The organism is Streptomyces sp. NBC_00354, assembly GCF_036106915.1.
Classification (GTDB): Bacteria; Actinomycetota; Actinomycetes; order Streptomycetales; family Streptomycetaceae; genus Streptomyces.
Genome location: NZ_CP107983.1, coordinates 4,343,509 through 4,401,179, shown reverse-complemented (window position 1 = coordinate 4,401,179; position 57,671 = coordinate 4,343,509). Strand labels below are relative to the sequence as shown.

52 protein-coding genes and 2 tRNA genes (1 of these 54 running past the window's edge) are annotated in these 57,671 nt (G+C 69.8%); 30 read left to right on the top strand and 24 right to left on the bottom strand.

The window, feature by feature from the left end; all coding sequences use genetic code 11:
• Positions 1-621: the 5' end (the start) of a globin domain-containing protein gene (locus OHT74_RS19965; protein WP_443047712.1), read on the bottom strand. 711 nt of this gene lie to the left of the window's left edge; only the first 621 of its 1,332 coding nucleotides appear in the window; the start codon lies at positions 619-621; the stop codon falls past the left edge of the window.
• On the bottom strand, positions 615-1,265 hold the full coding sequence (locus OHT74_RS19960; RefSeq protein WP_328620949.1) for an HAD family hydrolase: 651 nt from the start codon (positions 1,263-1,265) through the stop codon (positions 615-617). The genes OHT74_RS19965 and OHT74_RS19960 overlap by 7 nt, the downstream gene beginning before the upstream one ends.
• 193 nt (positions 1,266-1,458) lie before the next feature.
• Here OHT74_RS19960 and OHT74_RS19955 point away from each other — a divergent pair, with 193 nt between their 5' ends.
• The 3 genes from OHT74_RS19955 to OHT74_RS19945 are packed head-to-tail and all read left to right on the top strand — an operon-like array spanning position 1,459 to position 4,058.
• A complete protein-coding gene (locus OHT74_RS19955) occupies positions 1,459-2,352 on the top strand; it encodes a GNAT family N-acetyltransferase (protein ID WP_328620948.1) in 894 nt (297 codons plus the stop codon).
• A gap of 14 nt (positions 2,353-2,366) precedes the next feature.
• Complete coding sequence (locus OHT74_RS19950) at positions 2,367-2,828, top strand: GNAT family N-acetyltransferase (RefSeq protein WP_328620947.1); 462 nt, start codon at positions 2,367-2,369, stop codon at positions 2,826-2,828.
• A 54-nt stretch (positions 2,829-2,882) separates the two neighbouring features.
• Complete coding sequence (locus OHT74_RS19945; protein ID WP_328620946.1) at positions 2,883-4,058, top strand: winged helix DNA-binding domain-containing protein; 1,176 nt, start codon at positions 2,883-2,885, stop codon at positions 4,056-4,058.
• A 16-nt stretch (positions 4,059-4,074) separates the two neighbouring features.
• Here OHT74_RS19945 and OHT74_RS19940 read toward each other — a convergent pair whose 3' ends face one another.
• Together OHT74_RS19940 and dnaB are read right to left on the bottom strand one after the other, a co-directional pair.
• On the bottom strand, positions 4,075-5,460 hold the full coding sequence (locus OHT74_RS19940) for a serine hydrolase domain-containing protein (protein WP_328620945.1): 1,386 nt from the start codon (positions 5,458-5,460) through the stop codon (positions 4,075-4,077).
• A gap of 9 nt (positions 5,461-5,469) precedes the next feature.
• Positions 5,470-6,933, bottom strand: a complete 1,464-nt coding sequence (dnaB, locus tag OHT74_RS19935) for a replicative DNA helicase (protein WP_328623349.1) — start codon at positions 6,931-6,933, stop codon at positions 5,470-5,472.
• 452 nt (positions 6,934-7,385) lie between these two features.
• Here dnaB and OHT74_RS19930 point away from each other — a divergent pair, with 452 nt between their 5' ends.
• Positions 7,386-8,723 carry an MATE family efflux transporter gene (locus tag OHT74_RS19930; RefSeq protein ID WP_328620944.1) on the top strand — a complete coding sequence of 446 codons (1,338 nt, stop codon included), beginning with the start codon at positions 7,386-7,388 and terminating at the stop codon, positions 8,721-8,723.
• A gap of 138 nt (positions 8,724-8,861) precedes the next feature.
• On the opposite strand, the gene rplI is transcribed toward OHT74_RS19930, so the two are convergent.
• From rplI to rpsF, 4 genes are all read right to left on the bottom strand, one after another.
• On the bottom strand, positions 8,862-9,308 hold the full coding sequence (gene rplI / locus OHT74_RS19925) for a 50S ribosomal protein L9 (RefSeq protein ID WP_266665753.1): 447 nt from the start codon (positions 9,306-9,308) through the stop codon (positions 8,862-8,864).
• An 18-nt stretch (positions 9,309-9,326) separates the two neighbouring features.
• The gene (gene rpsR / locus OHT74_RS19920; protein WP_005315025.1) at positions 9,327-9,563 is read right to left on the bottom strand and encodes a 30S ribosomal protein S18; all 237 of its coding nucleotides are present in this window, start codon (positions 9,561-9,563) and stop codon (positions 9,327-9,329) included.
• 43 nt (positions 9,564-9,606) lie between these two features.
• Positions 9,607-10,209 (bottom strand): single-stranded DNA-binding protein, encoded by a 603-nt coding sequence (locus tag OHT74_RS19915; RefSeq protein WP_266665752.1) that lies wholly within the window; start codon positions 10,207-10,209, stop codon positions 9,607-9,609.
• A gap of 73 nt (positions 10,210-10,282) precedes the next feature.
• On the bottom strand, positions 10,283-10,573 hold the full coding sequence (gene rpsF, locus OHT74_RS19910; protein WP_004950685.1) for a 30S ribosomal protein S6: 291 nt from the start codon (positions 10,571-10,573) through the stop codon (positions 10,283-10,285).
• Positions 10,574-10,821: 248 nt separating this feature from the next.
• Here rpsF and OHT74_RS19905 point away from each other — a divergent pair, with 248 nt between their 5' ends.
• The 3 genes from OHT74_RS19905 to OHT74_RS19895 all read left to right on the top strand — a co-directional run bounded on the left by OHT74_RS19905 (position 10,822) and on the right by OHT74_RS19895 (position 13,487).
• Positions 10,822-11,136 carry a hypothetical protein gene (locus tag OHT74_RS19905; protein ID WP_266665751.1) on the top strand — a complete coding sequence of 105 codons (315 nt, stop codon included), beginning with the start codon at positions 10,822-10,824 and terminating at the stop codon, positions 11,134-11,136.
• A 131-nt stretch (positions 11,137-11,267) separates the two neighbouring features.
• Positions 11,268-12,386 (top strand): lipid II:glycine glycyltransferase FemX, encoded by a 1,119-nt coding sequence (locus tag OHT74_RS19900; protein WP_266665750.1) that lies wholly within the window; start codon positions 11,268-11,270, stop codon positions 12,384-12,386.
• Positions 12,387-12,455: 69 nt separating this feature from the next.
• A complete protein-coding gene (locus OHT74_RS19895; RefSeq protein ID WP_030857746.1) occupies positions 12,456-13,487 on the top strand; it encodes an alanine racemase in 1,032 nt (343 codons plus the stop codon).
• A gap of 4 nt (positions 13,488-13,491) precedes the next feature.
• Here OHT74_RS19895 and OHT74_RS19890 read toward each other — a convergent pair whose 3' ends face one another.
• Positions 13,492-14,952 carry a glycosyltransferase family 87 protein gene (locus tag OHT74_RS19890; protein ID WP_266665748.1) on the bottom strand — a complete coding sequence of 487 codons (1,461 nt, stop codon included), beginning with the start codon at positions 14,950-14,952 and terminating at the stop codon, positions 13,492-13,494.
• Between the two features lie 86 nt (positions 14,953-15,038).
• Complete coding sequence (locus OHT74_RS19885; RefSeq protein ID WP_328620943.1) at positions 15,039-17,621, bottom strand: transglycosylase domain-containing protein; 2,583 nt, start codon at positions 17,619-17,621, stop codon at positions 15,039-15,041.
• Between the two features lie 272 nt (positions 17,622-17,893).
• On the opposite strand from OHT74_RS19885, the gene OHT74_RS19880 reads away from it, so the two are divergent.
• From OHT74_RS19880 to OHT74_RS19870, 3 genes are all read left to right on the top strand, one after another.
• Positions 17,894-18,496, top strand: a complete 603-nt coding sequence (locus OHT74_RS19880) for a PadR family transcriptional regulator (RefSeq protein ID WP_053785476.1) — start codon at positions 17,894-17,896, stop codon at positions 18,494-18,496.
• Between the two features lie 49 nt (positions 18,497-18,545).
• On the top strand, positions 18,546-19,628 hold the full coding sequence (locus OHT74_RS19875) for an inositol-3-phosphate synthase (protein WP_266665746.1): 1,083 nt from the start codon (positions 18,546-18,548) through the stop codon (positions 19,626-19,628).
• 105 nt (positions 19,629-19,733) lie between these two features.
• Positions 19,734-21,026, top strand: a complete 1,293-nt coding sequence (locus OHT74_RS19870) for an MFS transporter (protein WP_328620942.1) — start codon at positions 19,734-19,736, stop codon at positions 21,024-21,026.
• 13 nt (positions 21,027-21,039) lie between these two features.
• On the opposite strand, the gene OHT74_RS19865 is transcribed toward OHT74_RS19870, so the two are convergent.
• Positions 21,040-22,482 carry a CCA tRNA nucleotidyltransferase gene (locus OHT74_RS19865; RefSeq protein ID WP_266665744.1) on the bottom strand — a complete coding sequence of 481 codons (1,443 nt, stop codon included), beginning with the start codon at positions 22,480-22,482 and terminating at the stop codon, positions 21,040-21,042.
• 184 nt (positions 22,483-22,666) lie between these two features.
• On the opposite strand from OHT74_RS19865, the gene OHT74_RS19860 reads away from it, so the two are divergent.
• The 7 genes from OHT74_RS19860 to trxA all read left to right on the top strand — a co-directional run bounded on the left by OHT74_RS19860 (position 22,667) and on the right by trxA (position 32,265).
• Positions 22,667-24,934: a DUF6049 family protein gene (locus OHT74_RS19860; RefSeq protein ID WP_266665743.1), complete on the top strand. Its 2,268-nt coding sequence runs from the start codon at positions 22,667-22,669 to the stop codon at positions 24,932-24,934.
• 46 nt (positions 24,935-24,980) lie between these two features.
• Positions 24,981-27,155 (top strand): murein biosynthesis integral membrane protein MurJ, encoded by a 2,175-nt coding sequence (gene murJ, locus OHT74_RS19855; RefSeq protein ID WP_328620941.1) that lies wholly within the window; start codon positions 24,981-24,983, stop codon positions 27,153-27,155.
• A 118-nt stretch (positions 27,156-27,273) separates the two neighbouring features.
• A complete protein-coding gene (locus tag OHT74_RS19850) occupies positions 27,274-28,998 on the top strand; it encodes a protein kinase family protein (RefSeq protein WP_266665741.1) in 1,725 nt (574 codons plus the stop codon).
• 139 nt (positions 28,999-29,137) lie between these two features.
• Positions 29,138-29,839, top strand: coding sequence for an RNA polymerase sigma factor SigM (sigM, locus tag OHT74_RS19845; protein ID WP_266665740.1), 702 nt, complete (start codon positions 29,138-29,140; stop codon positions 29,837-29,839).
• Complete coding sequence (locus OHT74_RS19840; RefSeq protein ID WP_328620940.1) at positions 29,836-30,783, top strand: anti-sigma factor family protein; 948 nt, start codon at positions 29,836-29,838, stop codon at positions 30,781-30,783. Before sigM ends, OHT74_RS19840 begins: the two co-directional genes overlap by 4 nt.
• 126 nt (positions 30,784-30,909) lie before the next feature.
• Positions 30,910-31,869: a thioredoxin-disulfide reductase gene (gene trxB / locus OHT74_RS19835; RefSeq protein WP_266665738.1), complete on the top strand. Its 960-nt coding sequence runs from the start codon at positions 30,910-30,912 to the stop codon at positions 31,867-31,869.
• 51 nt (positions 31,870-31,920) lie between these two features.
• Positions 31,921-32,265, top strand: coding sequence for a thioredoxin (trxA, locus tag OHT74_RS19830; protein WP_266665737.1), 345 nt, complete (start codon positions 31,921-31,923; stop codon positions 32,263-32,265).
• 65 nt (positions 32,266-32,330) lie between these two features.
• On the opposite strand, the gene OHT74_RS19825 is transcribed toward trxA, so the two are convergent.
• The 9 genes from OHT74_RS19825 to rpmH form a co-directional block, all read right to left on the bottom strand.
• On the bottom strand, positions 32,331-32,948 hold the full coding sequence (locus OHT74_RS19825) for a GNAT family N-acetyltransferase (RefSeq protein ID WP_266627574.1): 618 nt from the start codon (positions 32,946-32,948) through the stop codon (positions 32,331-32,333).
• 105 nt (positions 32,949-33,053) lie between these two features.
• Entirely contained in the window at positions 33,054-34,148 is a 1,095-nt protein-coding gene (locus tag OHT74_RS19820) for a ParB/RepB/Spo0J family partition protein (protein ID WP_266665736.1), read from the bottom strand.
• On the bottom strand, positions 34,145-35,230 hold the full coding sequence (locus OHT74_RS19815) for a ParA family protein (RefSeq protein ID WP_323139574.1): 1,086 nt from the start codon (positions 35,228-35,230) through the stop codon (positions 34,145-34,147). Before OHT74_RS19815 ends, OHT74_RS19820 begins: the two co-directional genes overlap by 4 nt.
• Before the next feature lie 236 nt (positions 35,231-35,466).
• The gene (gene rsmG, locus OHT74_RS19810; RefSeq protein ID WP_266665735.1) at positions 35,467-36,183 is read right to left on the bottom strand and encodes a 16S rRNA (guanine(527)-N(7))-methyltransferase RsmG; all 717 of its coding nucleotides are present in this window, start codon (positions 36,181-36,183) and stop codon (positions 35,467-35,469) included.
• A 136-nt stretch (positions 36,184-36,319) separates the two neighbouring features.
• Positions 36,320-36,832, bottom strand: coding sequence for a Jag family protein (locus tag OHT74_RS19805; protein WP_030153171.1), 513 nt, complete (start codon positions 36,830-36,832; stop codon positions 36,320-36,322).
• A 15-nt stretch (positions 36,833-36,847) separates the two neighbouring features.
• Positions 36,848-37,951: a membrane protein insertase YidC gene (gene yidC, locus OHT74_RS19800; RefSeq protein ID WP_266665734.1), complete on the bottom strand. Its 1,104-nt coding sequence runs from the start codon at positions 37,949-37,951 to the stop codon at positions 36,848-36,850.
• 3 nt (positions 37,952-37,954) lie between these two features.
• Positions 37,955-38,236 carry a membrane protein insertion efficiency factor YidD gene (yidD, locus tag OHT74_RS19795; RefSeq protein ID WP_078613072.1) on the bottom strand — a complete coding sequence of 94 codons (282 nt, stop codon included), beginning with the start codon at positions 38,234-38,236 and terminating at the stop codon, positions 37,955-37,957.
• Positions 38,233-38,607, bottom strand: a complete 375-nt coding sequence (gene rnpA, locus OHT74_RS19790) for a ribonuclease P protein component (RefSeq protein ID WP_078987192.1) — start codon at positions 38,605-38,607, stop codon at positions 38,233-38,235. The genes yidD and rnpA overlap by 4 nt, the downstream gene beginning before the upstream one ends.
• 21 nt (positions 38,608-38,628) lie before the next feature.
• Complete coding sequence (gene rpmH / locus OHT74_RS19785; RefSeq protein ID WP_008741645.1) at positions 38,629-38,766, bottom strand: 50S ribosomal protein L34; 138 nt, start codon at positions 38,764-38,766, stop codon at positions 38,629-38,631.
• A 211-nt stretch (positions 38,767-38,977) separates the two neighbouring features.
• On the opposite strand from rpmH, the gene dnaA reads away from it, so the two are divergent.
• From dnaA to OHT74_RS19730, 11 genes are all read left to right on the top strand, one after another.
• Positions 38,978-40,894 (top strand): chromosomal replication initiator protein DnaA, encoded by a 1,917-nt coding sequence (dnaA, locus tag OHT74_RS19780; RefSeq protein ID WP_443047444.1) that lies wholly within the window; start codon positions 38,978-38,980, stop codon positions 40,892-40,894.
• 862 nt (positions 40,895-41,756) lie between these two features.
• Complete coding sequence (gene dnaN, locus OHT74_RS19775; RefSeq protein WP_030153167.1) at positions 41,757-42,887, top strand: DNA polymerase III subunit beta; 1,131 nt, start codon at positions 41,757-41,759, stop codon at positions 42,885-42,887.
• A 266-nt stretch (positions 42,888-43,153) separates the two neighbouring features.
• Positions 43,154-44,029: a phosphogluconate dehydrogenase (NAD(+)-dependent, decarboxylating) gene (gnd, locus tag OHT74_RS19770; protein WP_266665731.1), complete on the top strand. Its 876-nt coding sequence runs from the start codon at positions 43,154-43,156 to the stop codon at positions 44,027-44,029.
• Positions 44,030-44,107: 78 nt separating this feature from the next.
• Positions 44,108-45,256, top strand: coding sequence for a DNA replication/repair protein RecF (gene recF / locus OHT74_RS19765; RefSeq protein ID WP_266665730.1), 1,149 nt, complete (start codon positions 44,108-44,110; stop codon positions 45,254-45,256).
• Positions 45,253-45,780, top strand: a complete 528-nt coding sequence (locus OHT74_RS19760) for a DUF721 domain-containing protein (RefSeq protein WP_030292652.1) — start codon at positions 45,253-45,255, stop codon at positions 45,778-45,780. Before recF ends, OHT74_RS19760 begins: the two co-directional genes overlap by 4 nt.
• A gap of 376 nt (positions 45,781-46,156) precedes the next feature.
• A complete protein-coding gene (gene gyrB / locus OHT74_RS19755) occupies positions 46,157-48,217 on the top strand; it encodes a DNA topoisomerase (ATP-hydrolyzing) subunit B (RefSeq protein WP_323139572.1) in 2,061 nt (686 codons plus the stop codon).
• A 41-nt stretch (positions 48,218-48,258) separates the two neighbouring features.
• A complete protein-coding gene (gene gyrA / locus OHT74_RS19750; protein WP_266665728.1) occupies positions 48,259-50,874 on the top strand; it encodes a DNA gyrase subunit A in 2,616 nt (871 codons plus the stop codon).
• 3 nt (positions 50,875-50,877) lie between these two features.
• The gene (locus tag OHT74_RS19745) at positions 50,878-51,531 is read left to right on the top strand and encodes a DUF3566 domain-containing protein (RefSeq protein WP_266995781.1); all 654 of its coding nucleotides are present in this window, start codon (positions 50,878-50,880) and stop codon (positions 51,529-51,531) included.
• Between the two features lie 94 nt (positions 51,532-51,625).
• Positions 51,626-51,699 (top strand) — tRNA-Ile (locus OHT74_RS19740).
• A gap of 145 nt (positions 51,700-51,844) precedes the next feature.
• Positions 51,845-51,979 (top strand): DLW-39 family protein, encoded by a 135-nt coding sequence (locus OHT74_RS19735; RefSeq protein WP_208809277.1) that lies wholly within the window; start codon positions 51,845-51,847, stop codon positions 51,977-51,979.
• Positions 51,980-52,101: 122 nt separating this feature from the next.
• The gene (locus OHT74_RS19730; RefSeq protein ID WP_328620939.1) at positions 52,102-53,406 is read left to right on the top strand and encodes a hypothetical protein; all 1,305 of its coding nucleotides are present in this window, start codon (positions 52,102-52,104) and stop codon (positions 53,404-53,406) included.
• Positions 53,407-53,421: 15 nt separating this feature from the next.
• On the opposite strand, the gene OHT74_RS19725 is transcribed toward OHT74_RS19730, so the two are convergent.
• Together OHT74_RS19725 and OHT74_RS19720 are read right to left on the bottom strand one after the other, a co-directional pair.
• Complete coding sequence (locus tag OHT74_RS19725) at positions 53,422-54,732, bottom strand: serine/threonine-protein kinase (RefSeq protein ID WP_328620938.1); 1,311 nt, start codon at positions 54,730-54,732, stop codon at positions 53,422-53,424.
• A gap of 33 nt (positions 54,733-54,765) precedes the next feature.
• Positions 54,766-55,314, bottom strand: a complete 549-nt coding sequence (locus OHT74_RS19720) for a helix-turn-helix domain-containing protein (protein WP_266627559.1) — start codon at positions 55,312-55,314, stop codon at positions 54,766-54,768.
• A 164-nt stretch (positions 55,315-55,478) separates the two neighbouring features.
• On the opposite strand from OHT74_RS19720, the gene OHT74_RS19715 reads away from it, so the two are divergent.
• Positions 55,479-55,551 (top strand) — tRNA-Ala (locus OHT74_RS19715).
• Positions 55,552-55,635: 84 nt separating this feature from the next.
• Here OHT74_RS19715 and OHT74_RS19710 read toward each other — a convergent pair.
• Complete coding sequence (locus OHT74_RS19710; protein ID WP_266665724.1) at positions 55,636-56,160, bottom strand: GNAT family N-acetyltransferase; 525 nt, start codon at positions 56,158-56,160, stop codon at positions 55,636-55,638.
• Positions 56,161-56,331: 171 nt separating this feature from the next.
• Here OHT74_RS19710 and OHT74_RS19705 point away from each other — a divergent pair, with 171 nt between their 5' ends.
• A complete protein-coding gene (locus tag OHT74_RS19705) occupies positions 56,332-56,778 on the top strand; it encodes a LysM peptidoglycan-binding domain-containing protein (protein WP_266665723.1) in 447 nt (148 codons plus the stop codon).
• A gap of 87 nt (positions 56,779-56,865) precedes the next feature.
• Here the strand turns inward: OHT74_RS19705 and OHT74_RS19700 are convergent, their stop codons facing one another.
• Positions 56,866-57,558, bottom strand: a complete 693-nt coding sequence (locus OHT74_RS19700; RefSeq protein ID WP_328620937.1) for a DUF5324 family protein — start codon at positions 57,556-57,558, stop codon at positions 56,866-56,868.
• Between the last annotated feature and the right edge of the window lie 113 nt (positions 57,559-57,671).

Below are 57,671 nucleotides of genomic sequence, written 5' to 3'. Positions count from 1 at the left end.
GTCCTCCGCCGCCGCGTCGATCATGATCTGGGACATCGCGGTGTAGGCCCGCACCCATGCGGCCTGTGCCTCCGGCCCCCAGCTGTGTTCCGCGTACCGGGCCAAGGCGCCGATCAGGGCCTCGCCCACCACCGGATAGTGCCCTGCCGCCGTGCCGTACTTGCGGTGCCCGGTGCCCAGTCGGCGCAGATAGGGCACGAGCACGTCCGGGTTGTCGATGTGCTCGGCGGCGGTCAGCAGCGCCTTCAGGAGTCGGTCGCGCTGTGCGTCCATGGCGGCCGGGAACATGCCCCGCACCTCCGGGTGCCCCGTGAACACCAGGGCGTAGAAGTACGAGGTCACCTTGTCGGCGATCGGTGCGATTTCCTCGAGGGTCCGGCGGATCAGCACCGCGTCCGGGGAGGGCTCGAGCGCACCGCCCCCGGACTGTATCCGGGCCGTCCGTCTGGCCGATCTGGTGGGCGGAGCGTCCATGCGGTGCCTCGCTTCGAACATCTCGGTCGGTAAGCACGCCACGGCCTTCGAATCCGTGGTTCCGGGCCTCAAAGCCTGCCAGCCGCCCCAACCACCCGCGGGGAAACGCGGAAAATCCGCGTTTCGAACCCACTTTCCTCCTAAGATGCTTGGACTTCCGGGCGGGCCGCCCCGACCAGCTGATACGCCTCTCGCAGGTCCCGGCCCTCGTAGACATACGTCGCCCGCTCCGCCAGATACGGCCGCGCGTTGACTGCCACCGACACCGAAACGGCCTCGAACAGCACGGCGTCGGTCGACGAATCCCCGTACGCGACACAGTCGGCCCGGCTCACCCCGAACTGCGCGCACAGCCGGTCCGCCACCGTGACCTTGCCCTCGGGCGTCAGGATCCCGTTCGCGTCCACGGGCCGGGTGAAGGGCACCTCCGGGAAGACCGAGCCGTGTGCGGCATGCGCGCCCCACTCCAGCAGCAGTTCCACGAAGAACGACGGCGACAGCGAGATCACCGCGCAGTAGTCCCCGCGCTCCCTGATCTCCCGCCACACCTCGCGAATCCCCGCCAGCCAGGGAGCTCCGTCGAACGCCGCCCGGACATGTGCGGGCGTCAGCCCCGCCCACAGCGCATGTGCCGCCACCGAGAATTCGTGCGGCCCGATCTCCCGCGCTCCGAACGATCGCTCCAATTCGGCGATCTCCGCGCTCAGGCCGAGCTGTCGGGAGATCTCGACCGGCGCCGCCGAGCCGTACATCAGCGTCCCGTCGAGATCGAAAAAGTGCAGGAGGGTCATGGCAGACGAGGCTAGCCGGTTCATTTCACCGCGGGCACCTCCCGGCCGTGGCCGGGACAGGAAGGCGATGTTTCACGTGAAACATCGCCTGGTCCCGCGAGGAGCCTCCCCGCGGTGGCCGGGGGATGTTTCACGTGAAACATGCTCCCCAAATCCTCTGGACGCCCTCCATCCGGTGATCCACTCTGGGCCGGTGACACCACCACACCTGACCGACCTGCCGATCCGTGCGCTGACCGTGGACGACCTCCGCCACTGCGCCGACCTGTCCGAAGACCGCGGGTGGCCGCGCGAGGACCACAAGTGGGGGCTGCTCCTCGCCGCGGGCAGCGGCTACGGCATCGATGCCCCCGACGGACAGGGGCTCGCCGCCGCCTGCGTCGTCACCTCGTACGGCCATACCCACGCCGGCCCGGAACTGGCCGCCATCGGAATGGTCCTCGTCGCCGAGCGCTATGCCCGCCAGGGCCTGGGCCGCCGTCTGATGACGTACATCTGCAACGACCTCCTCAAGGGCGTCCCGCTCACCCTGCATGCCACTCCCTACGGCCGCCCCCTCTACGAGGAGCTCGGTTTCGACACCACGGGCCGCGCGGAAATGGTCCGGGGCACGTTCCGCCAAGACCCCGCGGCTCCGGCTCCGGAACCGGGCTCCGTGGCGGTCCGGCCGGCGACCGGCGAGGACATCCCGCGGATCCTCCGCCTGGACACCGAGGTCTTCGGTACCGACCGGACCCACATGATCACGCGGCTTCCCGCCTTCGCGGACCGGCTGCTGGTCGCCGAGGACGGCCGGGGCGAGCTCGTCGGCTATGCCGCGATCTGGCCCAACATGGAGACCCACGTCATCGGCCCGCTGATCGCCCGTGACACGGCCGGCGCCCAGGCACTCGTCACCGCTCTCGCCGCCGTCACCGACCGGCCCCTGCGGACCGACATCGACGTACGCCACGAGGAGCTCCTGACCTGGCTCAAGGACCGCGGCCTCGGCTCCGTCGCCTTCAACGCCGTCATGACCCGCGACATCCCCGGTCTCCCCGGCGACTGGACCCGCCGCTGGGCCCCGCTCACCGTTGCAGCAGGCTGAGAAAGGACGCCTCCATGACCGACCCCGACGAACCGGCCATCCGCCCCGCCACCGAGGAGGACCTGCCCACCATCGTCGCCATGCTCGCGGACGACCCCCTCGGCGCCACCCGTGAATCCCCCGACGACCTGACCCCGTACGTGGAGGCTTTCAAACGTCTGGCCGACGACCCCCACCAGCACGTGGTCGTGGCGGTCCGCGAGGACCGCGTCGTGGGCACGCTCCAGCTCACCATCGTCCCCGGACTCTCCCGCAAGGGAGCCACCCGCGCGATCATCGAAGGAGTCCGCGTCCACGCCGACGAGCGCAGCAGCGGCCTGGGCACCCGGTTCATCCAATGGGCCGTCGAGCGGGCACGCCGTGAGAACTGCCAACTCGTCCAGCTCACCTCGGACGTGACCCGTACCGACGCCCACCGCTTCTACGAGCGGCTCGGGTTCACCGCGTCCCACGTCGGGTTCAAGCTCTCTCTCTGATCGCCCGTACGGAAGGCCGGGCCGGCGTCGGTGGCCCGGCCTACGATCGGGAGGATGAGCCCCAGCCTCCCTCTCGTCACCACCGCCGAGCGTCGCCACCGGCTCGGCCGCAGGCACCGCCTGGCTCCGTCGGCGCATGCGGCCACGGTCGCCCAGGCTGCGGACGCCGTCGTGGCGCTGCACGCCACCGACGCCGCGACCGTGTTCCTGTCCGCCCGCGCCCGGCTCACGGAGGGCGGCCCCGCCGCCGTCGAGCGGGCGCTCTACGAGGACGTCTCGCTCGTCCGGCTGCTCAGCATGCGCAATACGCTCTTCGCCGTCTCCACGGAACTCGCCCCGTACGTGGACGCCTCGACCGCCCGGGGCATCGCCGTCAAGGAGCGCCGTACCTTCCTCAAGCACCTCGACGAGGACGGCCAGGGTCTCGATGCAGCCTGGCTGGCCCGGGCCGAGACCGCCGCACTCGACGCCCTTGACACCGGCGGCCCCTGCACCGGCAGCCAGCTCTCGGCGGCCGTGCCCGCACTGCGCGAGAAGATCACCATCGGTCGGGGCAAGAAGTACGAGGCCGAGACCGGCGTCGCCACCCGTGTCATCCGGCTGCTGGCCGCCGACGGCCAGATCCGCCGTGACCAGCCGCGCGGATCGTGGACCTCCAGCCAGTTCCGCTGGGTACACACCGAGCCCTGGCCCGCCGTGCCCGCAGCCGAGGCCCGCGCCGAGATCGCCCGGCGCTGGCTGCACGCCTACGGTCCGGCCACCGAGGCGGACCTCAAGTGGTGGACGGGCTGGACCCTCACCGACGTCCGCAAGGCCCTCGCCGCCGTCGGCCCCGACCAGGTCCGTCTCGACGACGGCAGCACCGCCCTGGTCAGCCCCGGCGACACCGCGCCCGAACCTGCCCCGGAGCCCTGGGCCGCGCTGCTGCCCGGACTCGACCCCAGCGGCATGGGCTGGGCCGACCGGGGCTTCCACCTCGACCCCGCCCACCGCACCGCCCTCTTCGACTACGCCGGCAACATCGGCCCCACGGTCTGGTGGAACGGCGAGATCGTCGGCGGCTGGGCCCAGCGCGCGGACGGCGAGATCGTCTGGCGGCTGCTGGCCGACCCCGGCAGCGCCGCCGAGGAGGCGATCACGGCCGAGGCGGCCGGCCTCGCCCGGTGGGTGGGCGACGCCCGGGTCACCCCGCGCTTCCGCACCCCGCTGGAGCGCGAACTCGTCGCCTGAGCCTGCCGGCCGAGCGCTAGCCGATGCCCCGCCAGCCCTGCGGGTCCACCCCGCCGGGCACCGGGGCCTGGGCGTCGTACGGCTCTCTCGTGAACACGAACGAACCCAGGTCGAGGTGGCTGACCGAACCGTCCTCGCGCCGGACGGCCCGCAGCGTCTCCCCCGCGTAGTAGCCGGAGAGTCCGGTCCAACTGCCGTCGGGCTCGGCCCGGAACCGGGCCGACCGGCCCGTCGCGCCCACCGGGGCGAGTTCCAAAAGCCCGTCCGCCTTCAGCCTCAGCACCTGCACCGACGTACCCCAGTACCAGGGGCCGCACAGCTCCAGGGCGACCGGATCGGCCTCCCGGAACGGCCGCCAGGGCTGCGGGAACCGCGGCTCCGCGTCCGCGACGATGGCCACCAGGTCCGCGGCCACCGTCGCGGCGGGCAGCCCCGACGTACAGTTCGCCAGCACCACGGCCGCCACGTCGTCCGCCTCGCTCAGCCACAGCCCCGCCACGAACCCCGGGAGGGATCCGCTGTGGCCGGCGAGCCTGCGCCCGCCGCTGTCGGCCAGCTGCACGCCGAGCCCGTAGCCGAGCTCGGCGAAACCGGGCTCCGGCGGAGAGGCCGGCGTCCGCATCTCCCGTACGCTCTCCGCGCTCAGCACCCGCTCGTCGCCACGGGCGAGGAACACGGCGAACCGCGCCAAGTCACGTGTCGTGGACCAGAGTTGCCCGGCCGCGGCCATCAGCCCCAGATCCTCCAGCGGCTCGGGCATCATCACGTCGGCCCACGGGTGCACCGCCCAGCCGCCCGCGTGCGGAGCCTGCGGCTGCCCCGTCGTACGCTCCAGAGCCAGCGGCTCCAGGACCTCGGCCCGGAGCACCTCTTCCCACGGCTTCCCGCGTACGGCCTCCACGAGCGAACCCAGCAGCGTGTAGCCCGGGTTGGAGTAGTGGTGCCGCCTGCCGGGCCGGAAGCGGAACGGCTCTTCGCCCAGCACATCGTCAAGCCCGGGGCGCAGCGCGGCGGGCGTGCGCTCCCACCACTCGCCCGGCGTCTCCGCCGCCAAACCGCCGGTGTGGGCCAGTAGTTGGGCGATGGTCACTTCGCCGGCGCCCGTCCCGGGCAGGTGCTTCTCCAGCGGGTCCTCGAGCTGCAGCAGGCCCTCGTCACGCAGCCGCATCACCAGAACAGCGGTGAAGGTCTTGCTGATCGACCCGATCCGGTACTGCACGTTCCCGTCGGGCCCGTGCCCCTCCACGGAGGTCCGGGAGCCCTCCCAGACCAGCTCGCCGCCGCGGGCCACGGCCGCCACCACCGACGGCGCTCGTCCCTCGCTCTGCGCGACGGCGATCCTGTGCCGCAGCGCTCGCCGGGTCGCGGAAAGCAGTTCAAGATCCTCAGATACGGCATCCATGATCGGATGCTACGTGTTGGCCATGTCCACGAACCGCGAATAGTGGCCCTGGAAGGCGACGGTGATCGTCGCCGTGGGGCCGTTACGGTGCTTCGCGACGATCAGGTCCGCCTCGCCCGCGCGGGGCGACTCCTTCTCGTACGCGTCCTCGCGGTGCAGCAGGATCACCATGTCGGCGTCCTGCTCGATCGAGCCCGACTCACGCAGGTCGGAGACCATCGGCTTCTTGTCGGTGCGCTGCTCGGGACCACGGTTCAGCTGGGACAGCGCGATCACCGGCACCTCGAGCTCCTTGGCGAGCAGCTTGAGGTTTCGGGACATGTCCGAGACCTCCTGCTGGCGGCTCTCGGGACGGCGCGAGCCCCCCGACTGCATCAGCTGGAGGTAGTCGATGACGACGAGCGAGAGGTCGTTGCGCTGCTTGAGGCGCCGGCACTTCGCCCGGATCTCCATCATCGACAGGTTCGGGGAGTCGTCGATGTAGAGCGGGGCGGCTGAGACGTCGGGCATCCGGCGGGCCAGCCGGGTCCAGTCGTCGTCCGTCATGGTGCCCGAGCGCATGTGGTGCAGGGCCACCCGGGCCTCCGCCGACAGGAGGCGCATCGCGATCTCGTTGCGCCCCATTTCGAGGGAGAAGATCACGCTCGGCAGGTTGCTCTTGATGGAACAGGCCCGGGCGAAGTCCAGCGCGAGGGTGGACTTACCCATGGCGGGACGGGCCGCGATGACGATCATCTGGCCCGGGTGCAGGCCGTTGGTCAGCGAGTCGAGGTCCGTGAACCCGGTCGGGACGCCGGACATCTGGCCGCTGCGAGAGCCGATGGCCTCGATCTCGTCGAGCGCACCCTCCATGATGTCGCCGAGCGGCAGGTAGTCCTCGGAGGTCCGCTGCTCGGTGACGGCGTAGATCTCGGCCTGGGCGCTGTTGACGATCTCGTCGACGTCGCCGTCCGCCGCGTATCCCATCTGCGTGATCTTCGTACCGGCGGCGACGAGGCGGCGCAGGACGGCCCGCTCGTGGACGATCTCCGCGTAGTACTCGGCGTTGGCCGCGGTCGGGACGGACTGGACGAGGGTGTGCAGGTACGAGGCCCCGCCGACCTTGCTGATCTCGCCGCGGCGGGTCAGCTCGGCGCCGACCGTGATCGGGTCGGCCGGCTCGCCCTTGGCGTACAGGTCGAGGATCGCCTGGTAGATCGTCTCGTGCGAGGGCCGGTAGAAGTCGTGGCCCTTGATGACCTCGACGACGTCCGCGATCGCGTCCTTGGACAGCAGCATGCCGCCGAGCACCGACTGCTCGGCGTCGAGGTCCTGCGGCGGGACGCGCTCGAAGGCGCCGCCGGCGCCGTCCCAGGAGCCGCCCTCGCGGCCCCGCTCGTGCTGTTCGTCCCCGCGGCCCCGGCTGTCGCTGTTACGGCGCGGACGGGCGGGCAGACGGTCTCCTGGACCGCTGTCGGCCCAGGGGTCGTCCATGGGCTCGGGCATGCTCACCGGGCCGCCTCCTCCCGTCCGCAACGCGGACCTCGCCGTGCCACTCTTTCTAGGGCACGGCTCTGACATTTGGGGCACCCGAATCCGCAGTCGACGAGTCGGGCAACGCACAACGGTAGGGCCGGGAGCGACGTCAGCCAATCTTGTTATCCACAGGCTGTGTGGATGAGATGTGGATGACGGACCCAATGCTGTGGGTAAGTCGCCGGAAGCTGTGCACGGACCGGGGGACGGCGCTGTGGACAAAATCACCTGCCCTACCCACACACCCAACCTGACCTGCACTTTCTTCCTCCACGGGCTGTGGGCGAGAAATTTCTTGGCCGTGTTCCCGAGATCGCCTCCAACGGGGTGCCGAGAAGGCGCGAGTCAACTCACAGGTAAGGATCCAAGACTAGTTGCGTCTATTACCTGTGGAAGATTAGATTGAGCGCATGACACAGGCCCTCGCGCCGCTGAAGGCCGCCCCGAGACAGCACGACCGCGAGATACTCGCGCTCGCCGTCCCGGCCTTCGGTGCCCTCGTCGCCGAACCCCTGTTCGTGATGGCAGACAGCGCCATCGTGGGGCACCTCGGCACCCCCCAGCTGGCCGGCCTCGGCATCGCCGCCGCCCTGCTCACCACCGCCGTCAGCGTCTTCGTGTTCCTCGCGTACGCCACCACCGCGGCCGTCTCCCGCCTGGTCGGCGCGGGAGACCTCCCGGCAGCCATCCGGCAGGGCATGGACGGCATCTGGCTCGCCCTCCTGATCGGGGCTGCCGTCATCACCGTGGTGCTCCCCACGGCGCCCTGGCTGATCTCCCTGTTCGGAGCCTCCGACACCGTCGCCCCGTACGCGGTCACCTACCTGAGGATCTCCGCCCTGGGTATCCCGGCCATGCTGATGGTGCTGGCCGCCACCGGTGTCATCCGCGGCCTCCAGGACACCCGTACCCCGCTCTACGTCGCCGTCGGGGGCTTCGCCCTCAACGCGGGCCTGAACGGCGCCCTCGTGTACGGCGCGGGCTTCGGCATCGCCGGTTCCGCCTGGGGCACCGTGATCGCCCAGTGCGCCATGGCCGGCGCCTATCTCGTGGTGGTGGTCCGCGGAGCCCGCCGGCACGGGGCCTCCCTGCGCCCCGACTCCGCGGGCATCCGGGCCTGCGCCCAGGCCGGCGTGCCGCTGCTGGTGCGCACTTTGTCGCTGCGCGCCGTCCTGATGATCGCGACCGCTGTGGCCGCGCGGCTCGGCGACGCGGACATCGCAGCCCACCAGATACTGCTCTCCCTGTGGAGCCTGCTCGCCTTCGCTCTCGACGCGATCGCCATCGCCGGGCAGGCCATCATTGGCCGCTACCTGGGCGCCGGCGACACCGAGGGCGCCAAGACCATCTGCCGCCGCGTCGTGCAGTGGGGCATCGTCTCAGGGATGGTCCTGGGCGCGCTGGTGATCGCAGCCCGCCCGCTGTTCATACCGCTCTTCACCGGCGATCCCGCGGTCGAGGACGCTCTGCTGCCCGCCCTGCTGGTCGTGGCCCTCTGCCAGCCGGTGGCCGGCATCGTCTTCGTGCTCGACGGGGTTCTGATGGGCGCGGGAGACGGCCGCTACCTGGCCCGGGCGATGCTCGTGACGCTGGCCGCGTTCACCCCGGTGGCACTGCTCGTCCCGACCGTCGGCGGCGGTCTGACCACGCTGTGGTGGGCCATGACCCTGATGATGCTGGTCCGGATGGCCACCCTCCAGCTGCGGGCACGCTCCGGCCGATGGCTGGTAGCGGGGGCGACCCGCTGACCCGCTGATCCGCGAGCCGATGTTTCACGTGAAACATCGGCTGCTCCCCGGCATGTTTCACGTGAAACACCGGCCCACAGCCCCCGACAACGACGAAGGGCCGCACCCCACAGGGGTGCGGCCCTTCGCTCGCAGCACTTAGGCGGCGACGACCTCGACGCCCACGTTCGCGGCGACCTCGGCGTGCAGACGCACGGAGACCTGGTACGAACCGAGGGTCTTGATCGGGGCAGCCAGCTCGACGCGGCGCTTGTCGACCTTCGGACCACCGGAAGCCTCGATCGCCGTGGCGATGTCGGCCGGGGTCACGGAGCCGAAGAGACGGCCGGCGTCACCCGAGCGGGTGGCCAGACGGACCTTCGTGCCCTCGAGCTTGGCCTTGACCTCGTTGGCCTGCTCGATGGTCGCGATCTCGTGGATCTTGCGGGCGCGGCGGATCTGCGCCACGTCCTTCTCGCCACCCTTGGTCCAGCGGATCGCGAAACCACGCGGGACCAGGTAGTTGCGAGCGTAACCGTCCTTGACGTCGACGACATCGCCGGCGGCACCGAGGCCAGTAACCTCGTGGGTCAGGATGATCTTCATTAGTCGGTCACCCTTTCCTTATCGCGCGGTGGACGTGTAGGGCAGCAGTGCCATCTCACGGCTGTTCTTCACGGCCGTGGCGACGTCACGCTGGTGCTGCGTGCAGTTGCCGGTGACGCGGCGGGCACGGATCTTGCCGCGGTCGGAAATGAACTTCCGCAGCATGTTCGTGTCCTTGTAGTCCACGTACGCGGTCTTGTCCTTGCAGAACGCGCAGACCTTCTTCTTAGGCTTGCGCACAGGCGGCTTCGCCATTGTGTCTCTCCTGTGTGATCAAGAAGTGGGGATGCGAGCTTCCCTAGAAGGGAGGCTCGTCCGAGTAGCCACCGTTGGAGCCGCCGGAGCCGCCGGAGCTTCCGCCCCAGCCACCCCCGCCGCCGCCCTGCTGCTGGCCGCCGGCCGGCGCGCTGGACGCCCACGGGTCGTCGGAGGGAGCTCCGCCGCCCTGCGGGGCGCCGCCGCTGGGGGCTCCGCCCCAGCCACCGCCGCCGCCCTGCTGCTGACCGCCGCCGCCGTATCCGCCCTGGCCACCGCGACCGCTGGTCTTGGCGACCTTGGCCGTGGCGCTCTTCAGGCTGGGGCCGACTTCCTCGACGTCCAGCTCGTAGACCGTGCGCTTGACACCCTCACGGTCCTCGTACGACCGCTGCTTCAGCCGGCCCTGCACGATGACGCGCATGCCCCGCTGAAGGGACTCGGCGACGTTCTCCGCCGCCTGACGCCAGACCGAGCAGGTCAGGAACAGGCCTTCGCCGTCCTTCCACTCGTTGGTCTGCTTGTCGAAGATGCGGGGAGTGGACGCGACACGGAACTTCGCGACCGCCGCACCCGAGGGGGTGAAGCGCAGCTCGGGGTCGTCGACGAGATTGCCGACGACCGTGATGACGGTCTCGCCTGCCATGGATGAACCTCTCGGCGGGGATTTGCTGCTGGGCTGCTGTGCTACTCGGTCCCGATTACCGCTGAACCGAAGTTCAGTGGGTCTCGGGGCGGAGGACCTTGGTCCGGAGAACCGACTCGTTCAGGTTCATCTGTCGGTCAAGCTCCTTGACGACCGCAGGCTCGGCCTGAAGGTCGATGACCGAGTAGATGCCCTCGGGCTTCTTCTTGATCTCGTAAGCGAGACGACGACGGCCCCAGGTGTCGACCTTCTCGACCTTTCCGTTGCCCTCACGGACGACGGAGAGGAAGTTCTCGATCAGCGGGGAGACAGCGCGCTCCTCGAGATCGGGGTCGAGGATGACCATCACTTCGTAGTGACGCATGTGGAACCCACCTCCTTTGGACTCAGCGGCCACGGTCGTTCCGTGGCAGGAGGGTCGTGATGCGTGCGCACGGCGTCTGTGAGCAGACACCGCGCAGCTGTACAGACTACCTGCTCGACTCCTTCCGGTTGAAATCCGGCGGGAGGAGGCCACACTCTGTATTCATCGGGTGTGCTCGGTGCTATGCCCCCGGCCCCTGCCGGAGGCGCCCCGCGCACCGCTCTGCTTCAGCCAGGAGGTGCCTTCCGATGGCACAGGCAATGCGATCCCAGTCCTCCATCTCGCTCCTCGCGACCGACGGCAAGCCCCATCCGCTGCAGGACACGCTCATGGTGGCCACCGTGGTGCTCGGCGCCGTGGCGTTCGTCACGGGGTTCTTCGACAATCTGCACCTGCTCAGCTCGTGGACCGGGCTCGTCGGCATCCTGACCGGCGCGTACGGACAGTTCATCTCGGAGACGACACGCGAGCGCTTCGCACTGATCATCGGGCTTGGCGCCTCGGCCGTGGGCTTCTACCTCGGCATGGCGCACGGCGGTCTCTTCGGCGGCTGGGCGGGCTGACCGGGGCACCTCGGCGACAGGGCGCCGGCCTCACACCGGCCCGGGCCCGGCCCGTCCCCCAGATGGGTGGCGCCCTTGTCGCAGTAGGCTTCGCGCCATAGCCAGCGAAGCCGCCGGAGGAGACGCCCCGCATGAGCCTGTCCCTGAGGACCATCAGCCGAGAGCAGCATCTGGGATACCTCCAGAGCCTGCCCTCGGCTAGCCACTGCCAGGTCCCGGCGTGGGCCGACGTGAAGAACGAGTGGCGCTCCGAGAACCTCGGTTGGTTCGACCAGAACGACGAACTGGTCGGCGCCGCCCTCGTGTTGTACCGCCAGCTGCCCAAGGTGAAGCGGTACCTCGCCTACCTTCCCGAGGGCCCGGTCATCAACTGGTACGCCCCGAACCTGGAGGAGTGGCTCCAGCCGATGCTGGCCCACCTCAAGCAGCAGGGCGCCTTCACCGTGAAGATGGGCCCGCCCGTCGTCATCCGCCGCTGGAACTCGGCTGCCATCAAGGCCGGTATCCAGGACCCGGACGTGAAGCGCCTGCGCGACGTGGAAGCCTCGGTCATCGAGCCCCGCGCCTTCGAGGTGTCGGACAAGCTGCGCCGCATGGGCTGGCAGCAGGCCGAGGACGGCGGCGCCGGCTTCGGTGACGTCCAGCCCCGCTACGTCTTCCAGGTACCGCTGGCCAACCGCTCGCTGGACGACGTCCTCAAGGGCTTCAACCAGCTGTGGCGCCGCAACATCAAGAAGGCCGAGAAGGCCGGCGTCGAGGTCGTCCAGGGCGGCTACGAAGACCTGCCGGTCTGGCAGGAGCTGTACGAGATCACGGCCGAGCGCGACAAGTTCCGCCCGCGCCCGCTCAGCTACTTCCAGCGCCAGTGGACGGCCCTCAACTCCGAGGACCCGAACCGGATGCGGCTGTACATCGCGAAGCACGAGGGGGAGCCGCTGGCCGCCGCCACGATGCTCACCGTCGGCCAGCACGTCTGGTACTCGTACGGCGCGTCCGCGAACCACAAGCGCGAGGTTCGGCCCTCGAACGCGATGCAGTGGCGCATGCTGCGCGACTCGTACGCACTCGGCGCGAGCGTCTACGACTTGCGCGGCATCAGTGACACGCTGGACGAGAACGACCACCTGTTCGGCCTCATCCAGTTCAAGGTCGGTACGGGCGGCGAGGCCGTCGAGTACGTCGGCGAGTGGGACTTCCCGCTCAACAAGGTGCTGCACAAGGCGCTCGACATCTACATGTCGCGCCGCTGACCTGCTGCCGCATCCCCCACACACCGCACCGCTGCACAGGCAGCTTTTAGAGAGAGGCTCCGGACGGGCATGGCGCTCACGCTCTACGTCGACACCGCGCGCTGGCGTGCGCACCAGAAGCAGATCCAGGACCAGTTCCCCGGGATGATCCCGGTCTGCAAGGGCAACGGCTACGGCTTCGGCCACGAGCGGCTGTGCGAGGAGGCGACCCGGCTGGGCGCCGACGTACTGGCCGTCGGGACCACGTACGAGGCCGCCAGCATCAAGGACTTCTTCGGCGGCGACCTGCTCGTCCTCACCCCGTTCCGGCGGGGCGAGGAGCCGGTGCCGCTGCCGGACCGGGTGATCCGCTCGGTGTCCTCGCTGGACGGGGTCCGCGGCCTGGTCGGCGCCCGCGTGGTGATCGAGTGCATGAGCTCGATGCGCCGCCACGGCATCTCCGAGCAGGACCTGGGCCAGCTGCACGCGGCGATCGAGGACGTGCGGCTGGAGGGCTTCGCCCTGCACCTGCCGCTGGATCGCCCGGACGGCTCGGACGCCGTCGAGGAGGTCATCGGCTGGATGGACCGGCTGCGCGCGGCCCGGCTGCCGCTGCACACCATGTTCGTCAGCCACCTGCGGGCCGAGGAGCTGGCCCGGCTCCAGCAGCAGTTCCCGCAGACCCGCTTCCGGGCGCGGATCGGCACCCGGCTGTGGCTGGGCGATCACGAGGCGACCGAGTACCGCGGCGCCGTCCTGGACGTCACGCGCGTCGCCAAGGGCGACCGGTTCGGCTACCGCCAGCAGAAGGCCGCCTCCGACGGCTGGCTGGTCGTGGTCGCGGGCGGCACCTCGCACGGAGTGGGCCTGGAGGCCCCCAAGGCCCTGCACGGTGTCATGCCGCGCGCCAAGGGCGTGGCCCGGGCCGGTCTGGCCACCGTGAACCGGAACCTGTCGCCGTTCGTGTGGGCGGGCAAGCAGCGCTGGTTCGCGGAGCCCCCGCACATGCAGGTGTCGATCCTGTTCGTGCCCTCGGACGCCCCCGAGCCGAAGGTCGGCGACGAGCTGGTGGCGCACCTGCGCCACACCACGACGCAGTTCGACCGGGTGCTCGACGCCTGACCGGTCAGTCCCTGGGGGGCATGCCCCACTCGACCCGCTGCCCCTGCGAGGGCGCCGCATCCTGCGGCGCCCTCGCGGCGTCCGACAGCGCGAACACGTCCTCGGCCCCGTCCAGGACCCCGCCGGACGGGTCGTCCGACCCGTCGCGGCGTACGGCGTCCCGCTCGGGCATCAGGATGTCGCGCACGACCACCGCACACAGGTAGAGGGTCGCCAGCAGGTGTGCGGTGATCGCCACCTGGTAGCCCTCCACGGGCAGGCCCTGGTGCTTGTCCCCGCTCGTCGTGTAGGCGAGGTACAGCCAGATCCCGAGGAAGTACACGACCTCGCCGGCCTGCCAGATCAGGAAGTCCCGCCAGCGCGGCCGGGCGAGCGCCGCCAGCGGGATGAGCCACAGCACGTACTGCGGCGAGTAGACCTTGTTGGCCAGGATGAAGGCGGCCACGACCAGGAACGCCAGCTGGGCGAAGCGGGGGCGGCGGGGGGCTGTCAGCGTGAGCACTCCGATGCCCGCGCACAGCAGCAGCGTCAGGCCCGTCGCGTACGTGTTGGCGTCGTGCAGGGGGTTCCCGGAGCGCTGGGAGATGAGCAGCCACACGGACCCGAAGTCGATCGGCCGTTCCTGGCTGAACGTGTAGAACTTCTTCCAGCCGTCCCAGGCGAGGAGCATGACCGGCAGGTTCACCACGAGCCAGGAGACGGCCGCGCCGAGGGCGGCGGAGCCGAACGCCCGCCACTTCCCGGCCCGCCAGCACAGTACGAACAGCACACCGAGCAGCAGGACGGGATAGAGCTTGGCCGCGGTGGCCAGGCCGATGAAGACGCCGAAGAGCACGGTCCGGCCGCGGGACCACATGAGCATTCCTGCGGCGGTCAGGGCGATGGCCAGCAGGTCCCAGTTGATCGTCGCGGTGAGCGCGTAGGCGGGCGCGAGGGCGAAGAGCAGCGCGTCCCAGGGCCGGCGGCGGTGGGTGCGCGCGACGCACACGGCGATGACCGCGGCGCAGGCCATCAGCATCCCCGCGTTGACCATCCAGTACATCTGCTCGCGGTGCTGCATGGAGCCGCCGCCGGGGGTCAGCCAGGAGGCGACCTCCATGAAGAGCCCGGTGAGCACCGGGTACTCCAGGTACTCCATGTCGCCGGGGAGCCGGTCGAAGTAGGGCGTGAGACCGTCGGCGAAGCCGCGTACGGCGAAGAGGTGTGGGATGTCGGAGTAGCAGGCGTGGGTGTACTGCGAGCCGGCTCCGCGGAACCACGCCCAGTCGTAGCAGGGCAGCTTCTGCACCATGCCGAGCGCGAACAGCCCGAGCGCGACGAGGACCACGACGCGCACCGGGGTCAGCCAGTGGCCGCCCAGCCGGGCGTAGCGGCCCATCGGGCCGCCGATGAACTCGCTGCCGGCCGCGGCGACCTCGTCCTGCTGCGTGGGCAGTACGGGCCGTTCCTCGTGCACCTTGGTCATGCGCTCATCCTGCCGTACGGGGCCGGACATGCGGGAGGGCCGCCGCACCGTGTGCGACGGCCCTCGTCGGACCAGGGGGGACGGGGTCAGCCCGAGGTCCCCACCGTGGTCCCCCAGCTGGTGCCGCCCGGGCGGCCCGGTTTGCCCGATGGCGTCGGCGACGGTGATCCGCTGGATCCGCCGGCGCCGCCGTTGGTGCTGCCGCTGTTGGTGCCACCGCCGGTGTCCGGGATGCAGTACAGCTCCCACGGCTTGCAGGACGGCTTGCCGCCCTTCGACGGGGTCGGGGAGACCGGCGGCGAGGAGCTCGCCGACGGCGAGGGCATCGACGGGGACGGCGACGGGGAGAAGGAGGGGCTCGGCGAGGGGGCGCCGGAGGCGTCCGCGGTGACGCCGATCTTGTCGGCCTCCGGGAACTCCTTGACCGGGGTGCCCTTGAGGGCTTCCTTCATGTACTCGGTCCAGATCGCGGCCGGGATGTCGCCACCGTGGATGGAGTCGACGCCGCCCACACCGTTCATGGAGATCAGCTTCTTGTCCGCCGAGTTCGGGTCGGTGCGGAACAGGGCGACCGAGGTGGACAGCTCCGGGGTGTAGCCGACGAACCAGGCCGACTTGTTCTGGTCGGTGGTTCCGGTCTTGCCGGCGGCGGGCCGGTTGAAGCCGAGCTTCCTGACCTTGGTGCCGGTGCCGTTCTCGATGACGTTCTGCAGGACCTTGGTGACGTTGTCGGCGATGGCGTTGTCCATCGCCCTCTGCTCCTTGGGGGCCCCGAAGCCGGGCAGCTCCTTGCCGTCCTTTTCGACACGGGTCACGGAGAACGGGTCGCGGTGCGTACCGGAGGCGGCGAAGGTGGCGTAGGAGTCGGCCATGCGGATGGCGCTCGGGGTCGAGGTGCCGAGGGCGAACGAGGCGTCGTTGTTCGGGTTCATCGAGTCCTTGAGGATGCCCGTGGACTCGGCGATCTCCCTGACCTTGGTGTGGCCGACGTCGAAGACGAGCTGCGCGAACGGCACGTTGATGGACTTCTCCATCGCCTCGTTGAGGGTGACGTATCCGTAGGGGTAGGTGCTCTCGTTCTTCTGCTTGAACGGCTTGCCGGACGCGTCCCGCAGCGGCTTTCCGTCGCGGTTGTTGATCACCGTCAGGTCGTTCGCGTTGTACTTGCTGTCGGCCGAGATGCCCCGGCCGTTCGAGTTCTGGGTGCCGTACTGCATCGCGGCCGCCAGGACGTACGGCTTCCAGGTCGATCCGACCGGGACACCGAGGGTGTCGGCGTTGTTGCTGAAGTACTTCTTGTCCATGCCCGGGCCGCCGTACAGGGCCACGATCGCCCCGGTCTTCACGTCCACCGAAGCGGCGCCGAACTGGACGAAGGTGTCGTACTCGGGCCGGGCCTTCTCGTCCAGGAAGTCGTTGCGGGTGTCCTCGACGGCCTTGGCCAGCGCGTCCACCCTCGGCTTCTGGAAGGTGGTCCTGATCTGGTAGCCGCCGCGGGCCATCTCGTCGGGCGTGATGCCGGTGACCTTCATCACGTACTTCTTGGCCGTGTCGACCAGGTAGCCGGTCTGGCCGGACAGGCCGCGGGCCTGCTCGGAGTCGACGAGCTTGGGGAACTCCTTGAACTGGTCGCGGTCGGCCTTCGGCATCCGCTTCACCGCGACCTCGCGGTCCAGGACCCAGGCCCAGCGCTCCTTGGCCCGCTCGGTGTTCTTCTCGGGGGTGGCCGCGGCGCCGATGCCGCCGTCCGGGTTGTAGAGGTTGGGGCCCTTGAGCACGGAGGCGAGGAAGGCGCTCTCGGAGGGCGTGAGGTCCACGCAGTCCTTGCCGAAGTAGGCCCGCGCGGCCGCCTGGATGCCGTAGGCGTCCCGGCCGTAGTAGGCGGTGTTGAGGTAGCCCGCGAGGATCGTGTCCTTCTCCTCGGACACGCCCAGCTTTATCGAGATGAAGAGCTCGGTGACCTTGCGCTTGAGCGTCTGGTCGGAGTCCAGGTACGTGTTCTTCACGTACTGCTGGGTGATGGTCGAGCCACCCTGGGTGGAGCCGCCCTTGGCCATGTTCCACACGGCTCGGGCGACGCCCATCGGGTCGACGCCCTTGTCCGTCTCGAACGACTCGTTCTCGGCGGCGATCACGGCGTTCTGCATCGACTTGGGGATCCTGTCGATGGGCACGATCTGCCGGTTCATCGAACCGCCGGTGGCCACCATCTGGGTGCCGTCTTGCCAGAAGAAGACGTTGTTCTGCGCCTGGGCCGCCTTGTTCGCGTCGGGCGTGTTCACCGACGCGATGCCGATGCCGGCCCCTGCCGTGATGATCGCGAAGAAGCCGAGGGCGGTGCCGCAGACCAGCTTCCACGACGGCACGAAGCGCTGCCAGCCCGCCTTGTCGGAGCGCGGGTAGTTGATCAGCCGCTTGTCCGGGCGGCCCGGCCCGCGGCCTGCCGGGCCTGCGGCGCGTCCGCGGCCTCCGGATCCACGGGGGGCGGCCCGGCGTGCCCCGGCACGGCTGCCGTGGCCGGGCGGCTCTGCGTACGGTCCGCTGGGTGACGCCGTGGGGACGTCACGTGCGGGCCCGGCGCCCCGGCCAGGGCGCTGCTGGGCGGCCCGGCGGGCCGCGGCACGACCGCCACCCTCGGGCTGCGGCGGTTTGCGGCGGTGCTCGCTCATCGAACGACTACTCCTCGGGCAGGCGAGTGGCCTGGAAGCGGCAGGTGAATTCCGGTTCCCCCCGTTGTCATGGCCCACAGACTACGCACGCCCAAAACCCGAACAGTGCCGAAGTTCACCCCAAATCAGGCAACTCGCCTGGTACGAATTGGTGATGTGACGCCGGTCACCACATCACCCCTTGTCGCCGAAGACGGCCCGTTCTATCGTCTGGATGTATCGAGCCGATACATCAGCTCGGTATAAAACTCAGGGACGAAGGAGGCAGGCGGATGAGCAGGCGCTCAGGCATCCTCGAGTTCGCCGTCCTCGGCCTCCTTCGCGAATCCCCCATGCACGGGTACGAGCTCCGCAAGCGGCTCAACACCTCGCTGGGGGTGTTCCGGGCGTTCAGCTACGGAACGCTCTACCCCTGCCTCAAGACGTTGGTCGCCAACGGCTGGTTGATCGAGGAACCGGGCAACGCCCCGGAAGACGCTCTCGCCACTTCACTCGCAGGGCGCCGAGCCAAGATCGTCTACCGGTTGACGGCGGCAGGTAAGGAGCACTTCGAGGAGCTCCTGGCCCACACGGGCCCCGATGCCTGGGAGGACGAGTCCTTCGCCGCCCGCTTCGCCTTCTTCGGTCAGACCGAGCGGGAAGTGCGCATGCGGGTCTTGGAGGGCCGTCGCAGCCGGCTCGAGGAGCGCTTGGAGAAGATGCGCGCCTCACTGGCCCGTACGCGGGAGCGCCTCGACGACTACACGCTTGAGCTGCAGCGGCACGGAATGGAGTCCGTGGAGCGCGAAGTGCGCTGGCTGAACGAGCTCATCGAGAGTGAGCGGGCGGGACGGGATCAGAGACGGCCCGGTCCGCCCGACGAAACTGCAAAGTGAGGCCTGCATCTCGCAGGCCTCGTCCGAGAACAAACAGGGAGCAACCGGAATGGGTTCGGTTCGCGTAGCCATCGTCGGCGTGGGCAACTGCGCCGCCTCGCTGGTGCAGGGCGTCGAGTACTACAAGGACGCCGACCCGGCGGCCAAGGTCCCCGGTCTGATGCACGTCCAGTTCGGCGACTACCACGTGCGTGACATCGAGTTCGTCGCCGCGTTCGACGTCGACGCGAAGAAGGTCGGCCTCGACCTTTCGGACGCCATCGGCGCCAGCGAGAACAACACGATCAAGATCTGCGACGTCCCCAACAAGGGCGTGACCGTGCAGCGCGGCCACACCCTGGACGGCCTGGGCAAGTACTACCGCCTGACGATCGAGGAGTCCGCCGAGACCCCGGTCGACGTGGTCCAGATCCTCAAGGACCGCGAGGTCGACGTCCTGATCTGCTACCTGCCCGTCGGCTCCGAGGCCGCGGCGAAGTTCTACGCCCAGTGCGCCATCGACGCCAAGGTCGCCTTCGTCAACGCCCTCCCGGTCTTCATCGCCGGCACCAAGGAGTGGGCGGACAAGTTCACCGAGGCCGGTGTCCCGATCGTCGGCGACGACATCAAGTCGCAGGTCGGCGCCACCATCACGCACCGCGTGATGGCGAAGCTGTTCGAGGACCGCGGTGTCCGTCTCGAGCGCACCATGCAGCTCAACGTCGGCGGCAACATGGACTTCAAGAACATGCTCGAGCGCGACCGCCTCGAGTCGAAGAAGATCTCCAAGACGCAGGCCGTCACCTCGCAGATCCCCGACCGTGAACTCGGCGAGAAGAACGTCCACATCGGCCCGTCCGACTACGTCGCGTGGCTCGACGACCGCAAGTGGGCCTACGTCCGCCTCGAAGGCCGCGCCTTCGGCGACGTCCCGCTGAACCTCGAGTACAAGCTCGAGGTGTGGGACTCCCCGAACTCCGCCGGTGTCATCATCGACGCCCTGCGCGCCGCGAAGATCGCCAAGGACCGCGGTATCGGCGGCCCGATCCTGTCGGCCTCGAGCTACTTCATGAAGTCCCCGCCGGTGCAGTACTTCGACGACGAGGCCCTGGTCAACGTCGAGAAGTTCATCAAGGGCGAGGTCGAGCGCTAAGTCGCACTCCAAGGGTCTTCGGACACCTGGTCTTCGACTGTTCTTCCGCGGAGGGTCCCCGGGCAATGTGCCCGGGGACCCTCCGCGTATGTGACCCTTGCCCTCATGCCTGTCGTACGTGATCTGCGCGTACTCCTGCGCCTGAGGGACTTCCGCAACCTGCTCGCCGTACGGCTGCTTTCCCAGGCGGCGGACGGCGTGTACCAGGTGGCGCTCGCCACGTACGTGGTGTTCTCCCCGGAGAAGCAGACCTCGCCCGCAGCCATCGCCTCGGCCATGGCGGTACTGCTGCTGCCCTACTCGGTGATCGGCCCCTTCGCCGGAGTGCTGCTCGACCGCTGGCGGCGCCGGCAGGTCTTCCTCTACGGCAACCTGCTGCGGGCATTCCTCGCGTGCGGCACCGGCGTGCTGATCGTCGCGCACGTCCCCGACTGGCTCTTCTACGCCTCAGCCCTCTCGGTGACCGCCGTCAACCGCTTCGTCCTGGCCGGGCTGGCCGCCTCCCTGCCCCACGTCGTCGACCCCGCCCAGCTGGTCACCGCCAATTCGCTCTCACCCACTGCGGGGACGCTCGCGGCAGTCGCCGGTGGCGGGCTCGCCTTCCTCGTCCAGCTGCTGGCCTCCGACTCCAACGCCGTGGTGGTGCTGCTCGGCGCCGCGCTCTACCTGTGCGCGGCCCTGCTCTCGCTGCGTCTGGCCGTGGGGCTGCTCGGACCGGACCACCCTGCCGGAAGGGACCACCCGTCGGTCGCCGAGGGGGTCGCCCTCACCGTCCGCGGCATGGCCGAAGGGCTGCGGCACCTGGCCTCCCGGCGCGAGGCGGCCCAGACGCTCACCGCCATGACCCTGATGCGCTTCTGCTACGGGGCCCTGTTCGTGATGCTGCTCATGCTCTGCCGCTACTCCTGGTCGGACACGGAGTCCGCCGGCCTCGCGCTGCTGGGCATCGCGGTCGGCGTCTCAGGGGCCGGGTTCTTCACGGCCGCCGTCGTCACCCCCTGGCTGGTGGGCCGGCTGGGCACCCGCGGCTGGATCACGGCCTGCTCCGCCGGGGCTGCCGTCCTGGTGCCCCCGCTCGGCCTGTTCTTCAAGCCCGGACCGATGCTGGTCGCAGCCTTCGCACTCGGCCTCGCCACCCAAGGCGCCAAGATCTCCACCGACACGGCCATCCAGTCCCATGTGGACGACGACTACCGCGGCCGCGTGTTCTCCGTCTACGACGTGCTGTTCAACATCGCGTTCGTGAGTGCGGCCGCCGTGGCCGCCCTCATGCTCCCCCCGGACGGGCAGTCCGTCGCGCTGATCGTGAGCGTGGCCGTCCTCTACGCGCTGACGGCGCTCCACCTGAAGCGGCAGGGCGATGTTTCACGTGAAACATCGCCCCGCTCGGACGCGTGATGCGCCGGCCGCATCAGGCCTGTGCGGCCCACCACTCCTTGAGGGCGGTCACCGCGGCGTCGCGCTCCATGGGGCCGTTCTCCAGCCGCAGCTCCAGCAGGAACGCGTAGGCCTTGCCGATCACCGGGCCGGGGCCGACACCCAGCACCTGCATGATCTCGTTGCCGTCCAGGTCGGGCCGGATGGCGTTGAGCTCCTCCTGCTCCTGCAGCTGCGCAATGCGCTCCTCCAGACCGTCATAGGTGCGGGAGAGGGCATTGGCCTTGCGCTTGTTGCGGGTGGTGCAGTCGGACCGGGTCAGCTTGTGCAGGCGCTCGAGCAGCGGGCCGGCGTCGCGGACGTAGCGCCGCACCGCGGAGTCGGTCCACTCGCCGTCCCCGTAGCCGTGGAAGCGCAGGTGCAGCTCCACCAGCCGGGACACGTCCTTGACCATGTCGTTGGAGTACTTCAGCGCGGTCATGCGCTTCTTGGTCATCTTCGCGCCCACCACCTCGTGGTGGTGGAAGGAGACCCGGCCGTCGCTCTCGAACCGGCGGGTGCGCGGCTTGCCGATGTCGTGGAGCAGGGCCGCCAGCCGCAGCACCAGGTCCGGGCCGTCCTGCTCGAGCGCCATCGCCTGCTCCAGCACGATCAGCGAGTGGTCGTAGACGTCCTTGTGCCGGTGGTGCTCGTCACTCTCCAGCCGCAGGGCGGGCAGCTCGGGCAGCACGTGGTCGGCCAGCCCGGTGTCCACGAGCAGACCCAGGCCCTTGCGGGGGTACGCGGACAGCAGCAGCTTGTTCAGCTCGCCCTGCACCCGCTCCGCCGAGACGATCTCGATCCGGTCGGACATCGACTGCATCGCCGCCACGACCTCTGGGGCGACCTCGAAGTCGAGCTGAGCGGCGAAGCGCGCCGCCCGCAGCATCCGCAGCGGGTCGTCGGAGAAGGAGTCCTCCGGCGTGCCGGGAGTGCGCAGAACGCCCGCCTGGAGGTCTTCCAGGCCGCCGTGCGGGTCCACGAACTCCTTCTCCGGCAGCGCGACCGCCATCGCGTTCACCGTGAAGTCGCGGCGGACCAGGTCCTCCTCGATCGAGTCGCCGTAGGAAACCTCCGGCTTGCGCGAGGTGCGGTCGTACGACTCCGAGCGGTACGTGGTCACCTCGATCTGGAAGCCGTCTTTCTGCGCCCCGACGGTGCCGAAGGCGATGCCGACGTCCCACACCGAGTCGGCCCACGGCCGGACGATCTTCAGGACGTCCCCGGGGAGGGCGTCGGTGGTGAAGTCGAGGTCGTTGCCGAGACGCCCGAGCAGCGCATCGCGTACGGACCCGCCGACCAGGGCGAGGCTGAATCCCGCCTCGTGGAACCGGCGGCCGAGCTCGTCGGCGACAGGGGCGACCCGCAGCAGTTCACTGACCGCGCGGTGCTGCACCTGACTCAGGGCACTGGGGTTGTCTTCATTGGCGTTCGGCACAACAGAAAAGGGTACGTGCCCGGCCCGGCGAGGGCTTCCCAGTTTGCGGCCGCCCCGGCCTGCGGTGCCGCCGGGGCGGCCACGATCATGTGGAGCAAGGCGCGGCACGCGCGCACAGCGCGTCTCGTTACCATGCGTGGACGCACATAAGACGACCACTGACACTTCGAGGGACGGGCAGCGCGTGGCCGAGGCGGCAGACATCCAGGGGACACCCCCCGCACCTGCCCGGCGCCGCTGGCTGCGGCGGGCAGTCGTTCTGCTGGCCGGGACCCCCGTGCTCGCCGCTCTGGTCTACTCGCCCGCCCCCCAGACCGCCCAGGCCGCCGAGGCGGGTGCCGTCGACGTGCAGCTGGACGGGATGGCCCCCGCGGCCCCGGTCAAGGGAGACACGCTCACCATCTCCGGCAGCGTGGTCAACAACGGCCGCGAGACGATCACCGGCGCGCACGTGGGCCTGCGGGTCGGGCCCGCCCTGGGCGACCGGGCCTCCATCGACGAGGCCGCGGAACGCGCCGGGTTCCGGGCCGGCACGGATCCGGGGGAGATCGATCCGGCCTATGCCGTGAAGATCCCCTCGCTGCCGTCCAAGGTCAAGCAGGACTTCACCCTCACCATCCCGGTGAACAAGCTGGAGCTGGACAAGGACGGCGTCTACCAGCTCGGCGTCTCGCTGTCAGGCGAGACCGAGAGCCGCCAGTACGAGCAGGTGCTCGGTATCAAGCGGACCTTCCTGCCCTGGCAGCCGGAGGCTGCCTCCAAGCGCTCCCAGCTCACCTACGTGTGGCCACTGATCTCCGGCACGCACCTGACGGCGGAGACGGGCTCGGACGAGCTCCAGACCCCCGTCTTCCTCGACGACTCGCTCGCCGAGGAGCTCAAGTCCGGCGGGCGCCTCCAGCAGATGGTCGCCCTCGGCAAGGACCTGCCGGTCACCTGGGTCATCGACCCCGATCTGCTCTACACGGTCGACGCGATGACCAAGGGCTACCGGTTCCGCACGCCGGACGGGCGGATCGTCCAGGGCAAGAACAAGGCCGTCGCCGAGCAGTGGCTGAGCTCCCTGGAAGCCGCGGTCCAGGGCAAGAAGATCGTGGCGCTGCCGTTCGCCGATCCGGACATCGCCTCCCTCGCCCATCAGGGCAAAGACGTCTCGGGCACCTTGGGCCAGCTGCGGCCGGCCACCGACAAGGCGAAGCAGGCCGTGGAGACGGTGCTGCACGTCTCCCCGTCCACCGACTTCTCCTGGCCCGTGGACGGTGCCATCGACCCGTCGATCGTCAACGTGGCCACCTCGGCGGGCGCTCACAACGTCCTCACGCGCAGCGACAGCCTCCAGGAGACCGGCGCCCTGGGCTACACCCCCTCGGCCGCCCGTCCCATCGGCGCGGGCACCACGGCCGTCGTCGCGGACGCCGATCTCTCCACCGCCTTCCAGGGCGACATGCTGGGCGCCGGGAACTCCACCCTGGCCGTGCAGCGCTTCCTCGCGCAGAGCCTCGCCCTGAACCTGCAGAAGACCGACAACCAGCGCAGCTTCGTCGTCACCCCGCAGCGGATGCCCTCCTCCAGCCAGGTGCAGACGATGGCAGCCGCCCTGCGGGGTCTGCAGGCGGGCCGCTGGACCCAGCCGGCCGACCTCGAGGCCGCGGCCGCCGCCAAGCCCGACCCGGGCGTCAACACCCAGGTCCCCGGCGCTGGCCAGTACCCCGATGCGCTGCGCAAGACGGAGCTTCCGGTCTCCGCCTTCGAGAAGATCCGCACGACCCAGAACACCCTGGACCACTTCAAGGTGATCCTCACCGCGCCCGACCGCGTGGAGATCCCCTTCGGGAACACCACCAACCGCGAGATGTCCACCTCCTGGCGGGGCCGCCCCGAGGAGGGCCGGCTCTACCGGGACCAGGTGCAGGAGTACCTGATCGGCCTCACCGAGAAGGTCAAGGTCGTCCCCAAGTCCGACGCCACCCTGTCCGGACACAGCGCGACCATCCCGGTCAGCGTCCAGAACAGCCTCGTCCAGGACGTCCACAACCTGGTCCTGCGGGTGAAGTCGGCCAACCCGACCCGCCTGATGTTCGGCGACAGCGGCCAGGCCGAGCAGGAAGTGACCGTCACGGGCGGACACAGCCAGACGGTGAAGTTCACGGCCAACGCCACCGCGAGCGGCCCCGTCGAGGTCACCGCGCAGCTCTTCACCACGGACGGCGTGCCGTACGGCAAGCAGCGCAAGTTCACCGTCGAGGCCACCGAGATCACTCCCACAGTGATGCTCGTCATCGCCGGCGGCGTCCTGCTCCTCGTCCTGGCTGGCATCAAGATGTACGCCAGCCGCAAGCGCGTAGCGGCCCGGGCGGCCGCCGAGGAGAGCACGCAGCCGAGTGACGAGACTCCGGACACCGGACCGCAAAGCACCGGGCCGTCCGGCACGGGTGAGACAGTGGACCGTTGAGCGATGCCGTGGCCGGTCGGCCTGGGGACGATGAGGTGGGGTTTCGATGAACGCGCCGTACGACGGTGACCGCGCGCAGGGCACTGGTGGGCCCGCGCCCTCCCAGGGCACTGCCCCGGGCACCCCGGTGCCCGGGCAGGTTCCCGTGCCTGCGCCCGCGCCGGACCGCGACCCGTATGTCCAGGACGCCTACGACCACGACCCCTACCGGTCGCAGGACCTGTCGGCCCAGGATCCCGTCGCCGAGGTCCTGTACGACCGGGCCTCGCATCCGCCGCCGCCGCCCGGCACCTACCAGGAGCCCGGCCCGCTCTACGCGGCGCCGCAGGCCCCTGTGTACGCCCCCGACCCGCAGGTCTGGGCGCAGACCCCGCCGCCCGAGCCGGACGGGCCCTCCCGGCACCTGCCCTACGGCGACCACGCCACGACCACCCAGTTCGTCGGAGTGGATTCCCTGGTCACCAAGGCGGCGGACGAGCAGCCCGAGCCCGACGCCTTCGCGCACCTCTACCGGGACCAGCAGGGGGCTCCCGGCACCCCGGCCGAGGACCCCCCCGTCGCCGCCCCGGCACCGAGCAAGCCCGCCAGCCGCGCCTCCAGCCTGCTCAAGTCCAGCGCCCTCATGGCCGCCGGCACGATCGTCTCCCGCATCACCGGCTTCCTGCGGACCCTCGTCATCGCCGGTGCCATCGGCGTCGGCACGTTCAACGACACGTACCAGATCGCCAACACCCTGCCGACGATGATCTACGTGCTGGTCGGCGGCGGCGCCCTCAACGCCGTCTTCATCCCGCAGCTGGTGCGGGCCATGAAGCAGGACGACGACGGAGGCGAGGCGTACGCCAACCGCCTCCTGACCCTCGTCGTGGTCCTGCTGGCCGCCATCACCACCATCTGCGTGCTCGCCGCACCGGTGTTCATCACGATGATGTCGCCAAAGCTCGCCTCAGACCCCCAGCAGATGGACGTCGCGGTCGCCTTCGCCCGCTACTGCCTGCCGACCATGTTCTTCATGGGCATCCACGTGGTCCTCGGCCAGATCCTCAACGCACGCGGCCGGTTCGGCGCGATGATGTGGACCCCCGTCCTCAACAACATCGTCGTCATCGCCACGTTCGGGGCCTTCATCTGGGCCTTCGGCGGTTTCACCACCTCCGGTGTCAGTGCCACCACCGTCACGGCCGACGGCGTCCGCCTGCTCGGCCTCGGCACCCTCCTGGGCCTCACCGTCCAGGCGCTCGCGATGCTGCCCTACCTGCGCGACGCCGGCTTCAAGCCGCGTCTGCGCTTCGACTGGCGGGGCCACGGCCTCGGCAAGGCCGCCCGCCTGGCCAAGTGGACGTTCTTCTTCGTCCTCGCCAACCAGATCGGCCTCGTCGTCGTGACCCAGCTCGCGACCTGGGCCGGATCCGTCGCCGAGAAGCAGGGCCACCCGGGCACCGGCATCACCGCCTACAACTACGCGCTGCTGCTGTGGCAGATGCCGCAGGCCATCATCACCGTCTCCGTCATGACGGCCGTCCTGCCCCGTATTTCCCGCTCCGCCCACGACGGGGACGCCGCCGCCGTCCGCGACGACATCTCGTACGGGCTGCGCACCTCGGCCGTCGCGATCGTGCCGTGCGCCTTCGCGTTCCTCGCCCTCGGCGTCCCCATGGCCACGCTCCTGTACGCCGGTTCCGGTTCCGGCGCCCAGAACATCGGCTACGTCCTGATGGCCTTCGGCCTCGGACTCATCCCGTACTCCGTCCAGTACGTCGTCCTGCGCGGGTTCTACGCCTACGAGGACACCCGGACCCCCTTCTACAACACGGTCATCGTCGCCACCGTCAACGCGGCCGTCTCCACCGCCGCGTTCTTCGTGCTCCCCGCACGCTGGGCCGTCGTCGGCATGGCGGCCGCCTACGGCCTCGGCTACACCGTCGGCGTCGGCGTCGCCTGGCGTCGCCTGCGCAACCGACTGGGCGGCGACCTCGACGGCGCCCACGTGATGCGCACCTACGCCCGCCTCACCGGCGCCTGCGTCCCCGCGGCCGCCGTGGCCGGTGCGGCCGCCTACGCTGTCACCCAGTGGCTCGGCAGCGGAGTCACCGGTTCCCTCGCCGCGTTGGCCGCCGGCGGTGTCGCGCTGGCCGTCGTCTTCCTCGTGGCTGCCAAGAGGATGCGCATCGAAGAGCTCAACGCCATGGTCGGAATGGTTCGCGGACGCATGGGGCGCTGAATGCGCACAACCGTCGGACCCCTTCGCGTGTCGTGCATAGCGCCGGACTGTGGGCACAATTGGCATGGCTTCGCAGACTGGCCGACAGCGCGTAACGGATGGGGAGGCAGGAACGACGGTGGCGGAACGTAGCACGGCTGCCGTCGACGTGGCCGACAACGGCGGCGACGAGCCGCCGGCCGCAGATGCGGCGAAGGCCATGGCCGACGGGGTGGACACCCAGAACGGACGAGCCGCGGACGGACGCATGCCCGAAAAGGACGGCGAACGCAGAAAAGCGGCCCCTGCTGCCGCCCCCGAACTCCACAGCGGCCACAAGCTCGCCAGGCGCTACCGCCTCGAAGAGTGCGTCACCCGTCTGGACGGATTCAGCAGCTGGCGTGCGATGGACGAGAAGCTGCGCCGGGCCGTGGGCGTCCATCTGCTGCCTGCCGACCACCCGCGGGCCCGCGCCGTCCTGGCCGCAGCCCGCTCCTCCGCGCTGCTCGGCGACCCCCGGTTCGTCCACGTCCTCGACGCCGTGGAGGAGAACGACCTCGTCTACGTCGTCCACGAGTGGCTGCCCGACGCCACCGAGCTGACCGCGCTCCTCGCCGCGGGCCCCCTGGAGCCCCACGAGGCCTACCAGCTCGTCACCCAGGTCTCCCAGGCCATGGCCGCCGCGCACCGCGAGGGCCTGGCCCACCTGCGCCTGACGCCCAGCGCCATACTCCGCACCTCCACGGGCCAGTACCGGATCCGGGGGCTCGCCGTGAACGCCGCCCTGCGCGGCATCACCAGCGACACCCCGCAGCGTGCGGACACCGAGGCCATCGGCGCACTCCTGTACGCCGCCCTGACCCAGCGCTGGCCGTACGAGGTCGACGCCTACGGCCTCACCGGCCTGCCCAAGGGCGTCGGCCTGATCGCCCCCGACCAGGTCCGCGCCGGGGTGCACCGGGGGCTGGGTGAGCTCGCCATGCGCGCCCTCGCCAACGACGGGGCCACCGCTTCCCGTCAGGAGCCCGCCTGCACCACCCCGGAGGAGCTGGCCAAGGCCGTCGCCGCGATGCCCCGCATCCGGCCGCCGGAGCCCGCTTTCACCCCGCCTCCCGAGTACCAGCACACCACCTACCAGCAGGGCAGCTACGGCCGGCCCATGCCGCCCGGTGCGCCCACGGCCCCGACCCGCGCTGTCCCGCCTCCACCGCCCCCGCTGCAGAGCCGTACCGGCCGGGTCATCAAGTGGGGTGTCGCGGCCCTGCTGATCGCCGCCCTCGGCCTGGGCAGCTGGCAGCTCGCCGACACCCTGCTGGGACGCAACAACGCCGGTTCCGGCGGCAACGGCAGCAACCAGACGCAGCCGAAGAACAACGACACCCCGCAGCAGCCCGACCCCGGCAAGAGCCTGGCGATCAAGCACGCTTCGGTCCTCGGGAACTCCGTGAAGCCGGAAACCGCTGACAAGACCATCGACGGAGACCCCGCACCCGGGTGGATCACTCCCCGGTACGTGAACTACGCCAAGTTCGGGAACCTGGAAACGGCAAACGACGGCAGCGGCATCATCGTCGACCTGGGCTCGGTGCAGAACGTCTCCGGGATCGACGTCGACATGTGGGTCGCCGGTCAGACGGCCGAGGTCCTCGCCGCGCCCCCGGAGGCCGCCAACCCAGGCTCCGTCTCCGCCTTCACCCAGCCGATCGTCAAACTGGGGCGCACGGAGGGCAAGCTTCAGACGACGTTGGACGCCCCCATCCGCACCCGCTACGTGCTGATCCACATCACCGAACTGCCCTCGGAGGGCACCGGCGGCTACCGCGGCGGCATCAACGAGATCAAGGTGCTCGGCCAGGCCGGCTGAGCCACCCGCACAGCCGACGGAGCCACGGTGCGGCCGGGGAGGCATCCCCCGCCGCACCGTGGCTCCCGGCGTATGAACCGGCCCCTCGTGCGCGGACCGCACAGGCTCTACGCTCCATCCCGGGAAGAAGCGAGGTGTGATGCACTCAGCAACGGGAGACGACCGGAGCGACCGGGAACTGCTGGCGCTGCATGTCTCCGGTGATCCCGACGCCTTCGGGGAGCTCGTACGGCGGCACCGCGACCGGCTGTGGGCCGTGGCCCTGCGCACGCTCGGCGACCGCGAGGAGGCCGCCGACGCCGTGCAGGACGCCCTCGTCTCCGCCTACCGGGCCGCCCACACCTTCCGCGGGGAATCGGCCGTCACGACCTGGCTGCACCGCATCACCGTCAACGCCTGCCTCGACCGGGCCCGCAAGGCGGCCTCCCGCAGGACCGCGCCCCTCGACGACACAGAGCGCCTGGAGCGCCTCCTGGAGCCCCACGAGTCCGCCGAGGCGCCTGCGGAGCGCCAGGAGCTCCACCGGCAGCTCCTGGCCGCCCTCGGCACGCTCCCGGCCGAGCAGCGGGCGGTCCTCGTCCTCGTCGACATGCAGGGATACCCCGTCGCCGAGGCCGCACGTATCCTCGACGTCCCCACCGGCACGGTGAAGAGCCGGTGCGCGCGCGGCCGGGCGAAACTCCTCCCGATGCTCACTCATCTGCGCTCGAATGCCGGGGATAACACCGCCGCCGAGCGGGGAAGGAACCGGACGCCGGGGACACCCGTCCCACCAGCGGCAGACCCCAGTCAGCCAGCCCCAGACGCAGACACGGTGAAGGGCGGAGGTGGACGAACGTGACTCCCACAACCGGCACGATCCGGCACCCTGACGTCTCGGAGATCTCCGACCTGACCGAAGGGCTCCTGTCCCCGGTCCGGACCGCCGAGGTACTTCGACATCTGGGCGACTGCCCGCTGTGCGCCGACGTCCACGCCTCCCTGGAGGAGATCCGGGCGCTCCTCGGCACCCTGCCGGGGCCTCCGCGGATGCCCTCCGACATCGCCGGGCGCATCGACGCGGCCCTCGCCGCCGAGGCCCTCCTCGACTCCACGACGCCCAGAGCCGGGGCCGTCCCGGCCTCCGGACCCGGCACGCCGAGCGATGTTTCACGTGAAACATCGCCTGCCGCACCCGTCGGTCCGGGCACCCTGCGGCCGGCCGGGCACCCGGCCGGAGCAACCGGCCCCGGGCGCCGCCGCGCCCGCCGCCGGATCGCCGTCATCGCAGGCCTGGCCGGAGCGGCTGCCTGCGCCCTCGGCATCTTCCTTGCGGGCAACCTGCTCGGAACCGGCTCTCCGGACACCGCCGCCCGCAAATCGGGCACGAGCGCGGCCGCCGAGGCCCCCGCCGACGGTACGTACACCGCGCAGGGCCTCCAGGACAGCGTCCGACGGCTCCTGGTCCCCGAACAGGGCGCCAAGACCGCCCCGCAGGGGGAACAGCCGAACAACACGTACGGGTTGGAGAACACCACTCCCTCACCGGGGCTGGTCCCCGGCGACCGCAACCGCACGGAAGCCTCGTCCGTCCCGCCCTGTGTCCAGGGCGCCACCGGTCGCCCCGACACCCCGCTCGCCGCCGAACGGGGCAGCTACGAGGGCACCGAGGTCTACCTCCTCGTCCTACCGCACCCTGGCAACTCTGCCCGTGTGGACGCCTACCTCGTGGGTACCGAGTGCACGAACACCCCGTCTGCCGACCCCAGCAAACCATTGCTGACCAGGACATACCCACGAAGCTGACACCTTCGGGCCCGCGAGGGAACGGGCCGGGAATGCATGCGCCGTAGGATCCGTTGGGTGGGGTGAGACAACACACCGGCCCCTCAGGCAAGCAGCGTGCAGTCCACAGAGACGAGGAAGAAACCCGTGAGCGACGTACGAAACGTGATCATCATCGGTTCCGGGCCGGCCGGCTACACCGCCGCCCTGTACACCGCACGCGCTTCGCTCAAGCCGCTGGTCTTCGAAGGCGCCGTCACCGCCGGTGGCGCGCTGATGAACACCACCGAGGTCGAGAACTTCCCCGGCTTCCAGGACGGCATCATGGGCCCGGACCTCATGGACAACATGCGCGGCCAGGCCGAGCGCTTCGGCGCCGAGCTCGTCCCCGACGACATCGTGTCCGTTGATCTCACCGGTGAGATCAAGACCGTCACCGACACCGCCGGCACCGTGCACCGCGCCAAGGCCGTGATCGTCACCACTGGCTCCCAGCACCGCAAGCTGGGACTGCCCAACGAGGACGCCCTCTCCGGCCGCGGTGTCTCCTGGTGCGCCACCTGCGACGGATTCTTCTTCAAGGACCAGGACATCGCCGTCGTCGGCGGCGGCGACACCGCGATCGAGGAAGCAACCTTCCTCTCCCGGTTCGCCAAGTCCGTCACCATCGTGCACCGCCGCGACAGCCTGCGCGCCTCCAAGGCCATGCAGGACCGCGCCTTCGCCGACCCGAAGATCAAGTTCGCCTGGGACAGTGAGGTCGCCGAGATCCACGGCGAGCAGAAGCTCTCCGGTCTCACCCTCCGCAACACCAAGACCAGTGAGACCTTCGAGCTCCCCGTGACGGGCCTCTTCATCGCCGTCGGCCACGACCCGCGGACCGAACTGTTCAAGGACCAGCTGGAGCTCGACGAGGACGGCTACCTCAAGGTCGACGCCCCCTCGACGCGCACCAACCTCACCGGCGTGTTCGGCGCCGGCGACGTCGTGGACCACACGTACCGTCAGGCCATCACCGCCGCGGGCACCGGCTGCTCCGCGGCCCTCGACGCCGAGCGCTTCCTCGCCGCCCTCGCGGACGCCGAGAAGGCGCACGCGACGGTCTGACCCCCACGCACACCCCCCACCCCACACCGCAGCAAGAATTAGGAGGCCGCAGTGGCCGGCACCCTCAAGACCGTGACCGACGCAAGCTTCGACGCAGACGTTCTGGCCAGCGATAAGCCCGTCCTGGTGGACTTCTGGGCCGAATGGTGCGGCCCGTGCCGCCAGATCGCCCCGTCCCTGGAGGCCATCGCGGCCGAGTACGGCGACGAGATCGAGATCGTCAAGCTCAACATCGACCAGAACCCGGCCACGGCCGCCAAGTACGGCGTCATGTCCATCCCGACCCTGAACGTCTACCAGGGCGGCGAGGTCGTCAAGACCATCGTCGGCGCCAAGCCGAAGGCCGCCATCCTGCGTGACCTCGACGGCTTCGTGACCATCAAGCCGGCCGTCTGAAGCGTCTGAGCAACCCGGTCACGTGAAACGGGGCCGCCCCTTCGAGGGGCGGCCCCGTTCGCGCATCACAGCGGGCGCAGCGCGGGCTCCTTCCGCGCCGCACCGAGCAGCCGGTCCAGCGCGAGCTCCACGTCTTCCTTCCACGAGAGCGTCGAGCGCATCTCCAGCCGCAGCCGCGGGTGCACGGGATGCGGCCGCACCGTCTTGAAGCCCACGGCCAGCAGGTGGTCCGCAGGCAGCAGGCAAGCCGGGCCCTCCCACCGCGCGTCACCGAAGGCCTCGATCGCCCGGAAACCGCGTCGCAGCAGATCCTTGGCCACCGTCTGGACCATCACCCGCCCCAGGCCCTGGCCCTGATAACCCGGCATGATCCACGCGGTGATCAGCTGCACCGCATCCGGCGACACCGGACTCGTCGGAAAGGACGCGGCCCGCGGTACGTACGCCGGCGGCGCGTACAGCACGAATCCCACCGGGACGTCGTCCACGTAGACCACACGACCGCACGAACCCCACTCCAGCAGGACGGCGGAGATCCACGCCTCCTTCTCCAGCGCCGGAGTCCCCGCCTTCACGGCGGCCTCGCCGCTCACCGGATCCAACTCCCAGAACACACAGGACCGGCAACGCCGAGGCAGGTCCTGAAGGTTGTCCAGCGTGAGTGGTACCAACCGACGCCCCATGAGCGCATCGTATCCACTGCCCGAATCAGGAGAAACCGCTACAAGGCAAAGGGGCGGACCGCGCCGGTTCGCACCGGCACGACCCGCCCCTCGGCGGCCGGGGACTCACTCCCCGGACAGACCCTGCTCCAGCACCCGGCCCTCGCCCGGCGCCAGCGTCCCCAGAATCCGCTCCAGATCCTCCATCGAGGCGAACTCGACGGTGATCTTGCCCTTCTTCTGGCCCAGATCCACCTTCACGCGCGTCTCGAACCGGTCCGACAGCCGGGTCGCCAGCTCGCTGAGCGCCGGAGCCACCCGGGCGCCCGCCCGCGGACCCTTCGGCTTCACGGCTCCGGAGGGCTCCGAGCCCATCAGCGACACGATCTCCTCGACCGCACGCACCGACAGACCCTCGGCCACGATCCGGTGTGCCAGCCGGTCCTGGACCTCGGACTCCTCCACCGACAGCAGCGCCCGTGCATGCCCCGCAGAGAGCACGCCCGCGGCCACGCGGCGCTGCACCGGCGGCGACAGCCTCAGCAGACGCAGCGTGTTCGACACCTGCGGGCGCGAGCGCCCGATACGGTCCGCCAGCTGGTCGTGCGTGCAGTTGAAGTCCTGGAGCAGCTGGTCGTACGCAGCCGCCTCCTCCAGCGGGTTCAGCTGCGCCCGGTGCAGGTTCTCGAGCAGTGCGTCCAGCAGCAGCTTCTCGTCGTCCGTCGCCCGGATGATCGCCGGAATGCGCTCCAGCCCGGCCTCCCGGCAAGCCCGCCAACGGCGCTCACCCATGATGAGCTCGTAGCGGCCGGGAGCTGACTGCCGCACCACCACCGGCTGAAGCAGACCCACCTCCTGGATGGAGGTCACCAGCTCCGCCAGCGCGTCCTCATCGAAGACCTCACGGGGCTGCCGCGGGTTCGGCGTGATCGCGTCCATCGGGAGCTCGGCAAACGTCGCCCCGGCGACCACATTGGCCTCGGGCTCCACTGCCTCCGGCTCATCCGCCACCGCGACCGCGACCGCCGATGTTTCACGTGAAACATCCGCCTGCGCCAGCGCAGCCAGCTTCGCCGCCGCGATCCCGCGCTCCGATGTCATGACCGGCACCGCTGACGGGGACGTCGACCCGGCACCGATCACCGGCGGCGTCTTCTCCTGCGGAGCTGCGGGGATCAGCGCTCCGAGCCCCCGTCCCAGACCCCTACGTCGCTCACTCACTGGATCCCCTCCGCCACACTCTGCGTGCTGTTCATGCCCGCGCCCAGATGGGCGTGCTGGGCGTCGTACGAAATTCCGGCCCCTCGCAGCGCGATCTCACGCGCCGCTTCCAGGTAGGAGAGAGAACCGCTGGAACCCGGATCGTAAGTGAGCACCGTCTGGCCGTAGCTCGGCGCCTCCGAAATACGCACCGACCGCGGGATGCTCGTGCGCAGCACCTCCTTGCCGAAGTGGGTGCGCACCTCCTCCGCCACCTGCGAAGCCAGCCGGGTCCTGCCGTCGTACATCGTCAGCAGGATCGTCGAGACATGCAGCGTGGGGTTCAGGTGGGCCCGCACCAGGTCGACGTTGCGCAGCAGCTGGCCCAATCCCTCCAGCGCGTAGTACTCGCACTGGATCGGGATCAGCACCTCGGCGCCGGCCACCAGTGCGTTCACCGTCAGCAGCCCCAGCGAGGGCGGGCAGTCGATGAGGATGTAGTCGAGCGGCTGCTCGTACGCCTGGATGGCCCGCTGCAGCCGGCTCTCCCGGGCCACCAGCGACACCAGCTCAATCTCCGCACCCGCCAGGTCGATCGTGGCCGGAGCGCAGAAGAGCCCCTCCACGTCCACCACCGGTTGGACGACCTCCAGCAGCGGACGGCTGTCCACGAGCACGTCGTAGATCGAGGGCACATCCGCATGGTGGTCGATACCCAGCGCCGTGGAGGCGTTGCCCTGGGGGTCGAGGTCGACCACCAGGACCCGCGCACCGTGCAGAGCCAACGAGGCCGCCAGGTTCACGGTCGTCGTGGTCTTGCCCACGCCGCCCTTCTGGTTGGCGACCACGATGACCCGCGTCTGCTCCGGGCGGGGCAGCCCCTCGCCGGCGCGCCCCAGCGCCTCGACCGCCAGCTGGGCGGCACGGCCGATGGGCGTGTCGTTGTCTACAAGGGGCGACGATGTTTCACGTGAAACATCCTCGCCCGCCGATTCAGAGCGGGGACCGGGGACCGGATCGGCCATCGGCCCCGCGAGGTTGGCGTCGGACCGCACGGTGTCACTCTCCTCGACATCAGGCTCGCGATGGACAGAGCCTGCCATGGCATCGGGGTCGCGAACCAGCGGGGCCCGTACTCCTGTGGATGAATCCACCGATGTGGACAACTCCGTCCCCCCTTTGTTCTTGCGATCGCGAGGGGACGCAGCCGCACGGCCGCGGCTGATGATTCCGTGCAGCAGAGAGCGACGTTTCACGTGAAACACGATGCCCGGACGGAGTCATCAGGCCGCTACGACACTCCGAAATCCATACCTATAGGGCGCAATGCCCCCGAAAATCAGCGACGCCGACGGGTCCGGCTGGTACGAGCAGCCTTAGCCCGCTTGGCCGCGAACCTCACCCCACCGGGGCTTTCTCCGACCTCGACCCGGACCACCGTCGACATGGGATCCACCACACCCTCGCCCACGTGCAGCACCGAGGTCTTCACCACACCCAGCTTCGCCAGCGCGACCTTGGCCGCCACCAGCTCCTCCTCGGCGGTGTCGCCCTTCAGGGCCAACATCTCCCCGTACGGACGCAGCAGGGGCACGCCCCAGCCTGCCAGCCGGTCCAGCGGAGCCACGGCACGCGCCGTCACCACATGCACCGGCTGCACCTTGCCGAGAACCTCCTCGGCCCGGCCGCGCACCACCGTGACGTGGTCCAGGCCCAGCAGCTCCACGGCCTCCTGCAGGAAGGTCGTACGGCGCAGCAGCGGCTCCAGCAGCGTGATCTTCAGATCGCGCCGCACCAGAGCCAACGGGATACCGGGCAGGCCGGCACCCGAGCCGACATCGCACACGGTGACGCCCTGGGGCACCACCTCCGACAACACCGCGCAGTTCAGCAGGTGCCGCTCCCACAGCCGTGGCACCTCACGCGGGCCGATCAGACCGCGCTTGACCCCCGCGTCCGCCAGCAGCTCCGCATACCGCACAGCTTCCGGGAAAAACTCGCCGAACACCGCGCGCGCCTCTTCAGGCGCCGGGGGAAGCTCCGCTGCCTCCGTCACGGGGACCGTCCTTCCGTACCGCATGGATCGTTGAAAACGCACTGCTCGAACTGGCACCGCCCGAACGGACACTGCCAGGCTGACAAACTTCGGCCCCGTCTGCGACACAGACGGGGCCGAACACTCAGGGTTGCGATCAGGCCGGGAGCACGACGACGAAGCGCTGCGGCTCCTCGCCCTCCGACTCGCTCTTCAGGCCGGCAGCCGCCACGGCGTCGTGGACGACCTTCCGCTCGAAGGGCGTCATCGGCGCCAGCTTCAGCGGCTCACCCGACGCCTTCACGTCTGCGGCCGCCTGGGCGCCCAGCGCGGCCAGCTCCTCGCGCTTCTTCGCACGGAACCCGGCGATGTCCAGCATCAGCCGGCTGCGGTCCCCGGTCTCCCGGTGCACAGCGAGGCGGGTGAGCTCCTGCAGAGCCTCCAGGACCTCACCGTCACGGCCCACGAGCTTCTGCAGATCGCGGCTGGCCGAGTCGCTGACGATCGACACGGCGGCCCGGTCAGCCTCGACGTCCATGTCGATGTCCCCGTCCAGGTCGGCGATGTCCAGCAGACCCTCGAGGTAGTCGGCCGCGATCTCGCCCTCCTGCTCGAGGCGGGTCAGGGTGTCGCCACTCTCAGCGGCGGCGGTGGTGGTGCCTTCCGTCACGGGAGAGACTCCTTCTCACTTCTTGGAAGAGGGCTTGGGGGGCGTCTGACGCTGCGACTTCGACTGCCGCTTCGGCTGCTGCCGCTTGGCGGCACCGCCGCTTGCAGCGTCCGAATCGGCCGTGGCCTCGACACTCTTGATCACAGACCCGTCCGCCTGGGCAGCCAGACCCTGCTTCGTGAGAGCCGCGATGAACTTGCGCTCGTTGTCGTTGCGGTCCGGGCCCTTGGCCACGATCGCCGCGACGATCTTCTTCTTGCCCCGGCCCTTGACGTCGCCGTGCGTGGTGACGTGCTTCAGCAGACGGGTCAGGTACTGGTCCTGCGCCTTGCTGCCGGGGGTCGGGTTCTGGTTGATCACGTACATCTGCTGGCCCATGGTCCACACGTTCGTGGTCAGCCAGTAGACGAGAACACCCACGGGGAAGTTGATGCCCATGACCGCGAAGATCAGCGGGAAGATGTACATCAGCATCTTCTGCTGCTGCATGAACGGCGTCTTGACCGAAAGGTCGACGTTCTTCTGCATCAGCTGGCGCTGGGTGTAGAACTGCGACAGCGACATCATGACGATCATGACCGCGGTCACGATGCGGACATCCGTGATCGAGGCGCCCAGGGAGGCAGCCTTCTCGGCGCTGTCCGTGAACTTCGCCGCCAGCGGGGCACCGAAGATGTGCGCCTGACGCGCGCTCTCCAGCAGCGACTGGTTGATGACGCCGATGGTCTCGCCATTGGCGATGGACGACAGCACGTGGTACAGGGCGAAGAAGAACGGAGACTGCGCCAGGATGGGCAGGCACGAGGAGAGCGGGTTGGTACCCGTCTCCTTGTACAGCTTCATCATCTCTTCGGACTGGCGCTGCTTGTCGTTCTTGTAGCGCTCCTGGATCGCCTTCATCTTCGGCTGGAGCGCCTGCATGCCTCGCGTCGCCTTGATCTGCTTCACGAAGAGCGGGATCAGGCAGATACGGATCAAGACCACCAGGGACACGATGGACAAGCCCCAGGCCCAGCCGCTGTCCGGGCCGAAGATCGCGCCGTACAGGCTGTGGAACTGGACGATGACCCACGAGACGGGCGTGGTGATAAAGCTGAACAGACTGGCAATCGTGTCCACTAATCAGGCTCCTTGAGCATTGCGAGATCTACGCAACGCACTGCGCAGCTGCTCGTGCCAACGCGGGCGTTTACGGGGTGGGACATGATCGACACCACCGGCGGACCACGGATTGCACCGCAGGATCCGCCAGCCGGTCAGAACCGTCCCCTTCACCGCACCATGCCGGTCGATGGCCGTGAACCCGTAGTGCGAGCACGAGGGGTAATAACGGCACACCGGCCCGAGCAGCGGACTGATCGTCCACTGGTACAGCTTGATCAATGCGAGCAGCGGGTACTTCATCGAGCCACGCCTCCCAGGAGCCGCGACAGGGCGGCATCCAGGTCCCGGGCCAGTTCGTCGACACCGGCATCACCCGCGCCGGGCAATGCCCGCACCACCACCAGGCTACCGGCGGGCAGCTGGGACAGCCGCTCGCGGACAAGATGGCGCAAACGGCGCTTCACCCGGTTACGGACGACGGCGCCACCCACGGCCTTGCTGACGACGAAACCCGCACGCGTCGAGGGATCGATCTCCCCCGGCTCGTGCGGGTCCGTTGCACCGCTTGTACGTAGGTGGACGACGAGGAGCGGGCGACCAGCCCGACGACCTCGACGTACCGCGCTCGCGAAGTCCTCGCGCCGCCTCAGCCGATTCTCGGGAGACAGCACGACGTCACGACCCGCGCGTTGTTACGCGGAAAGGGCGGCGCGGCCCTTGCCACGGCGGTTCGCGAGGATCGCGCGACCGGCACGGGTACGCATCCGCAGGCGGAAGCCGTGGGTCTTGGCACGACGGCGGTTGTTCGGCTGGAAGGTGCGCTTGCTCACTCGGGGGCTCCAGAGAATAAATCGTTGTGGCGGGACATCGCCTGGCTGTCACCGTGCGCCCACGAGGAAACTCGCGTGTTCGCCCGAGTGGCACCGCTAAACGATCACAAAAGGTGATCTTCGCCCATCGGTAGGCAGGCGGCAGCAGCCATCGACAACTCGACCTCGTTACGGTACGCGCGGCTAGGCCATCCGGTCAAACCGAGCCTACGTGCCCCCACGCTGTGCACAGGCTGTGGACAACGACTTGAACCGTACCCGTCGGCCTGACTACCGTTGTCTGATCCCGGATTTTTTGTCCCGACCGTCCCAAAGAACCACACATTCGTGGGACCCCTGTGAGAGAGCGTGCTCTGTGGCTGACGTACCTGCCGATCTTGCCGCAGTGTGGCCAAGGGTGCTCGAAAAGCTCCTCGGGGAGGGACAGCAGGCCATCGAGCCCAAGGACAAGCAGTGGGTCGAGCGCTGCCAGCCCCTGGCTCTCGTCGCCGACACCGCGCTTCTCGCCGTCCCCAACGAGTACGGCAAGCGCGTCCTGGAGGGCCGGCTCGCCCCGCTGATCAGCGATGCGCTCAGCCGTGAGTGCGGGCGCCCGATCCGCATCGCCATCACCGTGGACGACTCCGCCGGCGAGCCCGCGCCCCTGGCGGCGCCCACGCAGCAGCGCCCCGAGTCGTACGAGCCGTACGGCGGCCAGCGCCCCGGCGGACCCGGCGGCCCCGGCGACGACCAGCTCCCGACCGCCCGCCCCGCCTACCCGGACTACCAGCAGTCCCGCCCCGAGCCCGGCGCGTGGCCCCGTGGCGGCCAGCAGGACGACTACGGCTGGCAGCAGCCGCGACTCGGCGGTTTCCCCGAGCGCGATCCGTACGCCTCCCCGCAGCCGGGCTACCTCCAGCAGTCCGAGCCCGGCGGCTACGAGCAGAACTCCTACGACCAGCAGCAGTACGAGCAACAGCAGTACGAGCCCCGCCCGCAGCAGTCCCATCAGTACGAGCAGCAGTCGTACGAGCAGCCCGCCCCGCGCCCGGCGCCCGGCCGGCCCGCACCGCCCCCGGCCCCGTCCGGCGGCTCCACGTCGGGGCCGCTCGAGCCGACCGCCCGGCTGAACCCCAAGTACCTGTTCGACACGTTCGTCATCGGTGCCTCCAACCGCTTCGCGCACGCCGCCGCGGTGGCCGTCGCCGAGGCGCCCGCCAAGGCCTACAACCCCCTCTTCATCTACGGGGAATCAGGTCTTGGCAAAACGCATCTGCTGCACGCCATCGGGCACTACGCGCGGAGCCTCTACCCCGGCACCCGGGTGCGGTACGTCAGCTCCGAGGAGTTCACCAACGAGTTCATCAACTCGATCCGCGACGGCAAGGGCGACGCGTTCCGCAAGCGCTACCGCGAGATGGACATCCTGCTCGTCGACGACATCCAGTTCCTCGCGAGCAAGGAGTCGACGCAGGAGGAGTTCTTCCACACCTTCAACACGCTCCACAACGCCAACAAGCAGATCGTGCTGTCCTCCGACCGGCCGCCCAAGCAGCTCGTCACCCTCGAGGACCGGCTCCGCAACCGCTTCGAGTGGGGCCTGATCACCGACGTCCAGCCGCCCGAGCTGGAGACCCGTATCGCGATCCTGCGCAAGAAGGCCGTCCAGGAGCAGCTCAACGCCCCGCCGGAGGTACTGGAGTTCATCGCCTCCCGCATCTCGCGCAACATCCGCGAGCTGGAGGGGGCGCTGATCCGGGTCACGGCTTTCGCGAGCCTGAACCGGCAGCCGGTCGACCTGGGCCTGACCGAGGACGTCCTCAAGAACCTGATCCCCGGCGGCGAGGACTCCGCGCCCGAGATCACCGCGTCGGACATCATGGCGGCCACCGCCGACTACTTCGGCCTCACCGTGGACGACCTGTGCGGCTCCTCGCGCAGCCGCGTCCTGGTCACCGCCCGGCAGATCGCCATGTACCTGTGCCGGGAGCTCACGGACCTGTCCCTGCCCAAGATCGGGGCGCAGTTCGGCGGCCGCGACCACACCACCGTCATGCACGCGGACCGCAAGATCCGCGCGCTGATGGCGGAGCGGCGCTCCATCTACAACCAGGTCACGGAGCTCACCAACCGCATCAAGAACGGCTGAGCTGAGCCTCTTCAAACGCTTCCAGAGGGCGCTCCCGGGGTACTTCGGGGGCGCCCTTCTTCGTCCGCGCGCCCCTGACCTGTTCGAATACGCCCCCTGTGGAGCAACTCATCCACAGATTCCCGGACTTTCTTCCGTCCACAGGCTGGGGACGGCTCCCGTCACCCACAATCTGTCCACAGGGGTGCAGCATGAGGCCCCATCAAGCCTGGTCAGCTGCCTGTGGAATTGTGCGCAAGCGTCATCCACAGCCTGTGGACAGAAATTTCATCCACAGGCTCATCCACGCCTCTGTCCACCGCCGACCCACAGGTTGCCGGACCCTGTGCACAGGATCCGACGAGTTACCCACACCGTTGTCCACTGTTCGGCAACATTGCACCCCCCGTCACCGCCCTGAGTGAAAGCGGTCACACCGAAGTCGACGTTTGGGCTGTGGAGTACCGGGGGAAAGCTGGGGACACACCTGTGGAGTAGTCGGGGTCACCTGGGGATGGCCTGTGCAGAACTTTTCGTTCTCCACAGAGACACCGTGTTGTCCACCGGTGTCACCCACAGGGTCGGTGGATAAAAAACGGGGGTTGACCTGCGAGAACGGGCTTATCCACCGTTTCCACAGGCCCTACTACTACCCCCATAGAGAGTTAGGCCGGTTTCGGTTTTCAAGCGGGTCCTGTGCACAACTCGGTGGGGACGCCTCCCCGACGCCTCGCTCCCGACTTGACCTCCGGCAGCACCGACTGTCGGCGCCGTACGTCAGACTGGTCCCCGGCAACGAGGCTCCGAGCCACCGAGGGCATCGAGGCATCGAGCCGACGACGAAGGCCGGCAGACGAGCGAGCAACAGCAGGAGGCGGTTCCGGTGAAGATCCGGGTGGAGCGCGACGTACTCGCGGAGGCGGTGGCTTGGGCTGCCCGTAGCCTCCCGGCCCGGCCGCCGGTGCCCGTTCTCGCGGGCCTGCTGCTGAAGGCCGAGGAGGGCACCCTGTCCCTCTCCGGCTTCGACTACGAGGTCTCGGCCCGCGTCTCCGTCGAGGCGGACGTCGAGGAGGACGGCACCGTCCTCGTCTCCGGCCGGCTTCTCGCCGACATCTGCCGCGCCCTCCCCAACCGCCCGGTGGAGATTTCCACAGACGGTGTACGGGCGACCGTGGTCTGCGGCTCCTCGCGATTCACACTCCACACCCTGCCTGTGGAGGAATACCCGGCGCTGCCGCAGATGCCGACCGCGACCGGCACCGTGCCCGGTGAGGTCTTCGCCTCCGCCGCCGCCCAGGTCGCCATCGCCGCCGGCCGCGACGACACGCTGCCCGTGCTGACCGGTGTCCGCATCGAGATCGAGGGCGACCGCGTCACCCTGGCCTCCACCGACCGCTACCGCTTCGCGGTCCGCGAGTTCCTGTGGAAGCCGGAGAACCCGGACGCCTCCGCCGTGGCCCTGGTGCCCGCCAAGACGCTCCTCGACACCGCCAAGTCCCTGACCAGCGGTGACACCGTCACCCTGGCGCTCTCGGGCTCCGGCGCGGGCGAGGGCCTCATCGGCTTCGAGGGCGCCGGCCGCCGCACCACCACCCGCCTCCTCGAAGGCGACCTGCCGAAGTACCGCACGCTGTTCCCGACGGAGTTCAACTCCATCGCCGTGATCGAGACCGCCCCGTTCGTCGAGGCCGTCAAGCGCGTGGCCCTGGTCGCCGAGCGCAACACCCCGGTCCGCCTCAGCTTCGAGCAGGGCGTGCTGATCCTGGAGGCCGGCTCCTCCGACGATGCACAGGCTGTGGAACGTGTGGACGCCAAGCTCGAGGGCGACGACATCTCGATCGCCTTCAACCCGACCTTCCTGCTGGACGGCCTGAGCGCGATCGACTCCCCGGCCGCGCAGCTGAGCTTCACCACGTCCACGAAGCCGGCGCTGCTCAGCGGCCGCCCGGCGGTCGACGCCGAGGCCGACGAGGCGTACAAGTACCTGATCATGCCGGTGCGCCTGTCCGGCTGACGCACGCCTGTGTCGGGCCCGGTCTCGCAGGCTGCGGGGCCGGGCCCGACGTCGTTCGCCCCGCCGCACGGCCGGGGGCCCGGGCCCCCGGCCGTGCAACGCCTTGTACGGGCTCTCAGCGCCTCGTACGGGCTCGCGTACGGGCCGCCCCCTGGAGCGCCCGTGGCGCCGCGCGGCACCGCCCGGCGTAGGCTCGGAGCCTGGGTATGCCCGGGGATTCCGGGGGAACCCGGCACAGACGGCCACAACGCTTAAGGAACCACCTGATGGAGCTTGGTCTCGTCGGTCTCGGCAAGATGGGCGGCAACATGCGCGAGCGCATCCGCCGCGCAGGCCACACCGTCATCGGATACGACCGCAACCCGGACCTCGCCGATGTCCACAGCCTGCGGGAACTTGTGGACAGCCTGCAGGCCCCCCGCGTCGTGTGGGTGATGGTCCCGGCGGGTGCGGCGACGCAGTCCACCGTCGACGAGCTCTCGGAGCTGCTCTCGATCGGCGACATCGTGGTCGACGGCGGCAACTCCCGCTGGACCGACGACGAGAAGCACGCCGCGGAGCTGGCGGCCAAGGGCATCGGCTTCGTCGACTGCGGTGTCTCCGGCGGCGTGTGGGGCCTCGAGAACGGCTACGCGCTCATGTACGGCGGCGCGAAGGACCACGTGGCACGGGTCCAGCCGGTCTTCGACGCCCTCAAGCCCGAAGGTGAGTTCGGCGCCGTGCACGCCGGCAAGGTCGGCGCGGGCCACTTCGCGAAGATGGTCCACAACGGCATCGAGTACGCCATGATGCAGGCCTACGCCGAGGGCTGGGAGCTGCTCGAGAAGGTGGACTCGGTCACCGACGTCCGCGAGGTCTTCCGGTCCTGGCAGGAAGGAACGGTCATCCGTTCCTGGCTGCTCGACCTCGCCGTGAACGCGCTGGACGAGGACGAGCACCTGGAGCAGCTGCGCGGCTTCGCGCAGGACTCGGGCGAGGGCCGGTGGACGGTGGAGGCGGCGATCGACAACGCCGTGCCGCTGCCCGCGATCACCGCCTCGCTCTTCGCGCGGTTCGCGTCCCGTCAGGACGATTCCCCGCAGATGAAGATGATCGCCGCGCTGCGCAACCAGTTCGGCGGCCACGCGGTCGAGAAGGTCTAGCCGCCCGCCCGCCGAAGAGGCAGGGCACCACAGCAGCACAGAGCAGAGCAGCAGGAAGCCGGGGGAGGTCGGCGTCGCATGCATGTTTCGCATCTCTCACTGGCCGACTTCCGCTCGTACGCCCGGGCCGAGGTTCCCCTCGACCCGGGCGTCACGGCCTTCGTGGGCCCCAACGGCCAGGGCAAGACGAACCTGGTCGAGGCCATCGGCTACCTGGCCACGCTCGGCAGCCACCGCGTCTCCTCGGACGCCCCGCTGGTACGGATGGGCGCGGACCGCGCCGTCATCCGCGCGGCCGTCACCCACGGCGCGCGCCAGCAGCTGGTCGAGCTGGAGCTGAACCCGGGGCGCGCCAACCGCGCCCGGATCAACCGGTCCTCGCAGGTCAGGCCCCGGGACGTACTGGGGATCGTACGGACGGTGCTGTTCGCGCCGGAGGACCTGGCCCTGGTGAAGGGGGACCCCGGGGAGCGCCGGCGGTTCCTCGACGAGCTCGTCACGGCCCGCTCGCCGCGGATGGCGGCGGTCCGGTCGGACTACGAGCGGGTCCTCAAGCAGCGGAACACCCTGCTGAAGTCGGCGGCGATGGCCCGCCGGCACGGCGGCCGCTCCATGGACCTCTCCACCCTCGACGTATGGGACCAGCACCTCGCGCGCGCGGGCGCGGAGCTGCTGGCGCAGCGCCTCGACCTGATCGCGACGCTGCTGCCGCTGGCGGACAAGGCGTACGAGCAGCTCGCGCCCGGCGGCGGCCCGCTGGGCCTCGCGTACAAGTCCTCGGCCGCCGGCGAGCCCGGCGAAACGGTGGACAGCGGTACGGCGCGCACGCGCGAAGCGCTGTACGAGGTGTTGATGGCGGCCCTGGCCGAGGTGCGCAAGCAGGAGATCGAGCGCGGCGTGACCCTGGTGGGCCCGCACCGCGACGACGTGCTGCTGCGCCTCGGCGACCTCCCGGCCAAGGGGTACGCGAGCCACGGCGAGTCCTGGTCGTACGCGCTGGCGCTGCGGCTGGCCTCGTACGAGCTGCTGCGCTCGGAGGGCGCCGAGCCGGTGCTGATCCTGGACGACGTCTTCGCGGAGCTGGACGCACGGCGCCGGGAACGGCTGGCGGAGCTGGTGGCCCCGGGCGAGCAGGTGCTGGTGACGGCGGCGGTGGACGACGACGTTCCGGGTGTCCTGGCGGGGACCCGGTTCGGGGTGTCCGGCGGTGAGGTGACCCGGCTGTGAGCGACGAGAAGAAGGAACCGCGCAAGGTCCCGGAGCCCTCGGGCGTGGACCTCGCACGGCAGGCACTGGCGGCGGCCCGGGAGCAGGCGCGGGCCCGGGGCAATGCGGCCGGCGGGAAGAAGGGGAGCCGGCAGCCGGGACTGCGCTCGGGTGCGCGCGCGGACGGCCGCGACCCGATGCCGTTGATGGCGGCGCTGGACCGGCTGCGCACGGAGCACGGCTGGGAGATGCCGATGGCGGTCGCGGGCGTGATGGAGCGCTGGCCGGAGATCGTCGGGCCGGAGATCGCGGCGCACTGTGAACCGGAACGGTACGAGGACCGTGAACTGGTCGTGCGGTGCGATTCCTCGGCATGGGCTGCGCAGCTGAAGCTGCTGGCTCCGCAGCTGGTGGCGCGGCTGAACGCGGACCTGGGGCAGGGCACCGTCCGGATGATCAAGGTCCAGGGCCCGGGCGGACGCCCGAAGCGGTACGGACCGCTGCGCGCGCCGGGCAGTACGGGCCCGGGGGACACGTACGGATAGCCGTGCGGCAGCGCCCGCCGCGGTCCGCGGGAGGGCAGGCCCACAGCCCGGCATACCGGTCGGTGTGCCTCTTTCGCACACCCCGCGCGCCCGCCGTTGCGGGTGGCGTCCCTCACGGTAGCGGGAGGTTGACAGGCCGAAGCGCTGGATGCCCGTGTGAGCCTCTTTGAGCCCCTTCCCGGATATGGGGAGTCGGAGAGAGGAGGTTCAGGGCGGCACATGCGGACTCAGGTACCGGCAAACCCCCATTCATGTCCGTGGTACCGGTAGACTGAAGCGAATCCCGCCCGCTTGCGGGATCTAGCTGATACACGCTGACAACGCAGATCGACGCAGCCGCTCCTGCTTGCATGCCTGCTGGCCCGGAGTACGGCCTGTGCTGTGCCAGAAAGGGCGCTTCGTGGCCGATTCCGGCAACCCCAACGACAACCAGTCCACAGCCGGCGAGAACGGCGAGGTAACCGCCTCGTACGACGCCAGCGCGATCCAGGTCCTCGAGGGCCTGGACGCGGTCCGCAAGCGGCCAGGCATGTACATCGGCTCGACCGGTGAGCGCGGGCTGCACCACCTCGTCCAGGAGGTCGTCGACAACTCGGTCGACGAGGCCATGGCCGGGCACGCGGACACGATCGACGTCACCATCCTCGCCGACGGCGGCGTCAGGGTGGTCGACAACGGCCGTGGCATCCCGGTCGGCATCGTGCCGTCCGAGGGCAAGCCTGCGGTGGAGGTCGTGCTGACGGTCCTGCACGCGGGCGGCAAGTTCGGCGGCGGCGGCTACGCCGTCTCCGGTGGTCTGCACGGCGTGGGTGTGTCCGTCGTGAACGCCCTGTCGACGAAGGTAGCGGTCGAGGTCAAGACCGACGGCTACCGCTGGACCCAGGACTACAAGCTCGGTGTCCCGACGGCGGCGCTGGCGAAGAACGAGGAGACCGACGAGCACGGCACGTCGGTGACGTTCTGGGCCGACCCGGACATCTTCGAGACGACCGACTACTCCTTCGAGACGCTGTCGCGGCGCTTCCAGGAGATGGCCTTCCTGAACAAGGGCCTGACCCTGACGCTGACCGACGAGCGCGAGTCGGCCAAGGCGACCGTCGGCGCGGACGACCCCGACGCGGACGTGGCGGAGCCCACCGCGCGCACGGTCAAGTACTACTACGAGGGCGGCATCGTCGACTTCGTGACGTACCTGAACTCGCGCAAGGGCGAGCTCATCCACCCGACCGTCATCGACGTCGAGGCCGAGGACAAGGAGCGCTTGCTCTCGGTCGAGATCGCGATGCAGTGGAACTCGCAGTACACGGAGGGCGTGTACTCCTTCGCGAACACGATCCACACCCACGAGGGCGGTACCCACGAGGAGGGCTTCCGCGCGGCGCTCACGGGTCTGGTGAACCGTTACGCGCGCGACAAGAAGCTGCTCCGCGAGAAGGACGACAACCTCGCCGGCGAGGACATCCGCGAGGGTCTGACGGCGATCATCTCGGTCAAGCTGGGCGAGCCGCAGTTCGAGGGCCAGACGAAGACCAAGCTCGGCAACACGGAGGCCAAGACCTTCGTGCAGAAGGTCGTGCACGAGCACCTCAACGACTGGTTCGACCGCAACCCGGTCGAGGCCGCGGACATCATCCGCAAGTCGATCCAGGCGGCCACGGCGCGCGTCGCGGCCCGCAAGGCCCGCGACCTCACCCGCCGCAAGGGCCTGCTGGAGAGCGCCTCGCTGCCGGGCAAGCTGTCCGACTGCCAGTCGAACGACCCGACCAAGTGCGAGATCTTCATCGTCGAGGGTGACTCGGCCGGTGGCAGCGCGAAGTCCGGCCGCAACCCGATGTACCAGGCCATCCTGCCGATCCGCGGCAAGATCCTGAACGTCGAGAAGGCCCGTATCGACAAGATCCTCCAGAACACCGAGGTCCAGGCGCTGATCAGCGCCTTCGGTACCGGTGTGCACGAGGACTTCGACATCGAGAAGCTCCGCTATCACAAGATCATCTTGATGGCGGACGCCGACGTCGACGGCCAGCACATCAACACCCTGCTGCTGACCTTCCTGTTCCGCTTCATGCGGCCGCTGGTCGAAGCCGGTCACGTGTACCTGTCGCGCCCGCCGCTCTACAAGATCAAGTGGGGCCGGGACGACTTCGAGTACGCGTACTCGGACCGCGAGCGCGACGCCCTCGTCGAACTGGGCAAGCAGAACGGCAAGCGGATCCGGGAAGACTCGATCCAGCGCTTCAAGGGTCTGGGCGAGATGAACGCCGAGGAGCTGCGCGTCACCACCATGGACGTCGACCACCGCGTGCTCGGCCAGGTCACCCTGGACGACGCGGCCCAGGCCGACGACCTGTTCTCGGTGCTGATGGGTGAGGACGTCGAGGCGCGGCGCTCCTTCATCCAGCGCAACGCCAAGGACGTTCGGTTCCTCGACATCTGAGTCGGCCTCCGCTGACCGCCTGAAAGGACTTCTGACCAGCAATGGCCGACGAGACCACCCAACCCGCAAAGAACGCAGAGAACACTGCGGAGGAGCAGCCCGTGCTGCGTATCGAGCCCGTCGGGCTCGAGACGGAGATGCAGCGCTCCTACCTCGACTACGCGATGTCCGTCATCGTCTCCCGCGCGCTGCCCGACGTACGGGACGGCCTCAAGCCGGTCCACCGTCGTGTGCTGTACGCGATGTACGACGGCGGCTACCGGCCCGAGAAGGGCTTCTACAAGTGCGCCCGCGTCGTCGGTGACGTCATGGGTACGTACCACCCGCACGGTGACAGCTCCATCTACGACGCCCTGGTCCGCCTGGCCCAGCCGTGGTCGATGCGCATGCCGCTGGTGGACAGCAACGGCAACTTCGGCTCCCCGGGCAACGACCCGGCGGCCGCGATGCGCTACACCGAGTGCAAGCTGATGCCGCTGGCCATGGAGATGCTCCGGGACATCGACGAGGAGACCGTCGACTTCACGGACAACTACGACGGCCGCAACCAGGAGCCGACGGTCCTGCCGGCCCGCTTCCCGAACCTGCTGGTGAACGGCTCCGCCGGTATCGCCGTCGGTATGGCCACCAACATCCCGCCGCACAACCTGCGCGAGGTCGCGGCCGGCGCCCAGTGGGCGCTGGAGCACCCGGAGGCCTCGCACGAGGAGCTGCTCGACGCGCTCCTGGAGCGCATCAAGGGACCTGACTTCCCGTCGGGCGCCCTGGTCGTGGGCCGCAAGGGCATCGAGGAGGCGTACCGGACCGGGCGCGGCTCCATCACGATGCGCGCGGTGGTCGAGGTCGAGGAGATCCAGAACCGCCAGTGCCTGGTGGTCACGGAGCTTCCGTACCAGACCAACCCGGACAACCTGGCGCAGAAGATTGCCGACCTGGTCAAGGACGGCAAGATCGGCGGCATCGCCGACGTGCGTGACGAGACCTCGTCGCGGACGGGCCAGCGTCTGGTGATCGTGCTCAAGCGCGACGCGGTCGCCAAGGTCGTGCTGAACAACCTGTACAAGCACACCGACCTCCAGACGAACTTCGGCGCGAACATGCTGGCGCTGGTGGACGGTGTGCCGCGCACGCTGTCGGTCGACGCGTTCATCCGCCACTGGGTCACGCACCAGATCGAGGTCATCGTCCGGCGGACGAAGTTCCGTCTGCGCAAGGCGGAGGAGCGGGCGCACATCCTGCGCGGCCTGCTCAAGGCGCTGGACGCGATCGACGAGGTCATCGCGCTCATCCGGCGCAGCAACACCGTCGAGATCGCGCGCGAGGGCCTGATGGGCCTCCTGGAGATCGACGAGATCCAGGCCAACGCGATCCTCGAGATGCAGCTGCGGCGCCTGGCGGCCCTGGAGCGGCAGAAGATCGTCGCCGAGCACGACGAGCTCCAGGCGAAGATCAACGAGTACAACGCGATCCTGGCCTCGCCGGAGAAGCAGCGCTCGATCGTCAGCGAGGAGCTGGCGGCGATCGTCGAGAAGTACGGCGACGACCGGCGCTCGAAGCTGGTGCCCTTCGACGGCGACATGTCCATGGAGGACCTGATCGCCGAAGAGGACATCGTCGTCACGATCACGCACGGCGGCTACGTCAAGCGCACCAAGACCGAGGACTACCGCTCGCAGAAGCGCGGCGGCAAGGGCGTGCGCGGCACGAAGCTGAAGCAGGACGACCTGGTCGACCACTTCTTCGTGTCCACCACGCACCACTGGCTGCTGTTCTTCACGAACAAGGGCCGGGTCTACCGCTCCAAGGCGTACGAGCTGCCGGACGCCGGCCGCGACGCCCGCGGGCAGCACGTGGCGAACCTGCTGGCCTTCCAGCCGGACGAGAAGATCGCCCAGATCCTCGCGATCCGCGACTACGAGGCCGCTCCGTACCTGATCCTGGCCACCAAGGGCGGCCTGGTGAAGAAGACGGCGCTCAAGGACTACGACTCGCCCCGTTCGGGTGGCGTGATCGCCATCAACCTCCGGGAGACCGGCGCCGACGGCGCCGACGGCACTGCCGACGAGCTGATCGGCGCCGAGCTGGTGTCCGCCGAGGACGACCTGCTGCTGATCAGCAAGAAGGCGCAGTCGATCCGCTTCACGGCGACCGACGACGCGCTGCGCCCGATGGGCCGCGCGACCTCGGGTGTGAAGGGCATGAGTTTCCGCGAGGGTGACGAACTGCTCTCCATGAGCGTGGTCCGGCCCGGTACTTTCGTCTTCACCGCGACCGACGGCGGTTACGCCAAGCGGACGCCGGTCGACGAGTACCGCGTCCAGGGTCGTGGTGGTCTGGGTATCAAGGCCGCGAAGATCGTGGAGGACCGCGGGTCGCTCGTCGGGGCGCTCGTGGTGGACGAATCGGACGAGATTCTCGCCATCACGCTCAGCGGTGGTGTGATTCGTACGCGAGTCAACGAAGTCAGGGAGACCGGCCGTGACACCATGGGCGTCCAGCTGATCAACCTGGGCAAGCGCGATGCCGTGGTCGGTATCGCTCGTAACGCCGAGGCCGGTCAGGATGCTGACGAGGTCGAGGAGACCGAGGCAGCCGAAGGACAGGCCGCCGAGGCCGCCGAGGGCACGCAGCCCTCGGCCGGGGAGCACGAGGAGTAAGTCGTGAGTGGAGCCACGGGCGCCGGACCGGCCAAGACTGGGGACGACGGTGCCCGTGGCCCCGCCGCGGACTCCCCCGGTGAGGGCGCGTCCGCCGAGGGCAGGGGGAGAACCGTGACGGACACCCGCAAGCCGAACCAGGAGAAGGCCGCGGCCGGCCAGCAGCCGGAGCAGCCGTACCACCCGCCGCAGGCCTACGCGGCGCCCGCGGGCCCGGGTGCGCCGCGGGGTGCCGGGGACGCCGGGGCGCAGCGCAAGCCGCGTACGGGGGCCCGTACGACGCCCAGGACGCGCAAGGCGCGGCTGCGGGTGGCCAAGGCCGACCCGTGGTCGGTGATGAAGGTCAGCTTCCTGCTGTCGATCGCGCTGGGCGTCTGCACGATCGTGGCGTCGGTGGTGCTGTGGATGGTCATGGACGCCATGGGCGTCTTCTCGACCGTCGGCGGAACCATCAGCGAGGCGACCGGGTCGAACGAGAGCAACGGCTTCGACCTCCAGTCGTTCCTGTCGCTGCCGCGCGTTCTGATCTTCACGTCGGTCATCGCGGTGATCGACGTGGTGCTGGCGACGGCTCTGGCGACGCTGGGCGCGTTCATCTACAACCTGTCGGCGGGCTTCGTCGGCGGTGTGGAGCTCACGCTCGCCGAGGACGAGTGACCGCCGAATGACCTGCGGGGACGCCCCCGGGGAACGGATTTTGGCGTGACCGTGTCTGTGCGCTAATCTTCAGGAGTCAGCGCGCAGCGCGGATGGGGCTATAGCTCAGTTGGTTAGAGCGCATCCCTGATAAGGATGAGGCCACAGGTTCAAATCCTGTTAGCCCCACAGTGTCGAAGACCCCCAGGCCCATGGCCTGGGGGTCTTCGTCGTAGGGCCAGTTGAGGCCTTCCCAGGTCACCGAACGGTATCGGTGCGTGTGTATTGTTGGCCGTCAGAAGTCCCCAACGTCAACGAAAGACGAGGTCGCGCGGTGAAGAAGCTGCTCCTGGTCGCACTGGCCGCCATCGGCGGGCTCCTCGTGTACCGCCAGATCCAGGCGGACCGCGCCGAGCAGGACCTGTGGACGGAGGCAACTGACTCCGTGCCTTCCGGTTCCGGTGTGTGAGACCGAAAGCTGATCTCATGAAGCCCCGGCTGCCGCTGCGGCCGGGGCTTTGTGCTGTTCTGTGACAAAAAGTTACGTTATGCAAAGATTTGGCTTGCGCTAGCAAAATCGGGGTGGGCGTGATGGCTCGGGTACGGAAGACGGTGCTGGTGGGGGCGGCGGCCCTGGGGCTGGCCGTGGGCCTGCCGGGGGCGGTGCAGGCCGCCACGGCGCCCCCGCAGCCGCTGCCGGCGTACCAAGGCGCCCCGGGCGCCAAGAAGATCGAGGGCAGGGCCACCAGCGCGGACGCCCCGCTCGTGGCGGCCGGGCAGGTCTACACGGACACCGTGGCCCCGGGCGAGCGCGTCTACCGGCTCAACCTCGACGACGCCTCCAGCGTGTACTTCTCCGCGGTGCTCCAGCCCCCGCGCGGGGCCAAGGTCGGATACGGCGACCGCCTCGAGGTCGCGATCATGACCAAGGAGGGCGCGCGCTGCCCGAACAACCCGGGCCAGGCCGGCTTCGGCTACGACCCGGTCCCGCTCGGCGCGGCCGCCGTACGGCGACTCGAGGAGGACGCCGAATGCCAGGGCGCCGGGGTCTATTTCGCCAAGGTCACCCGCACCGCCGCCAAGGACTCCGACCGCAGCGCGTGGCCGGTGGAGCTCCTGCTCCAGCGCGAGCCCGGCCTCGCCACGGGCAGCGCCCCCGCCACCGCGCCCAGCGTCTGGCCCTCGGCCTCGCCGACGCTGCCCGGCACCGAGCCGGTGGCGCGGACCGGCGGCACCGGCTTCAACGACGCCCGCGCCCTGGACAGCGGGGTCTGGCGTGACGACCTGCGGCCCGGGCAGACCCGCTTCTACCGGGCACCGCTGGACTGGGGGCAGCAGTTGGGGCTGAGCGCCGAGCTGGCCGACGCCAGGATGACCAAGTCGTACGGGTCCGCCTCCAACGGGCTCAGCGTCTCGCTCTACAGCCCGTACCGGAGCCTGGTCACGGACAAGGACATCTCCTACAGCGGCAAGCAGGCCGGCGTCACCCTGCCGAAGACGGCCCCGGTGGCGTACGAGAACCGCTTCTCGGACACCGGCGAGGCGGGCGGGGCCCGGGTGGCCGGCTGGTACTACATCGCCGTGACCCTGGGCGGGAAGGTCGCCGAGTTCACCGAGGACGCGAGCCCCGTGCCGCTGACCCTGCGCATGGACGTCACCGGCGGCCCGGCCAAGGCGCCCGCGTACAAGGAGAGCCTGACCGCCGCCGGGTTCGGGGTCGGCGCCGACGACCGGGCCGCCGCCAAGGACGGGCTCACCGTCCCCGAGGCCACGGAGGCGGCCGGCAACCGCTCGGTGATGCGGGTGGTGGCCGGCGCGGGCTTCGCCGCCGGGACGGCGCTGCTGCTCGTGCTCGGCGGGTGGATCCTGCTGGCCCGGCGGGGCAGGAGCGCGTAGCAGCCCCCGGGGCCCTCAGACCCCGGTCAGCGCCCAGACGCCCACGGCGAAGCAGAGCAGCGCGGCGACCAGGATCCCGACGGTGACCTTCGGCGGGGGCGGGGCGATGCCGCCGGGCCGGGCGGGCGGCGGGGCAGGGGCCGCCGGGTGCGGGACGGCCGACGGCTCCGGCGGCGCGAGGTGGAAGCTGCCGGTGCCGGTCCCGTCGGCCGGGACCGCGTACGGGGAGGCCGCGTACGGGGAGGCCGCGTACGGGGAGGCCGCGTACGGGGAGGCGGGGGAAGCGGCGTACGGGGAGGCCTGGGCCGTCGCGACCGTGCCGCGGGGATCGGCACGGGTGGGCTCGGACCGCGCCGTCGCGGTCGTCGCCGCCGTCGGCGGGACACCGGACGGCTGCACCGGCACCGCGGCCGCCGTGGGCGCCTCGGGGGTCACCGCAGCCGTGCTCTGGGGACCCTGGGGGCCGAAACCGGCGGGGAGCGGGCCCAGTTGGTCGAACACCTCCACCGGGTCCTCGTCCGGCGCGGGCGGCGGGAGCAGCTCCACGGCCTCGGCAAGGGCCTTGCGGGCCCCTGTGGCGGTCCGGAACCGGCTCTGGGGGTCCGGCTGCAGGAGGTTCGCGACGACGTCCCAGAGCGGCGCGGGGACGCCCTCGGGGGCGCCCGGGGTGCCGTGGGCGAGGAAGTGCTCCACCAGGGCCTGGGAATCGGGCTTGCGGCCCTGGAGGAGGTACAGGGCGACCAGCCCGACGGCGAAGAGGTCCGCGGGGAAGTCGGGTTCGGAGCCCATCAGTTGTTCGGGGGCGAAATAACCGGGCGTGCCCACCACGTAGTTGGTCTCGGTGAGCCGGGGCTCGCCCTTGCGCATCGAGATGCCGAAGTCGGACAGCCGCAGGTGCGGCCGCCCGGTTCCCGTGGCCTCCATCAGGATGTTGGCCGGCTTGATGTCGCGGTGGACGACACCCTCCGCGTGCACCGCGGCCAGCCCCGACAGGAGCTGGTCGAGCAGCGTGCACACGAATCGGGGCGGCAGCGGCCCGTAGTCCCCGATCACGTGGCCGAGGGAACCGCCGGCGACGAGGTCCATCGTGAACAGGACCTTGTCGTCGTCCGCCGCCCAGCTGGCCGGGGCCAGCACGTGCGGGTGGTCGATGCGCAGCGCCTGCTCCCGTACGAACCGCAGCAGGGTGTGGGCGTCGCTCTGCTGGAGGACCTTGGCGGCGACGTACCGGCGGCGCCGGTGGTCCCAGGCCCGCCACACGGCGCCCACGCCGCCGCGGCCGATCGGATCGATCAGCTCGTACCGGCCGGCGAAGATCTCACCCATCGCTGCGCCCGTCCCCCGTACCCGTCCGTCGTGTCAGTTCTGGTGCGACTCGTAGTGGGCGACCGCGTCCGCGGTACGGCCCGCGCCGTAGACCCGGAGGAACTCTGCCAGTTCCGGATGGCTGGGGGCGAGGGACTCGGCCGCATCGATGATGTCGCCGGCCGCGGAGACCGAGCGCAGCAGCGACTGGATCTCCCGGACGACGCGCTTGACGGTGGGCGCGCCGGAACCGGTCGTGGTCTGGCCGCTGTTGCTGAGGACGGAGCCTCCCTGGGTCTTCTTGATCTCGTCCATCCGGTCGGTGGCCTCGGCCGCGCTGACGCTTCCGTCCGCCACCTGGCCCGCGAGGTCCTGGAGCGCCTGCACGCGCTGGACGACGGCCGGGTTCCCGATCTTGGCCCGCTGGCCGCTCATCAGCTGGGAGAGCATGGGCGCGGACAGGCCGAGGACGGCAGCGAGGCGGGCCTGGTTCAAGCCGAGGTCATCTATGAGCCGGCGGAAGAGGGCGCCGAGCGGCTCCCCGTACCAACTGCGCTGAAGTTCCCGGGCTCTGGCCGTGGCCTCTTGCTGTACAGCGTCCACTCTTACTACTCCCCTACTTCGCTGGTGCGAACCTCGCGAGCATCTTACGGAGAGTGGTCGCAGGGCGGGAGTCCCTATCATTTTGCGAGATGCGGGGGTACACCCGGTACTCTGTTCTGCGGAACGGCCACTTCTTCGCGGGAGCGGGTCGCGTCCACCGTTTCGGGGCTTTAGCTCAGTTGGTAGAGCGCTGCCTTTGCAAGGCAGATGTCAGGAGTTCGAATCTCCTAAGCTCCACAGCATCAGAGGCCCCCTGGCCAGCGGAAACGCCGGTCAGGGGGCCTCTTCGTGCGTGGTGGGGCCGACCGCGCGCGGCCGCTGCTAGAGGTCGATCCAGTAGCGGCGCTTGGGGCCGATGAGCGTCTCGCGGACGTCCTCGAGGACGCCGCCGCCGCGCTCGATCGTGCGCACGGACCCCGCGTTGTCCGGGTCGCACGTCAGCAGGACCCGGTCCATTCCCATGATCCGGGCCTCGTGCAGGACCGCGCGCAGGGCCCAGCCGGCCAGGCCGCGGCGGCGGGCGGAGGGCCGCACGCCGTAGCCGATGTGGCCGCCGGCGTCGAGGAGGAACCCGTTCAGGTAGTGGCGCAGGTCGATGGCGCCCAGATAGGTGTCGTCCTCGGCGATCCACCAGTACGTGGCGTGGACGCGGCCCTGCTCGACGGGGAGCGTGCGGTCCCCGTACCCGCGCAGCCGCTCGGTCCAGGCGGCGAAGCCCTCGGCGCTGTCGACGTCGTCGTCGGAGCCGAGACCGGCTCCGTCCATGTGGGCGTCGGGACCCCATTCCCCGCGGGCGGCGAGCCAGGAGGCGTGCAGCCGGGGGGAGGGGAAGATGAGCTCGGGCATCCGGGGACAGTAACAGCCCGGCAGCAGCCCGGGCGGCCCGCCGGCGGGCGGGCCCGGTGTCCCCCGGTGTCCCCCGGTTGGCGCCGTCACAGGGCCGGGCGGCCGCTCCTGTCCGACAGTGGGGGAAGGCACCGAGCCAGGGGGCGACACCACCGCCGGAGGCGTACAGACATGGGACTCTTCGACTTCCTCAAGTCCGACAAGAAGAAACACGAGGCCGCCGAGAAGGCAGCGGCGGCCTCGTCCGCCGACTACGCGTCGAAGTACAGCGACGCCGTCTCGGCCACCAAGGCCGCCGCCGAACGGATGGCCGCCGCGGCTCCGCCGAAGGCCGCACCGGTTCCGCCGAAGCCCACCGCGGCGCCCCACTCGCCGTACACCCCGACCCCGTCGTCCGCCGCGCACAAGGCGGTCCCCGCGGCCCCGGCAGCGGGGCCCGCGCCGGCCGCCGCGCAGCTCATGTACACCGTGCGGGCGGGCGACTCGCTCTCCTCGATCGCCCGCCGGGAGCTGGGCAACGAGGCCCGCTGGCGCGAGCTCTACGCCATGAACAGGGGTGTCATCGGCTCCAACCCCGAACTGATCCGCCCGGGGCAGGTGCTCACCCTTCCGCGCTAGCCGGGCAGGAGGGCGGGAACGGCGGGAGGGCCCGGATCCACCGGATCCGGGCCCTCCCGCCTGCCGTCTGCGTCAGGCGCCTGCCGTCTACGTCAGGTTCTCGTCCGCCGGGCCGGAGCCGTTCTCGCGCTCCTTCGCCGCCAGCTCGTCGTCGAAGCTGGCCTGTTCGCGGTCCCGGGACAGCTCCGTGGCCGCCGGCGGCTCGACGAGCCAGTCCGGGTTCGACTGCTGGTCCCACCACCGCCACGCCATGTACGCGGCGCCGGCCACGACGCCGACCACCGCCACCCACTTCAACGCCCGGCCGGTGCAGGCCCGCCGCTCGTTGCGCCTGACCAGCTTCTGCACTTCCTTGGCCGACACCTGGCCGCGCAGCGCCGCCAGGGCCGCCGTCGACCGCGACGCGGCCTCTTCGGCCACCGGCTGGGCCGCCGCCAGCGCGCTCTCGAACCTCGGCTGCGTGTAGTCGGCCGCCTGGCGCGCCGCCCGGCGCGTGTGGTGCACCGCCATGGTCGCCGCCCGGTCGACGTTCGGCGGCACGTGCGCGCGCGCCGCCTTCATCCGCGGATGCAGATGGCAGTCGTACGCCGTACGGGCCTGCCGTGCCGCCTCGGCGGTCGCGTACGACACCTTCGGTGCCAGCCGCTCGTTCGCCTCGGTCGCGTAGTGCACGGCGGCTTCCCTGGCGGTTGCTGCGTACGGCGCCACCACTTCCGCTGCGTGCTTGACCGTGTCCCTGGCGCTTTCGGCGGCCAGGTGCACGCTGTCCTTGCGGGTCACGGGATCCTCCTCCTCGGTGGCGGACACAGTTCACCTTTCCACCCTTTGTCGGATCATGCCTGCCATACCGCCGAGCGGCATGCGTGACAGGGCATACGGGTGGAGGATTTCTG

Excerpts from the sequence above, each read along its gene's own strand:
- OHT74_RS19960 (WP_328620949.1), bottom strand. The coding sequence starts at position 1,265 with ATGACCCTCCTGCACTTTTTCGATCTCGACGGGACGCTGATGTACGGC.
- OHT74_RS19950 (WP_328620947.1), top strand. The coding sequence starts at position 2,367 with ATGACCGACCCCGACGAACCGGCCATCCGCCCCGCCACCGAGGAGGAC.
- OHT74_RS19945 (WP_328620946.1), top strand. The coding sequence starts at position 2,883 with ATGAGCCCCAGCCTCCCTCTCGTCACCACCGCCGAGCGTCGCCACCGG.
- OHT74_RS19940 (WP_328620945.1), bottom strand. The coding sequence starts at position 5,460 with ATGGATGCCGTATCTGAGGATCTTGAACTGCTTTCCGCGACCCGGCGA.
- dnaB (WP_328623349.1), bottom strand. The coding sequence starts at position 6,933 with ATGGACGACCCCTGGGCCGACAGCGGTCCAGGAGACCGTCTGCCCGCC.
- OHT74_RS19930 (WP_328620944.1), top strand. The coding sequence starts at position 7,386 with ATGACACAGGCCCTCGCGCCGCTGAAGGCCGCCCCGAGACAGCACGAC.
- rplI (WP_266665753.1), bottom strand. The coding sequence starts at position 9,308 with ATGAAGATCATCCTGACCCACGAGGTTACTGGCCTCGGTGCCGCCGGC.
- rpsR (WP_005315025.1), bottom strand. The coding sequence starts at position 9,563 with ATGGCGAAGCCGCCTGTGCGCAAGCCTAAGAAGAAGGTCTGCGCGTTC.
- OHT74_RS19915 (WP_266665752.1), bottom strand. The coding sequence starts at position 10,209 with ATGGCAGGCGAGACCGTCATCACGGTCGTCGGCAATCTCGTCGACGAC.
- rpsF (WP_004950685.1), bottom strand. The coding sequence starts at position 10,573 with ATGCGTCACTACGAAGTGATGGTCATCCTCGACCCCGATCTCGAGGAG.
- OHT74_RS19905 (WP_266665751.1), top strand. The coding sequence starts at position 10,822 with ATGGCACAGGCAATGCGATCCCAGTCCTCCATCTCGCTCCTCGCGACC.
- OHT74_RS19900 (WP_266665750.1), top strand. The coding sequence starts at position 11,268 with ATGAGCCTGTCCCTGAGGACCATCAGCCGAGAGCAGCATCTGGGATAC.
- OHT74_RS19895 (WP_030857746.1), top strand. The coding sequence starts at position 12,456 with ATGGCGCTCACGCTCTACGTCGACACCGCGCGCTGGCGTGCGCACCAG.
- OHT74_RS19890 (WP_266665748.1), bottom strand. The coding sequence starts at position 14,952 with ATGACCAAGGTGCACGAGGAACGGCCCGTACTGCCCACGCAGCAGGAC.
- OHT74_RS19885 (WP_328620943.1), bottom strand. The coding sequence starts at position 17,621 with ATGAGCGAGCACCGCCGCAAACCGCCGCAGCCCGAGGGTGGCGGTCGT.
- OHT74_RS19880 (WP_053785476.1), top strand. The coding sequence starts at position 17,894 with ATGAGCAGGCGCTCAGGCATCCTCGAGTTCGCCGTCCTCGGCCTCCTT.
- OHT74_RS19875 (WP_266665746.1), top strand. The coding sequence starts at position 18,546 with ATGGGTTCGGTTCGCGTAGCCATCGTCGGCGTGGGCAACTGCGCCGCC.
- OHT74_RS19870 (WP_328620942.1), top strand. The coding sequence starts at position 19,734 with ATGCCTGTCGTACGTGATCTGCGCGTACTCCTGCGCCTGAGGGACTTC.
- murJ (WP_328620941.1), top strand. The coding sequence starts at position 24,981 with ATGAACGCGCCGTACGACGGTGACCGCGCGCAGGGCACTGGTGGGCCC.
- sigM (WP_266665740.1), top strand. The coding sequence starts at position 29,138 with ATGCACTCAGCAACGGGAGACGACCGGAGCGACCGGGAACTGCTGGCG.
- OHT74_RS19825 (WP_266627574.1), bottom strand. The coding sequence starts at position 32,948 with ATGGGGCGTCGGTTGGTACCACTCACGCTGGACAACCTTCAGGACCTG.
- OHT74_RS19815 (WP_323139574.1), bottom strand. The coding sequence starts at position 35,230 with ATGGCAGGCTCTGTCCATCGCGAGCCTGATGTCGAGGAGAGTGACACC.
- yidD (WP_078613072.1), bottom strand. The coding sequence starts at position 38,236 with ATGAAGTACCCGCTGCTCGCATTGATCAAGCTGTACCAGTGGACGATC.
- gnd (WP_266665731.1), top strand. The coding sequence starts at position 43,154 with ATGGAGCTTGGTCTCGTCGGTCTCGGCAAGATGGGCGGCAACATGCGC.
- recF (WP_266665730.1), top strand. The coding sequence starts at position 44,108 with ATGCATGTTTCGCATCTCTCACTGGCCGACTTCCGCTCGTACGCCCGG.
- gyrA (WP_266665728.1), top strand. The coding sequence starts at position 48,259 with ATGGCCGACGAGACCACCCAACCCGCAAAGAACGCAGAGAACACTGCG.
- OHT74_RS19730 (WP_328620939.1), top strand. The coding sequence starts at position 52,102 with ATGGCTCGGGTACGGAAGACGGTGCTGGTGGGGGCGGCGGCCCTGGGG.
- OHT74_RS19725 (WP_328620938.1), bottom strand. The coding sequence starts at position 54,732 with ATGGGTGAGATCTTCGCCGGCCGGTACGAGCTGATCGATCCGATCGGC.
- OHT74_RS19710 (WP_266665724.1), bottom strand. The coding sequence starts at position 56,160 with ATGCCCGAGCTCATCTTCCCCTCCCCCCGGCTGCACGCCTCCTGGCTC.
- OHT74_RS19705 (WP_266665723.1), top strand. The coding sequence starts at position 56,332 with ATGGGACTCTTCGACTTCCTCAAGTCCGACAAGAAGAAACACGAGGCC.